This is a genomic window from Clostridium sp. AM27-28 (genome assembly GCF_003480955.1).
Taxonomy (GTDB): Bacteria; Bacillota; Clostridia; order Lachnospirales; family Lachnospiraceae; genus Otoolea; species Otoolea fessa.
The window spans coordinates 1-57,671 of sequence record NZ_QUJT01000005.1 but is presented as its reverse complement, the minus strand read 5'-3'; the positions used below and the strand labels follow the sequence as shown (position 1 = coordinate 57,671).

The following is a 57,671-nucleotide window of genomic DNA, read 5'->3' as shown; positions in this document are numbered from 1 at the left end:
ACTGAAGTCTCTGAGTCTTCTGAACTGGTTTCTCCAGATGTTGGCGGCTGATGCTTATCTTTTTCTTTCAATGGCTTTTTCCCATGAGCCAGACGATCCTGCTCAATTTCCTTTTTTAACTCATCTTCATACCAAAGGGCTTGTTCATGAGCAATCCTTTTTCTCATTTTTTTACTATTAGCACAAGCTTTTACATGCGTTGAATCAACAAATATCTGGCTGGTGTCTACAAGCTTGTACTTCATACATTCTTCGAGAATTCTGGAAAAGATTTGTTCAAAAAGATCCGTATCTTTAAAACGGCGTGTATAGTTTTTTCCAAATGTAGAGAAATGTGGAACCGAATCCATCATATCCAGGCCAAGAAACCAGCGGTAGGCAACATTTACCTCAATCTCTTTCATTGCTTGCCGCATGCTTTTTATTCCATAGAGGTACTGAATAAACGGAATTTTTATGAGCATAACAGGGTCCATACTCGGCCGGCCATTATCAGGGCAGTATTTTTCTTCCACTAAGTCATAAATAAAGTTCCAATCAATGGCTTTATCGATTAACCGTAGCATGTGATTCTGGGGTACCATGTCATCCATGCAGAACATAAGCATCTGTTCTCTTTTTTTATCCGCATTTTTCGTCATCATAAAAAACACCGCCCTTTCTGATATCATTATATCAGAAAAGCGGTTCTAACAATAGCAAACCCCCGCAAAAGCGGGGCTTTGTCTACAGTCTGAAGCGTCCTCTGCTTTTATACAGGGACGCTTTTCTATTACCAGTCATCTATTTTTCTAGCGAGTCCTGTTGGTATAAACCACCACATAACTAATAAAATTATAAGTATTACATCCGCTACCTTCCCTAAAAATTGCAAAGGAATCATAGCAAATCCTATAATAGGTAACGTTAATACTTGGATTATATATTGTACTAATTCCCCCAATGAGAAAGAGCCAAAAAACTTCGGCGGCGGATCGTCATAAGGAAATTTTTCACGAAAATCATAAGGATAGAGTAAATGTTTAATATACAATACGACTGCAGTAATTATAACACATTCCGGGTAAAACATTATATATTTCATATTCCGTTATATCCCCGCATAGTCAGAAAAGCGCAGTGCGTACCTGCCACTATAGCCGTACTGTAACGATAACCACGCCACATAATTAAAAAAATCTGTATATGTTTCGATGTCTTCATAGACATTCATAATTTGTCCGGTTGTACTTTTTACTTCAAAAATTTTGTCCATACCTGTCCTCCCACATATAATACTCATATTCCTTATTTTATTATAACATTATTTGTTATAGTTGCAATGGTGGTGCCTACTATATGCAAGGAATATCTAATCATACTTATCAGGATCTGATTCAGGATCTATCGTTCATCATCAGAAAAACCGAAGATAAGTGCAATTTTCACGTCATCAGAGTTGGAGCATCTACTATACATTATACGTACTGTTTTAAATCTCAAAAAAGTGCTGCCGCACTATTTTAGTGCGACAGCTCCATTACACAAAAAATCGGACGGTTTTTCGCTGTTCAAACCGTCCGATCTACATGACATATTTATAATTTTATCGCTTTATGCACATCCACCCTTATTGCTGAAACAGCACCAGTCTCGATACCTTTCCTTCCGCGTCCGCCCAGATCGCGCATTTCTTTCCCGCTTCCAGATCGTCTGCGGTCACTATGTTCCGGGTTAAATACGGCAGAATACGTGTCTCAGCGCTGACCGTATAGGTCACGCCATCCTTTGCTTTCACACAGACGGTATCATCATTCTCGGCACTCTTTTTCACCGACTCGATCTCCGTGTAAACCGGCACGGCGCTCACATCGGTTACATGGACGAAGAAGAGCTGTCCGTTCGTGATTGGCGGCTCGCTCATCGCCATCGCATCCCCGATGTAGGCATATACAACGGTTCCCGTCTCCGCCTCGGTCATATCGACCGGATTGCCTGTCTCTGCGTCAAAAATCGGCGTTTCCGGTGAAAATGTGATCACCATCTCGCCGGCACTGCTGATTCCCGACTGATTGTCGATCGTGACGGAATCGCTGGTAACCTCCGAAACTGGACCATAAACACAAATAGTTTCCGCTGCAGTGGCCTCCCCAACTGCCTCCGTATCTTCGACAACCGGCTTTGTCTCCTCATCGCCCGCTTTTGCACTGGAAGCGCACCCAAGCGCACCTACCGACAGTGCTGCACAAATTCCTGCAATATATAACGATTTTTTTTTCATAATTTGAATCTCCTTCCGACTGTTCTTATGCCTGCTCCCTATCTGTTCCCAGGGACTTCTCTGAAATTTTTCAAAACTTCCCAGGCACTTTTTAGTTTCTAAAACCAGTAAAATATTTTTCTTTATACTCTGTATTCAGCTCTTCTATCTGGTTTTCTCTGTTCTAACAGTCTACCCTATTTCATTCAAAAGTAAAAGTGCTTTTTTCTTACGGATTTCTGATATTTTATTACTGTTCACGCATACGTGCCCAGTAACGGAATTTGCCGTGGCTTCGCATTTAAATACGGCAATTCCTGCTGCCACCACGTTTTCTTACGGCACTTTCGGTTCCAAAAGTGCCTACCCGTAAACAGTAACGATATTTTCCCTTGCCGGTCAGGAGGTCCATACAAAGCTTCAGCAACTGTGCTGCCATGTAACATTTCACTCCACTTCCTCTTCTATCAGCTCCACACGGCAGATCTGTGGAAAATTTACCGCGCTCTCCCCGCCTATATTTTCAAGTCCAGGCTGATTTCCACTCCTTATTTCCGCCAACCACAAAACTTGCCGGTAATAGTCGATTTTCTTCAATCGTCCTGCTGCCGTTCGGTAAGCGCCGCCATCCTTGTGCACGTCCGGTTGGAACCAGGTCACAGAAAGCCGAACCGTCTCGCCACGCATCAGCTGCTCCTCCGCTTCTACAAGCGTCTGATTGATCATCTCGCGCACGCTGTCATCCAGATCGATCTCCCGCTCGGTCAGGCGCGCTTCCTCCTCTACCGCCTCCTCATAGCCATTCAGTGCCGCAAACGAGGCGAACTGCGCCGCCCGGTCCTCCACCGGCATCCGTGTATGGCGCAAGGGAAATGGGTAAGAATGACCGAGGATATCGCCGTAGCGGCGCTGAGCGTCACTTTCCTGCCCTTCTGGGGTTTGGCTTCGTCCACTTTTTAAGTTTTCAAATTCATTCACTCTATATTGATCTTCCATCTATGCCTGATGCCCCCCGATCTGCCCGTTCCGCTCCTTGGCGGTCGCGCCTTCCTCAAAGTTCATCCCGCGCAGCACCGCATTTTTTCCATATTTTTTCTTGATCGTCAGAAGCGCTTCCTGCATCCGGCGCTCCCGCTCGCGTTTTTTCTGTTCTTCCTTCTCTTTTGCTTCCTTTTTTGCGTAATCGGTAAACAAATCAAGCTGTTCAAATGTTTCCTTCTGTTCACGCTCTTTCGCCATTTTCTCATTTACCACATGGCATGCCGAGAGCGACATCCGGCGGATGAGAAGCGCCGGGTTGACAATCTTATCATACAGAGCCGCCATCGCCTCCAGAAGCTCGCTTGAGGACGAAGTCGCACGCGGCAGATTCCACGTTCCATGTGCATGCTTCGGCACACGCCGCCCGTAGCGATCGGTTGTTACCGGTCCCTTGTATACTTTCCGTATCTCCGGGCGGGTCAGGTTTTCGATGTCATATCCGACCGTTAGAACGAGCTGATCGGTCACTAGCCGTTTTTCCACCAGCTCCAGCGAGATCCCGTCAATCATCTCCTGAACCACGATCCGCGCCTTGTCCGCCGTGTACGGACAGTGAAGCACCTGTCCGCAGCCCAGACTGCTACTCTGCGGCTTGTACGCCCGTATCTGTGCGATCGTGCACGACTCATAGCCCCACGCATGGTCAATCAGAAGCTCGGCGTTGATGCCGAACATCTGGTACAGCAGTTCCTCGCTGTAAAACTCGCCCAGTTTTCCCAGTGAACAACGCGCAATATCGCCCATTGTCCGAAGTCCCGCCTGCCAGAGTTTCTTCTGATAGCCCGGTCCAACCCGCCAGAAATCAGTCAGCGGCTCATGCGTCCACAAAAGCTCCCGATAACTCTGCTCATCCAGCTCGGCAATCCGCACGCCGTCCTTGTCCGCTTCCACGTGCTTCGCCACAATATCCATCGCCACCTTGCACAGATACAGGTTCGTCCCAATCCCCGCCGTCGCCGTGATGCCTGTTTCCTTTAACACCGTGCGGATGATGCGCTTTGCCAGCTCGCGCGGCGAAACCTTGTAAATTCCCAGATATTCCGTAATATCCATGAATACCTCGTCGATCGAATACACATGGATGTCCTCCGGTGCCACATACCGGAGATAAATCTGGTAGATCTGCGTGCTCCATTTCATATAGTGCGCCATTCTCGGCGGCGCAACCAGATAGCTGACCGCCAGCGATGGATCCACCTTTAATTCTTCATTTCTCCACGATTTATCCCGGAACTGGCGTCCCGGCGCCCGTCTGCGGCGTTCCTCATTGACTTCCCTAATCCGCTGAATCACCTCAAATAACCTGGGACGCCCCGGCACACCATAGGATTTCAGCGGCGGCGATACCGCCAGACAGATCGTTTTCTCCGTCCGCGATGGATTCGCCACGACCAGATTCGTCGTCAACGGATCCAGACCTCGCTCGATGCACTCGACCGATGCGTAGAACGATTTTAAATCAATGGCAATGTACGCGCGCCTGGAAACTGTTTTCTGCATGGCAGGCTCCTCCCTTCTCTATGAATTTAAAATTTGAGCGCCACTGGTAAAAAATCATCTCACAAAATCAAGCACAGAAAGATTCCGAGCGTACACATGAAAATCCAGTTAAAAACTCACTAAGTGCTTCTATTATAGCATAACCATCAGCTTCACGAAATACTCAAATCCAAACATGTGTTTTGCAGCAGCAATAAAAAATGTGCCTTGGCACATCCGGGCGTCTCGCGCGGTCGCTTGCGACATGTTTCTGCTTCGCGCGAGTGTGCATCCTCGCGGAGCATTTTTGGTTTCATAGGACGTATTTCCTATGAAACAAAAAACCTCCAGTCCATTCGAATGAGAATCACATTTCTCATCCAAACAAACTGGAGGTTTTCTATCTCACCAGGTTTACCTCTTGGATTTATTTACCATTTATTTCTGGCATTATAACTGCGGACCAGCCTTTACCAGAGCCTTGCCAGCTTCGTTTCCTTCGTATTTAGCGAAGTTCTTGATGAAACGGCTTGCCAGATCTTTTGCTTTCTCTTCCCACTCAGCCTCGTTTGCATAGGTATCGCGGGTATCCAGGATAGCCGGATCTACGCCCGGAAGCTCGGTCGGTACTTCGAAGTTGAAGTACGGGATTTTCTTGGTCGGAGCTTTCTGGATATCGCCGTTTAAGATAGCATCGATGATACCACGGGTATCTTTGATGGAGATACGTTTGCCGGTTCCGTTCCAGCCTGTATTTACGAGGTAAGCTTTTGCTCCGCTCTTCTCCATTCTCTTAACCAGCTCTTCTGCGTATTTGGTCGGATGCAGCTCCAGGAAAGCCTGTCCGAAGCAAGCGGAGAAGGTCGGGGTCGGCTCGGTAATGCCGCGCTCGGTACCAGCCAGTTTTGCTGTAAATCCGGATAAGAAGTAGTACTGTGTCTGCTCCGGTGTCAGGATAGATACCGGCGGAAGTACTCCGAATGCGTCTGCAGACAGGAAGATAACGTTCTTAGCTGCCGGTGCAGAGGATACCGGACGTACAATATTCTGAATATGATCGATCGGGTAGGATACACGGGTGTTCTCGGTTACGCTCTTATCAGCGAAATCGATCTTGCCGTTCTCATCCAGGGTAACGTTCTCAAGCAGTGCATCACGTCTGATAGCGTTGTAGATATCTGGCTCAGACTCTTTATCCAGGTTGATAACCTTCGCGTAGCAGCCGCCCTCGAAGTTGAATACACCGTTGTCATCCCAGCCGTGCTCGTCATCACCGATGAGAAGACGTTTCGGGTCGGTAGAAAGGGTAGTCTTGCCGGTTCCGGAAAGTCCGAAGAAGATAGCGGTGTTCTCGCCATTTAAGTCGGTGTTAGCAGAGCAGTGCATAGCAGCGATGCCCTTTAACGGAAGGTAGTAGTTCATCATGGAGAACATACCTTTCTTCATCTCTCCACCGTACCAGGTGTTGATGATAACCTGCTCGCGGCTTGTGATATTGAAGACAACAGCTGTCTCAGAGTTTAATCCAAGCTCTTTGTAGTTCTCAACTTTAGCCTTGGAAGCGTTGTATACTACGAAGTCCGGTTCGAAATTAGCCAGTTCTTCGTCGGTCGGAACGATGAACATATTCTTTACGAAATGAGCCTGCCAAGCAACCTCCACAATAAAACGGATCGCCATACGGGTGTCTTTATTTGCGCCACAGAAAGCATCTACTACAAACAGTCTCTTGTTGGAGAGCTCATTTAAAGCGATATCCTTTACTGCGTTCCAGGTCTCTTTGGATGCTACATGGTTGTCGTTCTTGTACTCGTCTGAAGTCCACCATACTGTGTCCTTAGAGTTCTCATCCATAACGATGAATTTGTCTTTCGGGGAACGTCCGGTATAAATACCTGTCATAACGTTTACTGCACCAAGCTCGCTGACCTGACCTTTTTCATAGCCCTCCAGCTTCGGTTTGGTTTCTTCTTCAAACAGCATCTCATAAGAAGGGTTGTAAACAATCTCCGTTGTTCCTGTGATTCCGTACTTGCTTAAATCGATCTTAGCCATCTTAATACCCCTTTCCTGTTATCCGGCGGCTCCCGTCTGTGTGAAATTGTCAGCCTCGCTGACCAGAATCATGCGCCAAGTCTCACGGACGTTCGACTTGAATTTTGTCTGACATTTCTCACCGAACCGGGGATTTCAGTGTCCCCCACTGTACATGTGTATAGTTTGCAACCGCTTTACCTTTTCACGGTTCTTATATTTTGTACAATGCGAAAACTCGCCTTTTCTTCTCTTTATCTATTTTTACCAAAAGAGATTACTTCATCATTCTAATGCATTCATGGTAAAAAATCAAGCGAAATCGCGAAATGATTGATATTTTTTTATCAATTTCATTATTTCAAATATATCTGTCACTCACAGCGTCTAAATCGTTTAAGTTTTAAAATCACACGTACCACACCGCTTCATTCGTCGCTGAAATGGCATCCGTACCCGCCTCAAAGGCCGCCATCACATCTTTTTTGTCAGACAGCAGTCCCCCGGCGATCAGCGGAATATCGGTGTACTCGCGCATGATCTTAAGAATCTTCGGCATCACCCCCGGCATGATCTCGACTGCATCCGGTCGGAACATTTCGATCTGTTTTTTCAATGTATCGAGTGCGATCGAATCCACAACAAAGGTTCTCTGGATCGCATAAAGTCCCATCTCCTTCGCGTGTTCCACCAGTGTGTTTTTTGTGCTGATAATACCGTCCGCCCGCGTATTGTGGGCGATAAAATCGACCGCCACCCTCTTGGTGCTCAGTCCCTGGATCATATCCACGTGGACGATCGCCACCTTCCCGGCGTCCTTGATGCGCGCTACAATCTGATCAATATCACAGATCGTGCCAAACAGCACAAATACTACCTTACATTCAGATTTAAGACTTTTTTCCAGCCCTTCCCAGCTCTTAATCGCTGCGATTATCGGAGATTCCTCCAGTAATTCAAGCATTGTCATTCTATGCTTCCTCTTCTCTCATAGTCTTGAGTATTTCTCCCATCTCTTTCAGCCCTGTGAAAATCGCATCCGGCACGACATCCGCCTTCGGTACATCCTCCAGCTTCGTCTCGCCGGTCAGCACCAGGATTCCGTGTGCCCCATTTACCACGCCGGTTTTCACATCCGTGTAGATCCGGTCGCCGACAAACGACATTGCCTCGCGCTTTGCCCCGGTCATCTCCAGAACCATATCCACGGTCTCCTTGAATGGTTTTCCGACATACTTCGGCTCCTTTCCGGTCGATAAGGAGATTGCCGCGCACATTGCGCCGCAGTCCGGGATAAAACCATCCTTCGTCGGGCAGTTGATATCCAGATGCGTTGCCAGGAACACAGCGCCGTTGCGGATATACGTGCAGGCGCGCTCCAGCTTCTCATAGGTCAATGTCATATCAAAGCCAATCACGACCACATCCGGCATCTCCCTTGTCAGAAGAATGCCATTTTCACGGAAATTCTCCTCCAGATCCGGCGTTCCCACCAGATAGACTTTCTTTTCAGGATAATACTCTTTCAGATACTGAATCATCACATCCCCAGATGTAATGATCTGATTCCTTTTAATATAACACCCCATTTTTGCCAGTTTGTCAATATATGTTTTCGGAGATTTCGACGAATTATTCGTAAAAAATACATATCTCTTCCCTGCTTTCTTCACTTCCTCCAGGAAATCCAACGCCCCGTCGAGCACATCCGTATCCAGATAAAACGTCCCGTCCATATCGAGGACAAACAATTCTGTCTCCTTTAAAATTTCACGTTTTTCCATGCCTCTCTCCTTGTAATTTTTATCTCTGTAAATATGTAAACACTAAATTTTTTTCCAAAACAACTTTATCCAATCCTGCACAAATATGCAAGCACGTTTTTCATAAATCTTAATTTCAAAAATGGGAAGCCGTACAAATCTCTTCTATGAGTCTGTACAACCTCCCATCTCTCATCTTTATATTCTGCGACAGGCTGGCGGCGTCACTTTTACGTTTTTTTACGCCCGCCCTACATTCTTGCTCGCCACAACCGCAACCCCAGTTCCAGCGCAGTCTGCGATAATCACATCCCCGATATGCACCGGAGCTGCCACCTTCACGGCGCGGATCTCCTTCATGCAATCAAAGATTTTGCCCTTCGGGATATCCGAAGCCGTCTTGACCGCTGCTCTCTCGATCGTGCCGCCCTCGACGCGTACCGTTGAGGTAACGATTCTCGTCGGATTGGTTACCTCTTTCTTTGCATACGCCTCGCCGCGCGGGCATGTATTTCCTTCTACCTTGATCTCGCCATTTCCCATCGTCACAGTGAGCTGACAGCCCAGCGGACATCCGATACAGGTCAGTTCTCTTACTTCCATCACTCATCCACCTCCGTGCAAATGGTTATTTCTTTCAGATCCGGATATTTCTCCAGACTTTCCTTCGTCAGGATTACCTGCTCCATCTCACCCGGTGCCAGCACGCGTTTTTTGCGGCTGCTCACACGCTCTCCGTCAAAATAAACGGAAATGCTGCGGTTTTTATAAACATCTGCCACACGGAAACGAACGGTCAGCTTGTCTGCCATCGCCTCGGTATCGATCGACTGTGGTACCGTGTAGCGGACGCCATTTTCTGCCTTGAGTGTCACGCTGTGACCTTTCTTCGTCTCGCCGGATTTCACATATTTCGCTGCGTTCTGTCCTGCCAGCGCTGCCTCCTCAGATACATAGTCAACCAGATCATGTACATGAAGCACGTTGCCGCAGGCAAATACACCCTCGATGCCTGTTTCCAGACGGTCATTGACCATTGGGCCGGAGGTAACCGGGTTCATCGCCACGCCCATATTTCTCGTCAGCTCATTCTCCGGAATCAGGCCACAGGATAACAGAAGCGTATCACAGTCATAGTGCTCTTCGGTACCCGGAATCGGTTTACGGTCCGGTCCGACCTGTGCCAGCGTGATGCCTTTCACGCGCTCTTTTCCCTCGATATTCACAACCGTATGGCTTAACTTCAACGGAATATCAAAGTCATTTAAGCACTGTACGATATTTCTCTTCAGACCGCCCGAATACGGCATCAGCTCCGCTACGACCTTAACCTTTGCGCCCTCCAGTGTCATACGTCTCGCCATGATCAGTCCGATATCGCCGGAACCGAGGATGACAACCTCTTTACCGACCATATGACCCTCGATGTTCATGAGACGCTGTGCCGTACCAGCAGTGTAGATACCTGCCGGACGATACCCTGGAATGTTCAGGGCGCCTCTCGGACGTTCGCGGCACCCCATCGCCAGGATAATCGCTTTTGCCTTAATGAGCTCCAGTCCCTCGCTGCGGCTTACGACTGTGATCTCTTTGTCTTTATTAATATCCAGTACCATGCTGTTTAAGCGGTACGGAATTTCCAGCTTTTTCACTTCTTCCTCATAACGTGCCGCATACTCCGGTCCGGTCAGCTCTTCTTTAAAGGTATGAAGACCAAAACCATTGTGGATACACTGATTTAAGATACCGCCCAGCACGCTGTCGCGCTCCAGAATCAGAATATCCTCTGCGCCGCTTTTCTTTGCCGCTGCTGCCGCTGCCAGTCCAGCCGGACCGCCACCGATAATTACAATGTCATGCTGAATCATGGTTATGCCTCCTCACCTTTTATCATTTCGGAACCTTTGCGGTTTTTGCAGATCTCTGTGATCGGGATTCCCGTCTCACGGGAGAGAATTTCCATCGCTCTCGGAGTGCAGAAGCCTGCCTGACACCGTCCCATACCCTGACGGACGCGCCGTTTGATGCCATCCATCGAGCGTGCGCCGAGTGTACGGGTGATCGCATCCACGATCTCCCCCTCGCTGATTGTCTCGCAACGGCAAACGATTGCGCCGTATGCCGGGTTCTTGCGGATCAGTTCTGCGCGTTCTTCCGTATTTAAACGTGCTGCTTTCACGATGCCCTTGCGGACCGGATTGAAATTCGGATTCTTGCCAAATCCAGCTTTTTCCTCGATCATCCCAGCCAGATATTCACCGATCGCCGGTGCGCAGGAAAGTCCCGGAGACTCGATTCCGGCTGCATCAAAGAAGCCCGGTGCGTCCTCCGCCTCACCGATGATGAAATCATCGCCGTCCTCATGGGCACGCAGACCGGAGAAGGAAGTGATGACCTGACGGAACGGAATGTTGTTGACACTCTTGGTTGCCTTCTCACATGCCTCTGCCAGTCCCTCGGCGGTCGTGTAGGTTCCGTCCTTATCTTCCTGATCCACCGCGGTCGGTCCGACTAAGAGATTTCCGTGAATCGTCGGGCTGACGAGGATTCCCTTGCCATACTTGCCCGGAAGCTGGAATACGGTCGCTGATACGTGGTTGCCAGCCTCTTTATCGAGCAGGCAGTACTCGCCGCGGCGCGGCACAATGTGAAGCTTCTTTTCCGAAACCATGTTGTGGATCTCGTCAGAATACACGCCGGCTGCGTTCACGACATATTTTGTCTCAAAGACACCGTTGTTGGTTATCACACGGTATCCTTCTGTCGTTTTTTCAACTTTTTCTGCTTTTGTGTTGAATACAAATTCAACGCCGTTATCACAGGCATTCTCTGCCAGCGCGATCGTCAGACCAAATGGACATACGATGCCGCCGGTCGGTGCATAGAGCGCTGCCACAACCTCCCCGCTGACGTTCGGCTCCATCTTGCGGACCTCATCGCCGGTCAGAATGGAAATATCCGGCACACCGTTTGCCACGCCTCTCTCATAGAGTGCCTGCAGCGCCGGGCGGTCCTCCTGCGCGAAGCAGAGTACCAGGGAGGAATTCCGCTTGAAATCAAAATCGAGTTCTTTGGATAAATCTCCCATCATGGCGTTGCCTTTTACATTGAGCTTTGCTTTTAAAGAACCTGTCTTTGCGTCATAGCCCGCATGGACGATAGCACTGTTTGCCTTCGATGTGCCGGAGCAGACATCCTCTTCTTTTTCCAGAAGCACGGTGCGGCACTCATATTTCGAAAGCGCTCTGGCGATGCTGCTGCCGATGACGCCGCCTCCGATAATCACTACGTCGTATGTATTTCCGTTCATACTGTGATCCTCCATTATTTATACTAAATGTTTTCTTGTTCTCGTTTCAACTATCCTGTTTGTTTAGATAATTCATCCTATTTCTGCTGCATTTCGTGCGTAAGTCCATCTGAACCCTTTAGCTGCTACAGCTCCTCTGCAAACCGGATCTCCTCCATCGCCTGAATGTCGCCCAGAAGCGTTTTCCGGAGCGACTTGTCCTGCACCTCCACCGACATCGTCGCGGAGGGACCCTCGCCCTTTAACTTATTCTTGGCAATATCAAAAGACACGATTTTCACATCCTTGGAACGCATGGTATCCATGAACGCCCCAACACACCGGCTGCTGGTAAATTCCAGATAAAAATCGAACACCTTCGCATGCTCATGAATCATTGAATCCACGCGTGTCAGAAGCTTCAAGGTAACCGCAATCAGAATCAGACCGTAAAACGCGCCGTCCACAAATCCGATACCGGCTGCCAGTCCTTCACAGGCGCAGACCCAGAGACACGCCGCTGTGGTCAGTCCACGCACCTGATTACGCCCGGTTACCATGATCGTGCCAACTCCTAAAAATCCGACGCCGCTGATAACCTGCGCGCCCATCCGCGCCATGTCCGCTTTCGCAGATGGAAATGTCCGGAACATATATTCACTCGTCAACATGACAAGCGCTGAACCCAGGCAGACCAGCACATGCGTCTTGATGCCCGCACCGCGCCGTTTCAGACCACGGTCAATTCCAATGAACATTCCCACCGCCAGTGAAAACAGCAGGCGAATCCAGATGCCGACCGCTGTCCAGGTTGCCGCCGTCTCCACAATCCATTTCCAAACTGCCATTTTTTCTCCCTCTGCCAGCCCGTAAAACTTCTAAAACACAGCTCTTTTTTGCTCCACAAGACTTTCCATGACCGATATCGGTATCTTTTATGGAACAAAAAAGAGCAGAAAGCATCCGTATTTCTACGTTTGCCTTTCTGCTCTTAATCTCACAGGCTTTATTATATCCAATTTATTAACGTTTTGTCAATCTGTTTCTATGCTGCGCCGTACAGAAGATCCGGTACGCATGTAATTAAGAACGGGCAGAAAGTCAGAAGCAGAAGAACAACCAGAAGGGACACGATAAATGGCCATACTTCCTTCAGGAACTCACTGATCGGACATCCCGTGATACCACAGGTCGTGAACATCATCGAACCGAACGGAGGTGTAATACCACCGATCATGATGTTAACGATCGCTACCAGTCCAAAGTGGTAATCATTGATTCCAAGCTGTCTTGCAACCGGAAGCAGCAGAGGTGTGATAATCATCAGCGCCGCACCGCCTTCCAGGAACATACCCATAATCAGAAGAATCACGTTGCATGCCATAAGGAACAGCCACTTGTTGGTTGTCAGGCTTAACATAGCAGTTGCCACGACTCTCGGCAGGTTGATCCAGGTCATGTAATAACCGAATACATTCGCTGCAACCATGATCAGGACAACGCTGGAAGTACCGGCGATACTGTCAAGCAGGATCGGAACCAGATGCTCTTTCAGGGACAGTTTCTTGTAAACGAAACGTCCGATAATAATACAGTAAAGAACGGCTACCGCACCGCCCTCAGACGGGGTAAACATGCCAAAACGCATTCCCAGAATGATACCAAACGGGAAGAACAGACCCCAGAAAGAGGTAATACCCTGTTTCACGATTTCTTTCAGAGACGGGAATTTTTCACGGGTGGTCGGGTAGTTTCTCTTATGCGCAATAATCGAAACAACGATCATCATCGAGATTGCCATCAGGATACCCGGAATATAACCAGCCGCAAACGTACGACCCAGGGAAATCTGTGCAATCAGGGTAAAAACGATCAGGTTTACTCCCGGCGGAATAACCGGTGTAGCAGCCGAGGAAGCCGCTGTGATCGCTGCGGAGAACGCCTTGGAGTAACCTCTCTTCTCCATCTCCGGAACCAGCATCTTGGACTGCATCGCACAATCTGCGTTGGCCGAACCGGAACATCCGCCCATCAGCATACTAAGTACTACGTTTACCTGTGCCAGACCGCCTTTCATATGACCGGTCAGCACTTCCGCGAAATCCATCATCTTGTCACTGATGCCGCCGTAGTTCATGACGGAACCAGCCATAACGAAAAATGGAATCGCTAACATCGAGAACGACTGTGTAGAGGTCATAACCTTCTGTAAGATCAGCCAGTTTTTACTGGTTGTATCAATAAATGTAAAATAAAAGAAGGTTGAACCAAACAGCGCATATACAATCGGCATTCCCAGGAAATAGAGAATAAATACCATAAAAATCGGAACGAGTTCAATTAATTCGAGTCCCATCAGTTATTTCCCCCTTTCCCTTTAAATACCTTGATAATATCCTTAACCAAAAAGTAAATACAGAAAATCAATGAAAGCCCAAATCCGATCGGAACCGCGCCGGAAATATACCAGCTCGGAACACGCAGCGTATTAGTCAGCTTATCCATCGTGTTCATCACATACTGGACGCTTGTTCTGGTCAGCATAATCAGAGTAACAAGCTCCAGAAGATCCATAATAACCTTAACAACTTTTCTTATCTTCTCCGGAAGAATGTTGATCAGGATGTCTACGCCCAGATGTGCGTGCTTACGGTACGCATATGCGCTTCCAATAAAGACGGTCCAGACGAAGAGCCCCGTAGCGACCTCTTCCGACCAATACAACGGTCTTTTCAGGAAATAGCGCATAAGGACGTTTGCGTTTACAACGATTGTACAGAGTGTCAGTGTCACGCAGGTAATAATTGCATCCAGGTTTACCAGCACCGACCCCAGTGTGATTTTTTTCTTTTCCATAGTCTATCCTCATGCATTCATAATGGCAGTCAGTTTTGCATAACCGACGACTGTTCTGTCATACAGTCATCATTCCAGCAGTTGTAACTGTTCAGTACCTTCACAGTCACGCGCAAAAATCCATTAAAAATTGCCTACGGCAATGGGATTTTTGCCTGCTGGCCCATGTTTTCGTACGGTCAGCGCAGTAAATGCGCAGACCTACTGAACAGTTACCAGCAGTTTCATATTTCCGGCACTATACGTTTGTCGGAAGCCTGCCCGGACCTCAGACAATCTTCTTCGTTCTGACAGCCCGGGCAGATATACTTTCTTCTCCGCAGCGGTTCTGATAACCGTTACGTTTTTACTATTTCATAATTGCTTTAAAATACTGTATTTGTTCGGAATAATTTACATTATTCGTTGTTTGCACGGTAGTCATTCAGGAAATCAACCAGCTTCTGGTGAAGTTCCGGATCTGCGCCGTACTCGTCTACGATCCAGTCGTAAACCGGAGCACAAGCCTCTGTGAATGCATCAACATCTACATCATTCCACTCAACGCCTTTGTCTTTCAGGAACTCGATCATGGAAGCTTCGTCGTTCTCAGCATTTTCCTGCTCCCACTTACCAGCTTCTACACAGCACTCATCCAGGATGTTTCTCCATTTTTCCGGGATGGACTGATATACGTCCTCAGCCATGAATAACCAACGGGTTGCGATGAAGTGGTTCGTGTTTGCAACTTTCTTGGTGTACTCATAAGCACCTGTATCCTTCAGGGTGGAGATGGAACCTTCGAAACCATCAACAACACCACTGGACATAGCAGATAAGCACTCCGTAAAGCTCATTGCAGACGGGGTAGCACCCAGACAGGTAATCGTCTTAACAAACAGCGGAGACTCGGTCGAACGCATGATCAGACCATTTAAGTCAGCCGGTTTCTCAACTACCTTGTTCGTACATACGCTTCTGAATCCGAACGAATAATGTGTATCCAGAACGTGGATGTTGTGCTCGCTTGCCAGTTTTGCATTCAGATCTTTTACAATATCAGAATCCATCACTGCATTATACTCTGCATTGTTCTTGTAAAGCATCGGTCCAACTAATACGTTGTAATCGCCGATGTAATCAGCAAAGTAGGACGGCTCCTCCAGACCCATCCAGACAGCGCCGTTGTGTGCCTGTGCTACAGACTCCGCGTAGCAGTCAAGCTGGTTCTGTCCGTAATACTCCAGAGTGATATGACCATCGGTCTTCTCTTTTACCAGGTCTGCCAGATATTCGCTGGCTTTGTAGTTCCACTCTGCCGGCTGAAATACGTTGGAAAACTTGATGGTGATGTAGTAATCATCTGCAGATGCCTCGTCACCTGCTGCCGTTCCTGCGTCTGCTGCCTTTGTGTCAGTCTTTGCGCCGCTGCCGCCGCAGGCCGCCAGGCTCATTGCCATCGTCGCTGCCAGTACTACTGATAATACTTTTCTCATACGTTTTCTCTCCTTTTTCTTAACCTCCCCCAGTCATCTTTCTGACCGGTTCATCAACAGTTTCTACTACTTTCTAAATAAATTACCATTTCAGCATTTAGGCAAAAAAATAGCACCATTTTTAAAAAACAGTCTTTTCCAGCTGTTTCTAACCATGGCGCATCTCTTCGTCTCTGCTTTTGGTTCTTTATTCACCTTTTACCTAATTCTAACACTTATTTTATGATTAGGCAAGCTATTTTGTCGAAATTATATAATTTTTTCTCGATTTTAGTCGATTTTTATGTGATATTTTTGTAACAATCTTGTTTATTTTTTATCAACATTACAGATTTAACAGATCCAGTTGCGGAAACAGGGAAGAAACAGTATACTACTTCTTAAGATATTTTCTATGCTTCTATATACTGTTTTTATATAGGTGATGATTGATTTTTTATATGAAAGGGCTTACCATGATTTACTATAAGATAGAAATGCACCACAACGAAAAAACCTTCGAATCCCTGTCCCGGATGCAGTACGATCTCTTCTGCACTTCCAACCGGATCACGCGGACGATCTTAAGCGTCCTGTTTATCGCCGGAGGTATCATCAACCTAAGCGAGTGGTGGGGTATCCTCTTAGCTGCCTACGGCTGCTATCTGACGACCAGCACCTACAGCTCCGCCAACCACACCGCCCACAAGCTCGCCGACCAGATCAAAAAAAGCGGCATGCCGTTCCCGGCGTCCCGCTATGAATTCCGCGAAAATCATCTGGAAGTCTATTCTCTTCCGAAAAATACCCGCGAAAGCACACTGGCTTACAATGAATTTGAAAAGCTGGGCGAAGACCGCGATTACTTCTACCTGTTCCGCGATTCCTACGGCGGGTATATGGTGCCGAAAAAGGGGATTGACACAAGCGCGGGGTCCCGTTCAAATTCGGATGAGAGCCAGAATTTGAAAGCAATTGGCGCGTTTCGGGAATTTTTGGAAAATAAGAGTGAGAAACGGATTTACAGGAAGACGATTCCGCTGGTTCGGGTGATGCAGGCGTTGAAGAAGAAAAGATAGGTCGATAGATATAAACTATAAAATAGTTCAACAACTCTAAAAAGCCACGATTTGAACTCTTTGATTCAGATCGTGGCTTTCTCAAAAAACTGCTGTTCTATTCTGTTTTTCTGCCAAAAATCTTCTGCAGTTCCTAGAATCAGCCTTACCGCGTGGTGCTCAAACGTTTTTGCAACACTTGTGGCTAAAAATATCAATGCAGTTATTTTCTTCTATCTCTGCGCCACCTTATGCGGATTCAGAATATTCTTCGGATCAAACACTTTCTTGATTCCGTTCATCAGATCCAGGTTCTTCTCCGGCAGGGATTCTCTTAAATACAGCTTTTTCGCATATCCGATGCCGTGCTCGCCGGACACCTGACCTTCGAGTTCATGGGCTTTCTGATAAATCTTCTCCATTGCAGCAGACATCCGTTTTTCCCACTCTTCATCACTCAAATCGTCTTTCAGGATGTACGCGTGCAGATTTCCGTCGCCCGCATGACCGAAGCTCTTGATACGGATATCAATCTCATTGTGGAGATCGTGCAGATACGTCACCATCTCATTGACGCGACTTCTCGGAACAACCATATCGACCTCATCCATGTAAGTCGTGGATCCCTTGATTGCCTCCAGGAAAGCGCCTCTGGCTTTCCAGATGGATTCCTCACGCTCCTGGGTATCGGAAATCAGCACGTCCAGTGCGCCCTGTTCCAGGCAGAGTTTGGCCACCTTGTCATACGCTTCTTCGATCTCCTCGGTGGAATTACCATCAAATTTCAAAAGCAGATACGCATCCGACTGTTTATCCGGGAACGCTTTTCCTAAATACTCCTCGGCGTCTTCAATCACTTCCCGCTGCATGAACTCGATCGCGGTCGGGATCGTCTTAGATTTGATGATAACCGGGACGGTGTCGATCGCCTGTTTCAGGGTCGGGAACGGGATCAGAAGGCTGATGACACGCTTCGGAAGCGGCAGAAGCTTTAAGATCGCCTTGGTAATAAAGCCAAGCGTTCCCTCGGAACCAATAATCAGATCTTTCAAGTCATAGCCTGAACTATTCTTTACAACTTTGCCTCCAAACTGAGTGATCGTGCCATCCGGCAGAACCACCTCCAGCCCCATGATATAGTCCCTCGTCACACCGTATTTGACCGCACGCATACCGCCCGCATTCGTGCTGATGTTGCCGCCGATGGTCGCTGATTTCTCACCCGGATCCGGCGGGTAGAAGAAATCGTGATCTTCTACATAAGCGGACAATTCCATCAAAAGGACGCCTGGTTCCACCGTGACCGTCAGGTTTTCCTCATCCAATTCGAGAATCTGATTCATCAGGGTGGTATCGATCATGATGCCATGTTCCATCGGAACCGAAGAACCAACCAGACCCGTTCCGGCGCCCCTCGGTGTCACCGGAATCGTATTTTCGTATGCATATTTCATGATCGCCGCGATCTCTTCAGCTGATTTTGCCTTTACCACCACATCCGGATAACTACTGGTCCCGCTCAGCTCATCGTGGCTGTACTCTTCGTTGATATTTTCACCTACGAGGACACGCTCGTCATCCTGAATTGTGTTTTTTATATATAAAATATCATCTTTATCTATTTTCTTGTAATTTCCCATGATATCCTGCTCTCCTTCCTGTGAATCTTTATCTTCCCATCTCAATCTTCTCAATCAGTCTCGGGAGAATCTCATAGAGATCACCAGTCAGGCAGTAATGTGCCGTCTTGAAAATCGGCGCTTTCGGATCTTTATTGATCGCGACGATCGTCTCCGCGTGATTCATGCCGGCAGTAAACTGGACCGCACCGGACACGCCGCAGGTGATGATGAGTTTTGGGCGGACCGTACGGCCACTCAGACCGATCTGGCACTTGGCATCCAGCCATCCGGCTTCCACCATCGGACGGGTGCAGGCAAGCTGACCTCCCAGCAGATCTGCCAGTTTTTCCAGCATTTTCAAATCTTCCGGCTTCTTCACGCCTCGTCCGGCTACCACCAGGACGTCAGCATTTTCGATAAAGGTTTCCTTCGGCTTTTCTACGATATCCAGAACCCTCACGTGGGAAAGCAGTTTTTCCTTCTCAATTGTACAGACCACAATCTCACCGCTCTCTTTCTCGGCACGCTCCGGTGCGTTCATGATCTTATAGCGCACGGTCGCCATCTGCGGACGGTGGTTCGGGGTCTTGATGTGCGCCATGATATTGCCGCCAAAAGCCGGTCGGATCTGGGATAAATCAGTATTTTCATCCATTTCCAGGATCGTACAATCCGCGGTCAGGCCTGTCTTCATACGAGCAGCCACACGCGGTGCCAGCTGTCTGCCGACCGTGGTCGCACCGACGAGAATAGACGATGGTTTTACTGTCTGGATGAAGTTTTCAAAAACAGCCGTGTACGGCTCGATCTGGAAACGTGCCAGTTCCGGTGCATCATAGACGAATACTTTATCTACATTATAATGAAGCAGTTCGTGTGCAGCCGCTTCGATTCCATTTCCCATAAACAGGGCGTAAACCGGATGTCCCGTTACCTTGGAAAGTTCTCTTGCTTTTCCAAGAAGCTCCAATGTAACCGGATGCACCTTTCCATCCACGTGATCTACGTAAACGGCAATGCCCTTCCATGCACTCTTATCGATGCTCGGTTTTACCGCGTCTTCTACATATTCAACCGCGCCCTTCGGACCTTTTCTCACGCAGAGACGGCACATTTTACAGGCGGCGCTGATCGTCACCTTTCCGTCCTTTTCTTCCATCGCCCCGAACGGACAGAGCTTGATAAGTTCCTGATTATCCGGGATTTTGTCCTGATGTATGATTAACTCAGCCATGATTCCACCTCCTACACGAATTTCATATCCACGATCTTCTGATACAGCCGGTCCGCCAGCTCTTCGCCGCTTCCGTCCCACATTTCCTTTTTGTCATTGACAGCCGGTGGGAAAATGCGCTGAACCTGCGTCGGGGAACCATTGAGTCCATAGTGCATCGCGTCTTTATCATCCATATCCGCCAGGGAAAGAATCCGGATTTCACGGTCTTTCGTGTTCATTTTCCGGACATACGAAGGAAGTCTTGGCTGGAAAATGTCCTTGTCAACGGCTAAGAGACACGGAAACTGCACTTTCGCCACCTCGACCTCTTCCGGCAGATCCATGCTGACGGTGATGCCGTCCTCATCAATCTGATTGATCTTGACAACATCTGCCACGCTCGGGATATTCAGCCACTCGGAGATCTCCGGACCAACCTGCGCGGTGTCGCCGTCCGTTGTCTGTTTGCCGCAGAGGATCAGGTCAAAATCGCCGCAGCTCTTGATGCCCTGCGCAAGTGTATAGCTGGTCGCCAGTACATCCGCACCGCCAAATTTGCGATCCGATAAAAGCGTTCCGCCGTCCGCGCCCATCGCAAATGCCTCGCGGATCACCTGCTGCGCCTGCGGCGGTCCCATGGAAATGACGTGAACACTTCCGCCCACTTCTTCCCGGATCCGGAACGCCGTCTCCAGCGCGTACAGATCGTATGGGTTCATCTTCGAAGCCGCGCCGTCTCGTTTCAGCACGCCGGTAACCGGATCGACTTCTACTTTATTGCTTTCCGGTACCTGTTTGATACAGACAAGAATCTTCATTCTGCTTCCTCCTTCATATGGATGCTTTGTAAAAATCTTTAAATGATGGATGTAAAGAATTTTTAATCCGCATATTGGTTCTACCAATTTATTGAAAAGAAAAAGAATTTTGGTAGAACCAATTTTCTTTATTCGTTAGTATAGTGGGCTGCGTTCTAGTTGTCAACGATTGTTTATCTTTTCACATAGAATGTGTTTTTTCATGTTTTTCCAAAATTTCATCTATCATCCGGAAATGCCGGTCCAGTGCATCCTTCCCCGCTGCATTATCTTTGTTCCGCAGCGCTTCCGCAATCTGCCGGTGACAGAGATTCAGCGCTTCTTTCGCCTCTTTTGTCCGCAGAATTTCCGCGCGCATATTCCGGATGAAGGTATCGATCACGCCGGAACACGCCTCTAAAATATTGAGCAGCAGCACATTTCCCGACGCCTGTGCCAGTGTAAAATGGATCTGTTTATCAATCCGGGCGTTTTCCTGCTCGTCCATGCTCCGGTCAAGACGTTTTACCAGCTCTTCCAGCGCCTCCATCTGGCTCTCCGACGCCTGTTCAATCGCCAGGGCAAACGCCTGCTGTTCCAGCGCATAACGGATCTGGCTGATCTGCTGATAATTAATCTGGGACATAGCAAACATCATCCCCATCGTCTCCGCAATGCTTTTCTGAAATTCACAAGTGATGTAATTCCCCGATCCCTGCTGGGAGGAAATCACTCCCGTCATATCCATGATCCGCAGCGCTTCCCGGACGGAATTGCGGCTGACTTCCAGCATCTGCGCAATCTCCCGCTCCGGAGGAAGCTTCTCCCCCGGACGCAGCTCGCCCGCCATGATGCGGTTCTTGAAATATTCGATGACGCCTTTGTAGGCTTTTTCCTGTTTTTCCATAGACACTGCATTCCTTTCACTTTGTCTTTATCATATCATATATAAAAATCCGGATTGAACCGAAAAGATTCTTTTTACAGAAAGCTCTCCAACCTCGTCTCCTGCCAGCTTATAATCTCCTGCTCCAATTTACAGTTGTGCTCCAACATATACCGCAATATTCCCGCATAGCTGCTGCCCTGTTTTATCATCGCTTCCGCCTTCGCCCGATCGGGTGCTTCCAATGGCTTCGCATATGTCTGAAACCGCTGCAATTCCTGCACACCCATCGCGCATAGCTGAAACGGCAGTCCCGTCTTTCGGATCAGATGCCCCGCGATCGCCAGACCGTCTGGATCGAGATCGCCAAAATGATGCCAGGAAAGTCCCGGATTTTCTCTGGCGATCCGCTGCAATAGCGCCTGTTTCGTGCGGGTATGGTAGCCGCTCAGAAACAGATAAAATATATGTTCCCGCTCCAGCCGGTGAAACGAGGTCAGATTTTCCACCGTCATCAGCGCTGCATCCCGGATGTGGATGCTTTTTGCCTTCTGGAATGTCTCAAAAGGGATCGACATCGGCAGATCGTGATAAATCCGAAGTTCGCGTCCATCTTCAAGGCAGATCCGCGCATCCCCTTTCAGATAGATATACGCCGGATTGGAATAAATGTAAAATTCCTCCAGAAGCGCCGTCTGCCGCTCCCGTTCTTCTTCCAGCTCCGCAAGCGGTTCATCATACCGTCCTGTGTGCTCCAAAATCCCACACACCTTTTTCCGATATATCTTTTCCCACTGTTTACTGTCATGCAAAACTGCCTCTGACATTTCCCGCTCCAGCGTAGTTCTCTGCTTTTCCTGATTTTCTTTTAAAAATTGCACCAGATTCCAGATAGCTTCTGCCTCGGTTATCTCTTTTTCTACTTTCTTTTCATCCAGCTTTTTTGCACGGCTGTTTTTCAGTGTCTGAAGCTTTTCTTTTCCATATGCTTCCAATAAATCGCACTGGCAGAAGCGATGATAAACTTCTTCCAACTGTTTTTTTAGAATATTCTTTTCCGTCCGGTTCAGACAGGTATAGTAATCTTTCCAGCGTTCCGGGACGGCACAGATCTGACGGAGAATACCAGTATTCGGAGGAACTACATGAATAAGTCCCCCCGATTCCATCTGACGGATCAGTCGTTCAAATTCTTTTTCCTGGAAAAGCTGTTCCGGCGGGAGAAAATCTTTGTTGTAGCCCTTGAAAATATCGGATGGTTTGACCGAAAACACTTGTTTTACCTTATTTTCACCGACATAGGTGACGCTTTTTTCGTATTGATCCAGCAATTTACTTAAAAGCTGTTCTTTCCACTCTTTCCGATCCGCCATTTTTTCTCCTCTTTCCCTATGCCTGCTTCACCAATCCTTCTACCGCATTCGTATACCGTCCTGTCACGATGAGGCTGACGGTTGAATCGATGAACTGACCGATACTGTTGATCTTCTCCGGCGGGGCTGCATAGAATACCTGGAAGTGATTTTCTTCGAAATAACGGACCATCTGCTCGATCCGCTCTCTCGACAATGCCGAGAATGCCTCGTCGATGAATGCCAGACGGGCGCAGCAGGTGTTTGCCGGGTAGCACTGCAAAAGACTCGCCGCCAGAATGATAAAATACGGGGTCTGCTTCTCGCCGTTGCTGGCGGAACCCTGTTTTTTTGATAACTCTGCCGTGATCTCGGTCTGTCCCTGACGGCTGCTGATCTCCATATCGTAAGAGAAATATCTCCTGTAATCCGTGTATTCCCACTCATCTTCTTCCGCCAGAATGATACTCATAAACTCCTGAATATCATTCTCCATCTCCTCGTCGTCGCGCGCCGAATTCATATAGACCTGCGGGGAACTCATATATTTTTCCAGACGCCTGCAGATGCGGAAGAAGAGAGCGCGGTCTGGCTTTTCTTTCATCACAAACTTGTAGGTATCGTTGCCAAACGGCATATGGCGCAGTTCACGGTTGATCGCGTCCATCTCACGTTTTGCCTCGCGGACATTCTCGTCAATCTCCGCCACGAAATCGTTCATAAACGCGCTCTCCAGCCGTCCTGCCTGCTCCTGCAGCTTCTGCTGGGCTTCCTCCACCTTGACGTGCGCCAGGTTCCGGTATTCTTCCCGGTACCACGGGATGTAACCAATGCCGCGCTTTCCGACGTCGATTCCCGCCAGGCGGCAATACGCCAGCTGTGCGTCCTCCAGCTGGCGCTCCCGCTCTGCCAGCATATTTTTGCTCTTGTCGATGGAAAGCTGTGTCGTCACGCGGAGCGTGCCGCGCTTCTCGCTTTCGCGGTTATATTCCTCCAGCATCGCCTCTTTGAGTTCCATGTTGACAAGGCATTTTTCCTCATATGCCTTCTGGCATAAATAGATCTCCGTGCTGATACGGCCCAGTGTTCCTTCGCAGCCCTTTAAATCATTCTTACAGCCGCCGAGCTCACTCTGGTTCTGGTTCACACTCTCATTTGCCTCGCGTGCCAGCCGTCCCGCCGTCTCCAGTTCTTTCAGGACTGCGGTAAAGTCCGGATTTGCCTCGATCTCCTCGCGGTCCTTTACCAGGCTGTCCCTGCGCTTTCCGCAGTCCTTCAGCCCATATGCCGCGCCGAAATCGTAGTGTCCGCCGTCCCAGTCGATCTCCTTGATCGCATCACGGTATTTGATAACCTGTGAAAGTGCCTCTTTATCGACCCGCTGAACCACCTGTAATTCTTCCAGTTCTTTTCTGGACTGTTCCAGCTGACAGCGGATCGCGTCTGCGCCGAGACACAGCTCGGTCCGTCTCATATCCATCATCGCAACCGCATAGCTCTTCGCCAGCATGCCATCCCGCATGAGTCCGCCCTTCGGGTATTCATGCAGCTCTTCCAGATTTTCACAGAGATGAATGCCGTTTAACAGATAATTGGCGTAACGTCTCGCATAGACGTTCGGAATCCGTAGAATCTCCGCCGCGGAACCTTCCACCGCCTCTGTTTCCGGAAGCTTATCCGTGATCACGACATTTCCATCATAGATCCTCTCTTTCTGTAAAATCTGCATCGCCTTGTAGCAGTGCGCGCCGTCCACGATGATATAGAAACGCTTTCTTCCCAGAAATGTCTCAACCGCCTTTCTCCACTCCGGAGCGGTCACCTCCTGGACCAATTCGGCAAAAATGTGGACCTCGGTCTGGATACCCTGTTTTTCTAACCCTCTCTGAATCTTATTCCGGGCATTTTCCACCTCCGCCGGGAACACAAGGATATTCGATTCCAGACGGCGGATCTTCTCCTGCAGCGCCCCTATCTCTTTTTCGCGCTCTTTACACTGATCCTGCAGGTGGATCTTATTTTCCTCATAGATGCCATCCTGACGGTGCACCTTCTCGCGGAATGCGTCAAACGCCTCCCGCTTCTTCGCCGTCTCCCCATCCGCCTGTTCCAGTGTCTCCAGATAGGTGTTTTCCGAGGATAAGGACGGAAGATCTGCTTCCAGAAGCTTGATAAGCGCGCTTATCTTCTTCTTCAATTTCAAAATCTGCGCCAGCTTGTCCTCCCAGTTCTTTTTCTCACGATCCGCTTCCTCGATCTGGCGTTTCAGGGAATCCATGCTTTCCTGCATTCCCTTGACCATATCGTTATTTTCTGCAATTCGCAGGCGTTCCTGTGCGGCTTCCTGCTGTCTTGCGAGCTCTCCCGCCCGCTCGGTCAGGCGCCCGTACTGGTCTTTTAAAGCCTGATAACGGTTTTTCGTCTGCTTTTCTTCCTCTTCCTTCTCCCGGAGCGCCTGATACGAAAGCATCAGCTCCCGGATGCGGAGTACCCGCTTTTTCTTCTCGTATTCATCACTCTGGCGAAGCACCTCTTCGAGCTGGATTTTGCCCTGTCTGAGACTCTCATAGAGTTCCCGCAGGCGCTCAAACTGGCGCTTCTGCTCGCGCAGTTCCTCCAGCGACTGGACTTTTCCCGGTTCCAGGACACAGTCCTGAATAAACTGGTCGATATTATTTTCCGGGTTAAATGCCATCATTTTCAGAAGCTTTGTCCGGTATTTGGCTGCGTCCACGCGGAGTCCCAGCGCCCGGAGTACCGCCTCCGTGCCGCGGTCCCGTCCCATAAAAGAGGAAAGCTTCATCGCCTCGCCATTCACTGTCAGCTCATTTTTCGGCGTGATGCGGAGTGCATTTCCCTCAATCCGTGTAAAATCGATATCGTCAATCGCCGCCCCTGGACAGATAAACCAGCTGCTGACCGGCTTGCCAGACTCACTTGGAGACTCAATGCATACTCCGACCGTGAGCGGCACTCCCAGCGTCGGATCGGAAAATTCCATCGCAATATAGCTGACAACGCTGCCATTTCTCAAATAACGCGCCTCGCCATTACTGCGCGTGTCGCCGCGCACATAGCCAAGCACCGTCCGGTCTCGGTCCTTCGCCGCCTTGTTAAACTGCGTGTTGCCCGTCAGGAGATAGGTCATCGCATCAAGCACCGTCGATTTTCCGCTTCCGTTGACACCGGTCACCAGGGTCGAACCTTCCAGCTCGATACAGACATTCTGGAAACGCGACCACTGGACCATCAAAAGTTTTTTCGCCGATTTCCTATTCATGATCGTCTGATTCTTCATCGCCGTCTTCCTCCTCTTTTGTCAGCTCCGTTTCCCATTCGTCCTCACGGCTCCACTTTTCCTGCATCCGCCGGTTGACATTTTCCACAAATTTGCCAAACTCCTGTGGTTCCAGCACAAACTGCATCGACGGATAAAGACAGATCCGGCAGTCCTCCTCGCCGAGCTTTCCAATCACCTGCAGAAGCTGATATTTGGTAAACAGCGTCAGAATCGATGCAAAACTGCTCTTGTCAATCTGATCCCGAATGCCGTATTTTTCCATCTCATAGCGCAGATCGGTCACCGAAATCTCAATATTTTTCGAAAGACTTCCAGAACGCACCCGGTCCGCATAGAGAGTCCAGAGGCAGCATAAAACCACACTCTCCATCTTTTTGAGTGTCACATGGTTGATCTGCAGTTTTCCATTCTCGCCGAGATCCCGGCAGTTCTGCAGCATAATCACACCATTTTCCCGGTCAATTACAATATCGTATCCGATATATCCCAGGTACGCTGAAAATGGTTCCGAACGCTTGGAGACAAAATAGTACGCTTTTTTGCTGTCCTCGTCACGGTCGCGCACGATAAAGGTCTGCTTCAGAAGACGCCTGACACTTTTCTGGAACATGTCCTTCTCAGAGGATGTATATTCATTCCATATTTCTTCAAATCCCATGTTTTATTTCTCCTTCCGGCGTTCGATTTTAAAGCGCCGCAGAAGCATCTGCTGCGTTTCCAGATAACCATCCTCCGCCTGTATCTCATACCCATTTTCCGAACCATAGGCAACCGCCGAGAGCGCGCTTAAAAGATCCCGCTTGCTCTTCATCGGAACCTCCTCGCTGGATATCTCCGTCCGATCTCCTAAAAGCGCCTCCAGATAATTCTTCATCTTATCCTTCGAATACGGGTTCTCTGCCTCCCTCTCCTGTGCCTCCCTCGCACGATCGATGTCCTCCTGTGTCATTTCTTCCAGCTTTGCATAGGTTGCCTCGCGGATCATCTGCTCCCGTCGCGGATAGCGGATCGAGTCGGTATCGATAAACTCATTATTTTCCAGCAAAAACAACCCGTTCATCGACTCCGGCAGTTCTTCCTTCCAACCGAGTGTGTTCATCTCCGCCGCAATCACGCGGATCGTCTGCTCGACATGCCCGCGCACATCGCTGTCCCGGTTTTGAAGAAATCTCGCGCGTCCAATCGCAATCTGTAAATAGATATTAATTTTATGCTTGATATCCCGCATGATCTGGTCGTAATCGACTGAGAAAAACTGCAGAATCGTCTGGATCATATCCAGCACCTTATTCTCCGCCTCAATGTGTTCCAGTTCTTCTTCCTTCGCGCATCCCGCCACCAGGCCCTCAAACAGCTCCTGCCGGTTCTGCATCGCTTCCAGCTTTGACCGGATAAAGGAACGGTACATATGAATATTCTGCTGTTTCGTCAGACGCGCGTACTCGCGGATAAAATCGCCCTCACAGTATTCGAGGACGTTCTCGGTCAGACTTTCCAGGCTTTCCTCGCGCACCATCCGCTCGATGATTTTTTTGATAAAGGTCGCCAGGCGCTTGAGCGCACCGGAGAGCTGTTTCGCGTTGCGGTAGACCGAGCGCAGCGCATTGACATAGATATCCGGTTCCCACTGGTCTGGATTCTGCAAAATATTATAAATATTGAAAATATAACTTGAAAATTCTTCCCACTCCGGCTTCATCATCTTCTGGAGAAATTCTGCCAGAAAGACGCCCTGCTCCGTCATCATGATATGCTTCTCATACGTCGCATCGTCCGTGTCCTCCTCCAGCCATCCGACCTCTTTCGAGCAGAATTTGCGGATCACGGAATTGGCAAGCTGGTTGTAATTCCGGTCGGTTGTCATCTCATCGTCCAAATAATCAATGTGATTTTCCAGAAGATAGATGGCAAGCGCATCCCGGATGCGGCTGCGGGCAATGCGGTAGGTAATCTCCCGATCATACTCATGATAAATGAGCAGAAGACAGTCCGAATAAATGCGGTTGCTGCTGCCGCTTGCCAGGCAGTTGAAAAAGCCGATTGGGAGAGCATCAAAAAGGTTTTTATTTATACTCACGGTGTATTCCTTCCATATATTTATCTGTATTTATGTTTCTGATTTTCCTGAATATTTCAATATCTGAAAACACCTAACTACCAGCTCTTCCAAAAAACGAAAAGCCGGCAGTCTCAGTCGTTTCTTCTTAATAATTATATACTCTATACCGGGAAAATGGCAAGGCTGGGACTGTTTGGACTTTGATTCCGGTTATTTCAAAGAGACGTTTCTTCCTTTATTTAACGTACTCACAAACTGCATCACACATTTCGTCAGCTTCGCAATGCTTTCACTTTCCTCCGCCCCCGGCTTCATACCCATTCCTATTTCCCGGATGCAGGTCGGGGAAACCGGAACGCAGTAGACATCTTCCGTATTTCCGCGGATCATCAGTTCAGACATCATTGAAATGCCCAGTCCTTTTCCCACCATGCGGATCACCGTCTCGTCATCCACATAGACGGACTGCTCCTTTGCCCTGACTCCCTCTTTTGCAAATGCGGCGTGTACATCGATGTCAAACCGCCCGTAAGGCATCAGGAAATCTTTTCCTTCAAATTCACGCAGCGGAAATTCTTTGCGCCCATTTAAGGGATACTGCTTTGGCAGAATCGCATACAAAAGTTCATGATACAGCGGAATCCACTCGCATTTCGGTTCTTTCTGTCTGCTCGCAAAAATGACATCCGTCTTTCCGCTCTGTAATAATTCAAATGGTTCCAGCGCATGATCGACCATGCGGAGATCAACGTCCACCTTCGGGCAGAGGCGGCGGAACCGGTATAAAATCTCCGGCATCCAGTACATCGCGATGCTCGCATATGCCGCCACACGGATCGACTCCTCCTGCTGTTCCCGCACCGCCTGAATCTTATTTTCCAGGGTGGCATTTGCCTGCAAAAACTGGCGGATATCCGGCAACAGGTTTTCTCCCGCCTCCGTCAGCGCGATGCCGCTGTAACTGCGGCGGATCAACGGAAATCCAATCTCCCGCTCCAGGCTGTCCACCAGATGGGTCAGCCCCGACTGCGTGTAGCCGACTACCTCGGATGCTTTCGAAAAACTTCCAAGATCTACCGCCGTCATCAATATTTCCAGTTTTTTGGCATCCATGCCGCACCTCCTTTTAGAATATTACATTTTGTCATATTTCTATTATAAACTAGATTTTCACAAACCACAAGGAAGGCTTTATAATGATGATTAGAAAAGAGTTTTCAATTGTTACTGTTCACGGGTAGGCACTTTTGGAACCGAAAGTGCCGTAAGAAAACGTGGTGGCAGCAGGAATTTGCCGTATTTAAATGCGAAGCCACGGCAAATTCCGTTACTGGACACGTATGCGTGAACAGTAACTTTCAATTCTCATGTAAAAGGAGTGAATATCTATGACGCAGACCTGTCTTTCCCATAAGCAGCGGCTTTTAGTTGCCGGAACATTATTCGGCATGTTCTTTGGCGCCGGAAATCTGATTTTTCCGGTACATCTCGGTCAGCTTGCCGGACGCCAGTTTCTCCCGGCAGCGATTGGATTTATTCTGACTGCCGTCGGCATTCCGATCCTGGGTGTTGCCGCGATCGGAAGCACGCATTCGGAGGGACTTCAGGATCTGTCCCGCCGCGTCGGACACAGATATAGCTATTTCTTTACCTGTCTGCTCTACCTGACAATTGGACCGTTTTTCGCTATTCCGCGGTGCGCTACGACCTCCTTTACCGCCGGAGTCAGACCTCTTTTAGGAACACAGCTTTCCGAACAGACTATGCTGTTTTTGTTTTCGCTGATCTTCTTTGCGCTGGTGTTTGTATTTTCCATTCGTCCTGGCAGCATCACGCTCTGGATCGGAAAAATCATCAATCCGCTGTTTCTTCTGTTTCTAGGCGTTCTGATTGTGACTGCCCTGCTTCATCCGAGCATCGCGGTTTCAGGGGCAGTTCCCGATGCCTCTTATCAGAATGGAGCTTTCTTTTCCGCGCTCTCCCAGGGCTATGAAACCATGGATGCGATTGCCGGACTCGCATTCGGGATCGTGGTCATTTCGGTTATCCGCCAGATGGGCGTGCGGGAAGATTCAATCATTGCAAAAGAGGTTCTGCATTCCGGTATGCTGGCTGGGCTTCTGATGGCATTTATCTATCTGCTTACCATCCTGATTGGAGTACAGTCACTGGGACAGTTCGAACTTTCAGAAAACGGCGGCATCGCCCTCTCCCAGATTGCAGACTACTACCTTGGACGGATGGGCACCTGGATCCTCGCCATCGCGATCACGTTCGCCTGCCTCAAAACCTCCATCGGGCTTGTAACGAGCTGTGCGGAAACCTTTGTGAAACTGTTTCCCCATGCCCTTTCCTACCGTGCATGGGCAGTCGTTTTTACCCTTTTTTCACTCATTGTGTCAAATATAGGACTGTCCGCTATCATCACTTACTCGGTTCCTGTTTTGATGCTGATTTACCCGCCAGCCATCACGCTGATTCTCCTCGCGCTGCTTGGAAATGCATTCCAGCATAACAAAAAAGTCTATGTCTGCGTTACCATTTGTTCCTGGGCAGCTTCCATCTTTGACTTTTTAGCAGCTCTGCCAGACGAAATGCAGTCTGCCCTACATCTGGAACCCGTCATCGCATTTGCCAGACATACGCTTCCGCTGTTTGATTTGAACCTCGGATGGATTCTGCCGTCGCTTGTCGGGCTTTGTATTGGACTTCTCTGGAGACAGAAAGAAAAACCAGCAGACCGCTCACACCTTCCTGTATTTCCCATATCTTAATAGTATGAACGAACCGCAGGAGGCAACTATGAAACGAACTAAATTTGCAGCTGCCCTGGCTGTGCTCACTCTGCTTACCACCCTGACCGGGTGTGGACAGGCGAAGGAGGCGGACGGGGCGCTTGAACCGGTCACACTCAATGAGGTAGCCCACTCGATTTTTTATGCGCCACAGTACGCCGCGATCGAGCTGGGCTATTTTAAGGATGAAGGCATCGCTCTGACACTCGTAAACGGTGCCGGTGCCGACAAAGTTATGACCGCGCTCATCTCCGGGGATGCCGATATCGGATTCATGGGCTCAGAGGCAAGTATCTATGTCTACCAGGAAGGTTCCGCCGATTATGCTGTCAATTTTGCCCAGCTGACCCAGCGTGCCGGAAACTTTCTCGTTGGACGAAGTGCCGAACCAGACTTTTCCTGGCAGGATCTGAAAGGCAAAAAGGTGCTTGGCGGGCGCGCGGGTGGAATGCCGGAAATGGTCTTTGAGTATATTTTAAAGAAAAATGGCATCGATCCAAAAAATGACCTGACAATCGATCAGAGTATCAATTTCGGGCTGACAGCGGCGGCGTTTACGAGTAATGATGCGGATTACACGGTCGAGTTCGAGCCCTTCGCCACCACCCTTGAAACCGAAGGAAATGGCACCGTTGTCGCCTCGCTCGGCGTCGATTCCGGTTATGTCCCCTACACCGCCTACTGTGCAAAGCAGAGCTATCTAAATAGGCATCCGGAAATTATCCAGTCGTTCACGAATGCCATCCAGAAGGGCTTAGCTTACGTCAACTCCCACAGTGCGGACGAAATCGCCGAGACAATCCAACCTCAGTTTCCAGAAACAGACCGCGCGGCAATCGCCCGCATCGTTGAACGCTACAAAGCGCAGGACACCTGGAAAAATGATACCATTTTCCACAGGGACAGCTTTGAGCTTCTGGAAAATATTCTGGAAGAAGCAGGTGAACTCAAGGAACGGATTCCTTATGAAAAACTGGTAACGACCACGTATTCTGAAAAAGCGGCTGGATTGCAGAATGAATAACCAGCAAAAAAGAATGTGCCTTGGCACATCCGGGCGTCTCGCGCGGTCGCTTGCGACAACCTACATCTTCGCGCGAGTGCGCATCATTGGCACGTTAGTGCCTTTTTGTGTAATAGGAAATTCCAAGGAATTTCCTATTACACAAAAAAGAGCTGTCGTGTATCACTATTCAAACATGACAGCTCTTTATTTCTATGCCGCAAACACTCCCATTACCTTCTTAAAATAGTCCCAAAGCCCCGCTTTCTCCACCGTTTCTGCCGCTTCTATCTCCACACTTCCCAATTCCCGTCCATCCAGCCGGTAAACCAGATGTCCGATCACATCGCCCTCCTGAATCGGCGCTTTGCGGGATTCTTCCATCATCCACTCTTTTTCGATTCCATCCAGATTCTCTCCTCCCATCGAAAGATAAGAAAAGGTTCCCCGCAGACGCCCTGCAACCTGTTCCTGGATGCCGCCTGCCACCGTCGTTTCCGGCACAGCTCCCGGATTCTCATCTTTGTAAAGATGACAATTTGCAAACCCATAATTTAACAATGTGACCGCATCCGCAAACCGCGCCTTATAATCCGGTGCTGCCAGAATGACGGCAATCAGATCAACGCCATCCTTCCGCCCGGTTGCGGACAGGCAATATTTTGCCAGCGATGTAGAACCTGTTTTCAGTCCCGTCACCTCAAAATTTGTCACCATTTTCAGCAGCTTATTCGTATTGGAAAGTCCAAATTCTTTCTCTCCCTGCTTGGTCCGGTGCGTTATATTTTCCATCCAGATCGTTGAATACTGAAAAATTTCCGGATACTTCGTGATCAATTCCCGCGACATGAGGGCAATGTCGCGCGCCGACATCGCGTGCGTCGTAGACGCCGTCAGACCACAGCAATCCTCAAACTTTGCTGTCTCCATTCCAAGCCCTTTCGCCCGCTCGTTCATCATCGCAACAAATGCCTCCTCACTGCCGCCGATATACTCTGCCATTGCCACACTGGCATCATTTCCCGATGCAATGACGATGCACTTGATCAGCGTTTCGACCGTCTGTACCTCCCCTTCTTCCAAAAACACCTGGGATCCCCCCATGGATTTCGCATGCGCGCTGGTCGTGACCTCATCCTGCAAATGAATTTTTTCCGAATGTAACGCATCAAAAATCAGAAGCAGCGTCATAATCTTCGTCACGCTGGCTGGATTTCGCGCCTCGTCCGCATTTTTTTCATACAAAATAGTTCCGGTGGAGGCCTCCATAAGAATCGCCTCCGGTGCCTGGACGGGAAGCTCAGCGGCATTTTCTGCTGCCTGCGCTGTCTCTGCGGTTACTGAAACGGGAATCCACAGTTCCTCCGCGTAAGATGTGAGCATACTATTTCCCCCCAATTCACCAATTCCAAGCTGTATGCCTGACACACATTCTCCCATCGTAAGCACAACCGCTACACCAATCGCTGCCAGCCCTCTCCAAGCATTTTTATTTAAATACTCTCTTCTCCTGTCTCTGCCCCCTTCGTCCCAACACATACATTCTTTTTCCCGAAACAGCTTCTTTTTCACAAACCAACACCATTTTTCCACACGCTTCCATTTCAAATACCACGCCTCTCCCTGCATGATACATTTTTCATTCATATCTTCCTCCGTCTGCACATACTCTCTTCTCAAGATATGGCATATCCGCCCGTCCCTATGCCAAAGAGAATTGTAAGAAACTGTCATAGACCACCTTTCCTTTTTATGGTATACTATAAGAACACAGACAGGCTTATAAAAACGTTTTCCGCTCTCTTTCTTGCTGTGTCGAGTCGGTGGCAAACTTTCTCGGCCTGTTATTACTATCTGACGCAAAAAACGACAGATAAATATGAATAAACAAAAGGTGAAAACTATGATGAGAAGAAATTCCTCCCTTGGAAGCGTTGGATTTTCTGCACGTGGCGGACGTTCCAGGCGACGGCACGGCGGTTCCTCTAAACTTCCGTATTTAATTTTAATCGGCATTCTGATTGTACTGCTTGGAATTGCCGCGTTCCTCTGGGTGCGCCGCTCTCCGGCAGCACATGTATCTTCGGTTCCAGCGACAACCGAAACGGATTCTGAAAATGGAGTAATTTCCCTTGATAATGCATCTGCACCTGCTGATGACAGCCTCGAGGGTGTCATCGCTCAGGCAAAGCTTCTGGCAGACGGTTATGACTATGACGGGGCAATCAATCTCCTGTCCAGCAGTACATACGCATCTGACGAGTCCGTGACGGCAGCGATCGACGAATACAACGCCACCAAAGAAACACTGGTGCGCGCTGATCCGCGTAAGGTAACGCATGTATTCTTCCATACACTGATTATGGATACCTCGAAAGCATTTGACGGCGACAGCCGCGAAAAGGGTTATAATCAGGTCATGACGACCAAGGATGAATTTATGAAGATTCTCCAGTCGATGTATGAGCGCGGTTTCGTTCTGGTACGTCTGCACGATGTAGCATATGAGGTGACCGCAGAGGACGGTTCCAGGCATTTCCAGGAGGGCGATATCATGCTTCCGGAAGGTAAGAAACCGTTCGTCATGTCACAGGATGATGTCTGCTACTACGAATACATGGATGGCGATGGCTTTGCCTCCCGTATGATTATCGGCGAGGATGGCAAGCCAACGAACGAGATGAAGATGGACGACGGTTCTGTTTCCGTCGGTTCCTATGATCTGGTGCCGTTACTGGATGATTTCATCAAAGAGCACCCGGATTTCTCCTACCGCGGCGCAAAAGCGTGCATTGCTTTTACCGGTTACAATGGCATCCTGGGTTACCGCACCGATTCCGCCTACAATACTGACGAGTACAAAGCGGAACACCCGGATTTCAACTTTGAGGAAGAACGCGCCAACGCAGCAAAAGTCGTCCAGTGCCTGCGCGACGACGGTTTTGAAATTGCCTCCCACAGCTGGGGCCACCGCAACATGGGTACGATCCCAATGGATAAATTCCGTGAAGATACCGATAAATGGGCAAATGAAGTCGAAACGCTGACCGGTCCGTGTGATATCATCCTCTTCCCGTTTGGAAGCGATATTGGGGACTGGCATCCGTATGATACAAGCAGCGAGCGCTTCCAGTACCTGTACAACAAGGGATTCCGTTACTTCTGTAACGTAGATTCCTCCCAGTATTTCGTCCAGATCGGCGACGATTATATGCGACAGGGGCGCCGGAACCTCGACGGCTACCGGATGTATTACGACCTTCCGGAAAGTGGAGTCGGCGGCGATCATTTGAGTGACCTGTTTGATGTCAACGAGGTATTTGACCGGTCAAGACCTACTCCGGTGCCGAAGATGACGGAGTAAGATAAGACTGTAATCCAATTTTAAATAAAAGAAAGAGAAATCGAACGAATGCTCGATTTCTCTTTCTTTTTTAAAAACCCCGGAGTCTTCCACACTCCGGGGCACACCTTTTCTTTCAAGCACAGCTTTCCGTTGCAAATCTTAGAACTGCACAATCTCCTCAATCGGCTCTGCCTTTTCCACATAATCTGCATAAAGCATCGGACCTTCGCCCTCATACTCCGGCATATACTCATATTCTACGCGGGCACGTACTTTGACCCAGTCTTTCGTCTCAAGCAGACGGGCATTTTTTGCCTTGCACATGAAACCTAAGAACGTCATATCTGCCTCGCAGCAGGTCATCGCCATACGTCCAGGAACAAAGTTGTTCTTCGGGAAATCCGGGGTTTTCAGTACCATGCCGGTAAATTCAACAGTCTTTCCACGGTAACGGTCCGGTTTATCCATCGCATCAATATACCAGATACCATATGCCTCCGGCGGAATCTCGATCACTTCGGCATTGACATCAAACGGAAGATCCGCTTCGGTCACTTCCTCAATTTCGCCCTCTGCGTCCTCAAATACGATCTGAACCTGCGGGTTCATGCCCTTTAAAGTACGGCGGTATACATCCAGATCCTCGATCTCGTCGCAACGGTTCATGATAATCATTTCCGTGTTGCGGACCATGGCACCAATCAATGGTTTCATGTTCTGCAGGTATAAATCAAATGTGGAACCATCGATGATCGTAATCTGCTGATACAGATCCCAATCGTTCGGAAGTTTCAGGGCATCCAGATTCCACATACCGTTCCACTCCATCAGAACTCGCTCCGGATTGTAAAGGAGCTCCAGATCCTGTAGGTATTCCGGCGTCAGCTTTTCCGCTTCCTCTATATAGACAACCGCTGTATGAGTTTGCTTTAAAAGCTCCTCATCATACTCTTCCTCGCCCTCTTCGCAGACAATCAGAAGTGTTTTTCCTTCGGTCTGGAAATAATCCTGCTGCATTGTAAATTTAATAAACTGGGTTTTTCCAGCTTCCAGAAAACCATTGATGAGAAACAACGGCATCTTATCTTCATTCATAGTTCATTCTCCTTGTATTTACGCGTTGAACGCTGCCTTCAGACCCTCTTCGTCCAGCTCGGCACCGATCACGCACACCTTTCCGGTAAAATCCGGTGCTCCCTCACGGATCTCAGCCTGCTCCGGAACCATATCAAAATGCAGCCATACGCCCTTTTCTTCACTCGGAACCATGCCTTTCGCACGCAGAACCTCGCCGTATTTATCACCATAAGCCAGATCATCCAGAATCTTCTGCAGATCTTCTTTCTTCATCACGCCGACATTCTCCAAGCCCCAGCTTGTAAATACATCATCTGCATGATGGTGTCCTTCGTGATCGTGGTGGTGGTCATGGCAGCCACAGCCACACTCGTCATCATGGTCGTGATGATGATGCTCATGGTCATGATCGTGACAGCCACAGTCATCATCATGGTCATGATGATGGTGCTCATGATCGTGATCATGACAGCCACAATCGCAGTCATCGTCATGATCATGATGGTGATGATGCTCGTGATCATGATCATGGCAGCCACAGTCGCAGTCATCGTCATGGTGGTGATGCTCATGATCGTGGTCATGGCAGCCGCAATCGCAGTCATCGTCATGATCATGATGGTGATGATGCTCATGCATATGCTCTCTTGCCTCTTTCATCAGCTCCTCTGCCATATCATCTTCCTGCTCGATCATCTCAAGAAGCTGTGCGCCGGTCAGCTCGCTGCATGGAGTGGTCACGATGGTTGCCTTTGCATTGTGCTGGCGAAGCATCTCAACCGCGCCCTGTACCTTCTTCGGATCCGCTACATCGGTACGGCTTAACACGATCGTGCCTGCATTTTCGATCTGGTTGTTGAAAAACTCACCGAAGTTCTTCATATACATACGGCATTTGTTGACATCTACCACGGTAACCGCACTGTTTAACATAACCTCAATCTCAGAAGCTACATTTTTTACTGCATTCATAACATCAGACAGCTTGCCGACGCCTGACGGCTCGATGATAACACGATCCGGCTGATATTTGGTCAGAACTTCCTCGAGGGAACGTCCAAAATCGCCGACCAGAGAGCAGCAGATACAGCCGGAGTTCATCTCACGGATCTCGATGCCAGCGTCTTTTAAAAAACCGCCGTCAATGCCGATCTGTCCAAATTCATTTTCAATCAGAACGACTTTCTCGCCTGAAATTGCTTCTTTTAAAAGCTGTTTAATAAACGTAGTCTTTCCTGCACCCAGGAAACCGGAAATAATATCAATCTTTGTCATTTTACTTACCTTCTTTTCTGTACAAATGTGTACTGACTGTAAATCATTGTCCGCCCGGTACCTGGCATCCCGGCAATGCATAGCTTTACATCGCCCGAATCTGCCGAAGTTCCGATCAGCCACTTATTATTTTACACAAATACCTAGTAAAGTCAAGCATCGGCAAAATCCCGTTACTGGGCGCGTGTGAACAGTAACTTTTTTAGCCTCACATATATGCAGCCTTTTTGAGACCAAAAACGCCCTATAAAGACACAGTAATCGTCCGCTTCCAGCTCGCCCCAGCATACACTGCCGTGATAAGCTCTGCCAGCCAGAACGCGTGCCAGACACCGATAGGACCGATGATCCGGCTGAGCACAAATGCGATCGGAATGATAATCACAGCATAGCGCATCAGGGAAATTTTCAGAGATTTAAGTCCCATTCCAAGTCCCTCAAACGCGCCAGAAGCAATGACGGAAACCGTTGACATGACAAAGCCCGGGCTGATGAGCCGGAGCGCCGTTCTGCCGATCTCCACCGTCGAAGGCGTCTGCGTAAACAGCCCCATCAGGAAATCCGGCACCAGCTCGCCAAGCAGGGTTCCCGCTGTCATGATAATGCCAACAATCATGAAGGCCGCGCGGAAGATCTTTTTCACCCTCTCCTGCTCGCCTGCACCGTAATTGTAACCGATCAGCGGGCGCATTCCCTGCACCACGCCGCTGGCTCCCTGATAAAGCAGTGCCTGCAGCTTGTAGTAAACACCCAGCACCAGAATATATACCTGCGAAAATGGTGCCAGGATCGCATTGAGCGCCGTCAGAAGCAGGGATGTCAGCGCCATATTGAGTGTTGCCGCGATTCCGACTGAATACATACCGCCGCAGATCTCCTTCGACGGACGCATTTCCCGCAGCGAAATCTCCACATTTAACGGTTTCACATGGTTTAAAATCAAATAAAACAGCAGCGACGCCGTCTGCCCGATTCCTGTCGCCCACGCCGCACCGCGGATTCCCAGTTCCGGCATGGGGCCTAATCCAAAGATAAAGATCGGGTCCAGCACGATATTGACGACGCATCCAATCAAGACGGCTGCCATCGATATTTTCATCTTTCCAACCGACTGGTAGACCTTTTCATATGCCATTCCCATCGTGTCGATCGTTGAAAACAGAAACACATTGCAAAAATACGTCAGTCCGTAGGAAATCGTTACCTCATCGCTCGTAAACATCCGCAGGAAATACGGAATCACCGCCATTCCTAAAATCGTTAAAATCATTCCATGTAAGGCACTTAAAAATACTCCCTGCGATGCTGTCTGGTTCGCCATCCGTGTTTTTCCTTCGCCAAGGCGTCTCGCCACCATCGCATTGATACCAACGCCAAACCCAACCCCGGCTGCGTGCGCAAGGTTCTGGATCGGATAGACAAGCGAAACCGCCGTCATCGCGTCCTCACTGATCATTGCCACGAAAATGCTGTCCACAATATTGTAGAGTGCCCCGGCGATCATCGATATGATGACCGGGATTCCCATCGAAAGCAGCAGCGGGACAACTGGTTTTTCTTTCATGTAGGTCTGATCCATTTTTCCATCTCCATTCCCTTTTTTGTTTTTCACTTTTCATGAGCGTTTCTGAGACATTCTTCGCAAAAAAAACACCTGGGTTTCTTCTGCAAAGCATTTCTTATCAAATAAAAAAGAGACTACGGACTTTACTGTTTATCTCAGAAACAGTACAAACCCTATAGTCTCTTTAACGCTTAGACAAGCTATTCGATTTTCGTTTTCTATCGCCGACCAGCAACTCTGCAAGCTTTTGCTGGCGATCTGCCCATTCCGGCAACCGGATATTATTATAACCGCAAGCCATTTTATTTGTCAACCACTCCCCGGCAAATTCCTGCTGCCACCACGTTTTCTTACGGCACTTTCGGTTCCAAAAGTGCCTACCCGTGAACAGAAACATGAGCATACAGAATGTGTATGTTCTACAAAAAACATCCTATTTGCGGGCAGTAGCAGATATCCCTCTCTGTATCAGCGAAAAGAGCAGAAACGCCGCCAGATCCACCACAACAACGCTCGCGCCCGCCGGTGTTGAGTACGTGTAGGACATCACCATTCCTCCAAAGAAACAGATCAGCGACAGAATCCCCGATGCGATGACCACCCCCCGGAAGCTCTTGAACACCCGCATAGAGGTCAGCGCCGGGAAAATAATTAGACTGGAGATCAGCATCGCGCCCATCATCCGCATTCCAATCACGATCGTGATCGCGGTCAGAACCGCTATCAGCACGTTATAGAGCGACACATTGACGCCGGTCGCCTTGGCAAAGCTTTCATCAAAGGTAACCGCAAATACTTTGTTATAGCAAAAAAGATATAATCCAAGCACCACCATGGAAAGCACCGCCGCAAACTGGACATCTTCCCGGCTCATCGCGAGAATGCTTCCAAACATATAGCTGCTGACATCGGTCGTCATACCGGTTGTCAGGGAAGTTACGATAATACCGATTGCAAGCGCACTGGCCGAGATCATCGCAATCGCAGCGTCACTCTTTACTTTTCCATGTTCTGTGAGCCGCAGCAGGAAAAATGCCGCCAGCACGACCACCGGAATCGAAACCTTTAAAGGTGACCAGCCTGCCGCCAGTGCAATCGAAAGGGATCCGAACGAAACATGGGATAAACCGTCTCCAATCATTGAGTAGCGTTTGAGCACCAGGCTGACACCCAGCAGAGAGGCGCAGAGAGAGACTAAAAGACCGCCGATCAGCGCCCGCACCATAAACGGGTATGATAACATTTCAGATATAATTCCCATCTTCTACACCTCCTTCTCCGCATTTCTGTCTTTCAAATGCTGTTTCGTTTCAGAATCAGTTTCCGAACCCATTTCCGGCTTCTGCATCTTCCTGATTCCATCCTTCTGCATCGGCACTCCGCATCTGTGCCCCAGAGTTGCCAGCTCTTCCCGTCCCAGGAAAGAATGAGCAATCTCACTCTTCACATATTCTTTCATCGTACCCCAGAACAGCGGCTTCTGCCGCATCTGCAAAATTTTTCCTCCCTGATGCACAATATTTGCCATATCATGGGAAACCATCAGGATTGCAACCTTTTCTTCCTGATTCAGTTTCCGGATCAGCTGGTAAAAGTCCAGAATCGCCGACGGATCGAGTCCCGTGATCGGCTCATCGAGAATCAGCAGCTTATCCGTCGCACAGAGCGCCCGCGCGATCAGAACACGCTGTTTCTGACCGCCGGAAAGCTCTCTGAAACAGCTTTTTTCCAGATCACGGATTCCCAGACGATCCAGATTTGCCCGCGCCTCTTTCTTTTCTTTCATCGAATAAAACGGGCGACTGCCGCGTTTTCCCAGGCACCCGGAGATAACCACCTCAAACACAGTCGCTGGAAAGTCCTTCTGCGCGTCGGTCTGCTGCGGCAGGTAACCAATACCGGCTTTTTTTAATTCTTCCGAATATTCAATCCTGCCCGAAGTCGGTTTTAAAAGTCCCAGAATGCCCTTCATCAGGGTACTTTTTCCCGAACCATTTTCCCCGACAATGCAGATGTAATCGCCCTCATTTACCTCCAGGTTCACATCCAGCACCGCATCCTGGTTTTCATAACCAAAACCTACATGCTCACATTTTAAGAGTAATCCCATCTATAATTCCTTTCACTACTGCTCTACTCTTCTATTGTCATAAACATTCACCATGGCTAAAGACTTTTTCCCATAATCATCTATTATTTTTATGACAATCCCTTTTTCAAGTTCTTTACGTTCTGCTCCATCAATTCCAGATAGGTAACGCCCGAATCAAACTGGTGTCTCGTCACATTGTGGCAGGAGTGGAACAACAGTGGTTCCGCGCCCGTCTCTTCCCCGATGATCTCCGCCACGCGCGGGCTGGAAAGCTCCAGGTAATAGACGGCTGGTATCTGTTCCTCCCGCACCTTATCGATCAGGTAGGCGATGGTCTTGGCACTCGGCTCCGTATCCGTACTGCATCCTGAAAATGCCGCCCTGTATTCCAGCCCATACTCATCGAAAAAGTACCGGAGTGGAAATTTATCACCGAAAACGACGAGACGCCGCTTGGCATGGGAGACAACTTCTCTGAATTCTGCATCCAATTCCGTCAATTTATCCTGATAGGACGTGCAGTTTTCTGCATAGGAAGCCGCGTGCGCCGGATCTTCCTGTTCCAGCACCTCCGCCAGCACGCCGACCAGCTTTTTCGCATTGACCGGGGACGTCCAGATGTGCTCGTCATATTCAATCTCGACGCCGTGACCATCGTCCTCATCCAGATACTCTTGAGCGTGATCTTCATCATGAACCGCCACATCTTCCATATCATGCTCATCCTCGCTGTGAATATGCTCTTCTGTGTCGTGTTCTTCTTCACTGTAAACATGGTCCTCTGGCTCATGTTCTTCTTCACTGTAAACATGGTCCTCTGGCTCATGTTCTTCTTCACTGTGAGCATGATCTTCCGACTCATGATCGTGATCACCCGCATGAACCGTTCCATCTGCATGAACATGCGTATGTCCATGATCGTGCGACTCTCCATCTTCCATGCCCTCGACGATCTCCTCCTGCACCACATCCACGCAGTCCATCATCGTCACGACGCGCTTCGGTCCGGTTCCCTCCTCGAAGGAATCAAGCACCTGCGAAAGCCACTGTTCCATCGTGCCGCCGTTGCAGACTAACAGATCTGCATTCTGGATTGTGATCATGTCCGCCGGTGTCGGTTCAAACGAATGGCTGTCCATGCCCGCCGGAACAACCATCGTCAGCCGGATCGAATCCCCGGCAATCTGCCGGAGAAAATCGTAATACGGAAATAGCGTCGTCACAACGTTTAAGCGCGTATCACCAGACGCATCTGCCCCTTTTAACGGATTCGACGATGAATCAGACGATGCAGTTCCCCGCCGTGGCGTACACGCTGTAAGAACACACGAAAAGACAATCAAAAAAGCAAGCATCCATGATATCCATTTACATTTAAATCCATTCTTGTGTTTTACCATATTTCTTTTTTACCCTTAACTTCTTCTATTTCAGTAAATGTTTTTCAATAAACATTTCGAATTACTATTTCAAATATCATTTTCTTTCACAACTGTTTCTCTTTTCAAAGCTATGAACAAACACAGACACTACTCCATTCTTCCATGTGACTCATTCTTTTTCTTCACAATCTCCGCTACTTCCGACGGATGTGCCACAATATACTGCGGATGGCAGCCTTCCAGCTCTTCCCGGTCACGGAAGCCCCAGAGCACGCCGACCGTGTCCATTCCGGCATTCAGCCCAGTTTCCATATCTGTATTCGTATCGCCCAGATACAGACACTCTTCCTGTTTTATACCCAGTTCCTGGCAGATGGCGAACGCCCCGTCTGGAGCCGGTTTTTTCGGCGTTCCCGCCTGCTCGCCGCGCACCACATCAAAATATCCTTTCCCAAAGAATGTCTCAATATTCACAATTGCCTGCTCATGCGGCTTGTTCGAAAAAACAGCCACATGTACACCCATCTCTTTTAACGACGCCAGCAACTCCCGGATACCGTCATATGGCTCTACGTCTTTCAGGCAGTATTTAGAGAAATTCTCCATATAAATCGGAAGCGACGCTTCATAATGAACCAGCTTCTCATCCCCTGCCAGCATCAGCGCACGCTTCATCTGCATCCGATAGCCATTTCCCACGATCCGTTTCGTTTCCTCCGGTGTGACATGGCGCAGTCCGAATGCATCCAATGTTAAATTTGTCACATAAGTCAGCGCATAAACCGTATTTAAAAGAGTTCCATCCAAATCAAATATACATAAGCGGTACATTGCGTTTCTTCCTTTCTGTTTCCATCTTTTCTTATAACTTTTTTGTTACTGTTCACGCATACGTGCTCAGTAACGGAATTTGCCGTGGCTTCGCATTTAAATACGGCAAATTCCTGCTGCCACCACGTTTTCTTACGGCACTTTCGGTTCCAAAAGTGCCTACCTGTGAACAGTACCACTTTTTTCCCCTCACAGCCGATTCATACTTTCACAGCTACAGGCAATCATCCATATAAACTCATCTTCGACCAAACATATCGCCCCGCAAATCACGATGTTTCCTGCCTCTCCTTCTGCATCTGCTCTTCACGCTCCCGCTTCGAGAACACGCATCCGCAGTAATTCTGCCGGTATAGATGATACTGCGCCGACAGCTCGATCGAGCGCTTATATCCCTCTTTTTTCTTGAAATCCGACGGCAGAAATGCCACATGATACTCTTCTCCCATCGCCTGCCCGATCGTATTGAGGCGCCCGGCATTTTTGAGCGGACTGATCGTGAGGGTCGTCGTGAACCAGTCATAGCCGCCCTCGGCTGCCAGCTTCGCCGCTTCCCGGAGGCGCATCTCAAAACAAATACCGCAGCGCTCGCCGCCCTCCGGATCCTTCTCATGCCCCCGGACTGCCTCATAGTAGCATTCCGGGTCGTACTTTCCTTCTACAAACCGGATCGGATGCACCGCTGGAAGCTCCCGGATCAGCCGCTGTACCTCCTCCGTGCGCGCCTCATATTCCTCTTTCGGTGAAATATTCGGATTGTAGTAGAACACCGTAATCGAAAAATACTGCGACAGATATTCCAGCACGTAGCTGCTGCACGGCGCACAACAGCTGTGGAGAAATAAAGTCGGAACTCTGCCGTCCCGGACTGCTGCATCCAGCACTTTTTCCATTTCTTTCTGATAATTCCGTTTCGCCGTCTGTGTCTTTCTGGCTGGCGGATTTTTCATTGGTTCCGACATTTTTCTCTCCTCTTTCTATAAGTTCCCATCTGTCCGTGCATTTTCCTTCCAGCACGCGATACTTCTATCCGAAACGCTTCTTTCCTGACAAACATCATTTTCATCCTTAGACGTCATATGAAGATATGCACAATAATTCATATTCTTCAAAACTTGAAAAAGCAGCCTGTACCCACGGACGGGTACAAACTGCTTTATCTTTTTATTAAACCTTTCAGGAAATTCCAAACAAATTTCCCTTTTTATCAAAATGATACAACTCTTACAGGAAATCGCGAATCCGTTTGCTCCGGACCGGATTTCTTAATTTACGAAGTGCTTTTGCCTCGATCTGGCGGATACGCTCTCTCGTTACGTTGAATGCTTTTCCGACCTCTTCCAGGGTTCTCGGATGTCCGTCCTCCAGACCAAACCGGAGAATAATAACCTGACGCTCTCTCTCCTTCAGGTCTCCAAGCAATGCATCGATATGCTCACGCAGCATAACAGATTCTACATTCCCTTCCGGCGTTACCACGTTGCCGTCCGCTACGAAATCACCCAGATTGGAATCGTCTTCCTCACCGATCGGGGTTTCCAGGGAAGCTGGCTCACGTGCGATCTGCATGATCTCCATGACCTTATCCTCGGACATGCCAAGCGCCTCGGAAAGCTCTGCCACCGACGGCTCATAGCCCAGTTCCAGCGTCAGCTTACGCTGCATCTTGGACATCTTGTTGATCGTCTCTACCATATGCACCGGGACACGGATAGTTCTCGCCTGATCCGCCAGAGCCCTTGTAACAGACTGACGAATCCACCAGGTCGCATATGTACTTAACTTATAACCCTTTGTATAATCAAACTTCTCAACGCCCTTAATAAGACCCAGATTGCCTTCCTGAACCAGATCCAGGAAGCTCATGCCGCGTCCTGTATAGCGCTTTGCAATGCTGACAACCAGGCGCAGGTTTGCCTCAATCAGGCGCTCTTTTGCATTCACATCACCCTCTGCTTTGCGCTTTGCAAGGCGGATCTCCTCCTCCGCGCTCAGAAGCGGAACAGTACCGATCTCTTTCAGGTACATGCGGACCGGATCTTCCGTGCCGATTCCCTCTAACAGATCGATCGCATCCAGATCGATATCCTCTTCCTCGTTCTTGAGGAATTCATCATCCACATCATCATCGAGCATCGAATCATTTTCCTTGAGGATCGAATCATCGATCACCTCCGGAATGACATCAATATTATTCTGCTCCAGATAATTGTAAATCTGCTCCATCTGCTCTGTCTGCAGATTATCGCCCATAAAAAAGTTATTGATCTCTGTCACGTCCAGCGCGTTCTGCTTGGACTTTGCTAACTCTACCAGTTTCCTTAACTTACCTAAAAAATTTTCTTTCTCCACGAATTAACGTCCTTTCGATTTATTTCGCTTAGAAGTTTCTTTATATCTAACGTGATATTGTCCCTCGATTGTTTGTGTGCTCTTATTTCCCTGCACCTTTCCCTGCAATATCCCGAAAGTACATTATATACGATTAAATTCTATTTTTCAACAATTTTCGAAATTTTTCGATCTATTTCTATTTAGGCAGTTACTGTTCACGCATACGTGCCCAGCAACGCAATTTGCCGTGGCTTCGCATTTAAATACGGCAAATTCCTGCTGCCACCACGTTTTCTTACGGCACTTTCGGTTCCAAAAGTGCCTATCCGCGAACCGTAACTTCAGGCACCCTGATCGCAATCTCTCTTGGTTTATTTTCAATCACGACCTCTGTCTGACTTCCACCAAACTCACCGTCCAGCGACCAGTCCACCAGCTCCTCCGACTGTACCGTCAGTTTCGAGGTGCGGAACTTGAATACGCATTCATTTTCGCCCTCTCTCTGAATCAGATAAGCAGCAATACTTGCAATGTCAAGCGGCGTGCGCGGTTTCCGGACCAGAAGCACCTCAAACTCCCCGTCATCCAGCGCCACGTCCATACCAACCAGTCCTTTAAAACCTCCGATCGAGGTCGTATTGGTCACCATTCCCAGAATAAATTCCTCTTCCAATTCTCTCTGCTCCCCCAGATGTTCCCACGTAAGGCGCATCCGGTAGGATTTAAGCCCTGTCAGGCGTTTGATAGCTTCCAGCATATATGCCTGATGCCCCAAAATATTTTTCGTCTCCTGCGGGGTCGAATAGGATACCTCCGTAAATGCTCCGAACGCCGCCACATAGACGAAATATCGGTTTTTACCGAATACACCGACATCCACCAGAAATGGTTTTCCCCGCACAGCTGTCTGCGCCGCTTTCCGCATATTTTTCGGAAGTCCCAGACTGGATGCGAAATCATTCGTGGAACCCGACGGGATATATCCTAACTCCGGGCGCTTTTCCGGGGTGATCGTCATCAGCCCCGATACCACCTCGTTGAGCGTACCGTCCCCGCCGCTGCACACGACCAGTTCCTTCGTTTTCGCACGTGCCGCCTGATACTCCGCATCCTTCGGGCCCTGCGTAATATAAACAGACGGTCCATAGCCCGCCTTTACAAAACTATCTAAAATTTCAAGAAGACGACTTCGAATCTGTTCTTTGCCAGATCTCGGATTGATGATAAAAAGCATTTTTTTCATAATCGCCATTTCTCCTGCTCCCCCACACTAACAGTATTTCATATTAATATATTTGTATACACGCGAAATGCATTGGGGATCGGATAGCGATCCTGCAGCTGTGCCCGGCACACCATCAAAACTGCTTTATCCTGATAACCGGATGCCCGTTTCAGGCGGATTCTGCGTCCGCACATATGCCATTCAACATGGGAAAAAATGTGGACTGCATCCGGCAGATCCTCGGTTTCCCTGATATCCGCCTCCGCGATCCCCAGTTCTTTCGCTGCCTCCGCCGCACTCTTTTTTCCGTCCAGATTGACATATTCGTAGAGGGACGCCAACAATCCCTTGCTGCTGCGCTTGCGGATCGCCACCGTATCCTCCCACTCAATCAGGCAGACCGTTTTTTCCTCGATCCGGCGCGGCTTTTTCGGCGGCTTGACCGGATATTGCTCCTCCTCTCCCCGCCGGTGCGCCAGACAAAGGGATTCCAGCGGGCACTTCTCACAGAGCGGACGTCCGCCCGGGATGCAGACAAGCGCGCCCAACTCAATCCATGCCTGATTATATTCACCTGGATGAAATAGCTCTTCTGACCGTGATGCCGTTGAAACCTCACCGGCATCATCACCGGCTAACAAATAGGAATCTCTTTCCTCCGTCCGGCGCACAAGTTCCGCCTCCAGGCGCCGCTCATATTTCTTTCGAAGCGCCGGCTTCGTGCTGTCCTGTGGGTCAGCAAACAGGCGTGTCAGAACACGCACCACATTTCCATCCAGCGCCGGAGCCGGCAGATCATACGCGATCGACGCAACTGCCCCGGCTGTATAACTTCCGATGCCCGGAAGTTTCAATATCTCATCCCGCGACGCCGGCATCTGACCGCCGTAGTCTTCCATCAGGCAGACCGCTGCCTTTTTTAGGTTCCGGGCTCTGGAATAATACCCAAGTCCCTCCCACAGCTTCAAAAGCCGCTCTTCGTCCACCTGTGCGAGCGAGGTGATGTCCGGGAGTGCTTCCATAAAACGGGCAAAGTACGGTTTGACCGCCTCTACCCGTGTCTGCTGCAGCATGATCTCCGAAATCCAGACCGAATACGGTTCCGGATTCTCCCGCCACGGAAGGAGCCGCCGGTTTTTCCGGTACCAGGAGAGCAATGGATCGCCGGATGCCGCCAGCCTCTCTTCTTCCGCATACGGTATTTCCCCCTCTAAAGGCTTTAACGACGCATAAAAATCTTTATACATATCCGTAAATGCCCCGGACAGATACCTCTCCTGAGATCACCTTGCATACCTTTCCGTCTTCTGTGCGGACCAGCAGTTCGCCCATCTCGTCAATTCCGAGCGCTATGCCCGTATACTCATTGCCCGGAGACAGGACGCGCACCTGTGTACCGCAGTTTGCCAGACGGCTGTTATAAACGTCCATCAGGGATTTCATGTTCTGGTTTTTCATGAATTTATCATAATATCCCTCATACGCACGCATGATCGCGGCGATAAGCTGGCTGCGGCGCACTTCTTTTCCTGTCTCCAGATACAGAGACGTTGCCACATCCCGAATCTCCTCCGGGAACTCGTGATTTGCCACGTTGATACCAATACCAGTCACGATATAATTAATACACTCTAATTCCGTGCTCATCTCGGTCAGGATACCGCAGACCTTCTTTCCATTGACGACGATATCGTTCGGCCACTTGATCTTTGCCTCCAGATCACAAACCTCCCGAATCCCGTCGGCAACTGCCAGAGCCGCCACCAGCGTCAGCATCGACGCGCAGGTCGGAGGAAGCTCCGGGCGCAGAAGCAGGCTCATCCAGATGCCGACGCCATGCGGCGCCGCCCAGCTTCTTCCGCGGCGTCCCTTTCCCATCGACTGATAATCCGCGACTGCCAGCGTACCGTGCGGGGCATCTTTCTCCGCCGCTTTCTTGATCTCGGTATTGGTTGAATCTGTCTCGTCAAAATATAAAATATTTTTTCCAGCCCACTCGCTGTCGATGCTGCTCTCCAGCTCTGCCTGGCTGAGAACATCGCCCAGGAAACGCAGCCGGTAACCGCGGTTCCGGACCGCCTCTATCTCATATCCTTCTGCCTCCAACTGTTTGATAACTTTCCAGACTGCCGTCCGTGATACATTTAAACGCTCACAGATCTCCTGTCCGGACAGGTAATCATCCGTTTCTTTTAACATTCGCAAAACTTCTGTTTTCACTTTTATTACCCCCACCATATTGTAAGTGTACTGACAATACATAAAAGGAACAATCCTGCTCCCACTGCCATCAGGATCATTCCGCCGGTCCGCAGATGCTTTCTTCCCCTTCCCCGGCGATAGCGGTCATAGCCATTGGCAAAATTCAGTACCGCCGCCAGAAGAAAGATTACCGGAAACAAAATCCGGTTTTCATCCGGGTTCAGAAACGCAAGAACCGCAAATATCACGATCAATATACCCACTACGATATGAAGCATATCCAGGGCAAACGCGATATTCGCGCTTTTCTTTCTTTTTTCCTGCAAGTTCAACGCATCCACTCCTTACTTATATTCGCAAACAACAGCCTCATTCTTCATATAGTACATAGCTTCTTGCATATACCCTTTCATCAACATATATGGGTATACATATCACTATGGGATATTATACCGAATGTCCGCAGGCTTGTCAAAAAAGAAATCGAAAAAGGCTGCGGTTCCTGCTTCACATAACCACCAGCCTTTTCTTATACCTTCTTTTTATAACTTAGAGCCGCTCACTCCCGGCTACTCTGCCTTTTGAACATCCGTGCCAACTTCCGTCAGACCCTTTACCAGACCGGCAATGCCCTGGATCTCGGACGGGATGATGATCTTCGTTGCCTTGCCGTCCGCTGCTTTGGCAAATGCCTCCAGACTCTTGAGCTGCAGCACTGCATTGTCCGCGCCTGCTTCCTTGATGAAGCGAAGTCCGTCTGCTTCCGCTTTCTGGACTTTGAGGATCGCTTCCGCCTCACCTTCTGCCTCGCGGATCATCTTTTCCTTCTGTGCTTCTGCACGCAGGATCGCCGCTTCCTTCTCTGCTTCTGCTTCCAGAATCGCGGACTCTTTCTTACCTTCGGCTACCAGGATCGTCGATTTCTTCTCGCCTTCGGCACGGAGAATGGACTCACGGCGCTCACGCTCTGCCTTCATCTGTTTCTCCATCGCATCCTGAATGGCTGCCGGAGGAATGATATTTTTCAACTCAACACGGTTTACCTTGATTCCCCACGGGTCTGTCGCCACATCGAGTGCAGCGCGCATCTTCGTGTTGATCGTCTCACGGGAGGTTAAGGTCTGGTCAAGTTCGAGATCACCGATGATATTTCGAAGGGTGGTCGCCGTCAGGTTCTCGATCGCCATGATCGGATTCTCAACACCATAAGCAAACAGCTTCGGATCCGTGATCTGGAAAAATACAACCGTATCAATCTTCATCGTAACGTTATCTTTCGTGATAACCGGCTGCGGTGCAAAATCTACAACCTGCTCTTTTAAAATGACTCTTTTTGCCACGCGGTCAATGAACGGCACCTTGAAATGCACGCCAACCGACCATGTCTCCAGATAAGCACCCAGACGCTCTACGACTAATGCCTGTGCCTGCGGCACGATCCGGATACAGGATGACAAAATCAGAAGTACCACAATCGCAATGACAAGAAAACTGATAACTGCTCCCATATTTCCTACTCCTCCTTACATTTGCTGACAATCAGCTTGACGCCGCTGACCGCCTGAATCTGTACCATCGTATCCCTCGGAATCCGGCTTCCATCCGCCGAGCGTGCCGTCCATTCCTGGCCGGACACCATCGCCGTTCCTCTCGCCTCGTCGTTATCAATCTCTGCGGTTACCCGCGCTTTTTTACCCACCAGCGCGTCCACATTGGTCCGCACCGTCTTCTGATTGATATACCGGAGTGCCAATGGTCTTGTTGAATACAAAAGAAGGAATGAAACAACGACAAACACTGCCAGCTGAATGTAAAGATTCACTCCCGCGATCGACAGGACACACGCAATCAGAGCGCCTCCAGCAAACCAGATCGAAGTCAGCGCCATCGACGCTGCTTCCAGCCCGATACACACTACAAACACCGCCAGCCAGACACACCATACTGCCATGTCATCCCCTCCTTCCATATAGGTCTTTTGACCCTGATATCTTAAAACTAGTATACGATATTTTCTGACATTTATCAACCAATCAGCTCTGTTTTTGAACTTACGGTTTTATTACAAACTTCTTAATGGAACATATCGATCTGCAGTTCAATTTATTTCTTCACAGCTCTCTATTTGCACAAACTATCCGGCTTAAAACATTGTTTCAAAAAATGCAATTTACTGCCGTCTCTGCCGTGCCGTCTCAAACAGCAGCACCGAAGCCGCCACCGCTGCATTGAGGGATTCAACCTTTCCAGCCATCGGAATCCTCACCCACGCGTCAGCAAGCGCCGCCGTCTCCTCGGTCAGACCATTTGCTTCATTTCCGATCAGAAAGCCGGACGGACCTGTATAATTTTCTTCTTCGTAGTTATGTTTCCCCTTTAAATGCGCCGCATAGAGGTGGATTCCCTGCTTTTTTACTTCCCCGATCGTCTGATGCAGGTCGTCCGTGTAGATAAACGGCACCCGGTAGATCGAGCCCATCGTGGAACGGATGACCTTCGGGCTGTAAATATCAGCTGAACCTCGGTCAAGAATGATGCCTGTCACACCCGCCCCCTCTCCGGCACGCAGGATTGTTCCCAGATTACCCGGATCCTGCAATGTCTCCAGAATCACAAGCTCCGGTGCCTTTCCGTCCGGGCTATTTTTCAGCACATCTGAAAGCTGATAGGAAAACTGTTCCGCTACCGCCAGGATCCCCTGCGGTGTCTGGGTGTCCGACATATGGCGCATGACCTCATCCGTCACCGTCTCATACCGGCAGCCAGCCAGCAGTTTTTCTGCTCTTTCCCCCTGCTGGCGCAGAAAATTTTCCGACACATAGACTTCGCGGCGTTTCTCCACCGGCAGTTCCCCGAACATCTTCGGACCTTCCACCAAAAAGACGCCCTGTTCCCGTCTTGCTTTTGCTTTCTTTGCAAGCGCCGTCACCGCTCTGACACGGGCGTTGCCCGTGCTCGCGATCACAGGCTGCCTCCTGCCGCTTTCGTCTCCGGCACTCCGTAAACGCAATCCTCATCCAGTGTTTCCAGCTCCTCCAGCCACAGGCGGCTGCACGCATCGCTCGGCATACGCAGGTCGCCGCGCGGCGATACTGCAGCAGAACCTACCTTCGGACCATCCGGCAGGCAGGAACGCTTAAACTGCTGGTTGAAGAAACGGCGGTAGAACACCTTCAGCCATTTAAGGATCGTTTCCTTATCATAAGCACCGTCAAATGCCTGACGCGCCAGGCGGTAAATCTTGCCCGGACGGTAGCCGAATCTTAATATATAGTAGAGATAGAAATCATGCAGCTCATAAGGACCAACCAAATCCTCCGTTTTCTGCGCGATCTTTCCATCCTCCTCCGGCGGCAGAAGCTCCGGGCTGACCGGCGTATCCAGTACATCCAGCAGAATATCAGAAAGCTCTTTCTCGCCACAGGTATCTGCATAATAGCGCACCAGATGGCGCACCAGCATCTTCGGAACCGAGCAGTTGACACCGTACATCGACATATGATCGCCGTTGTAGGTCGCCCAGCCAAGCGCCAGCTCCGACATATCGCCGGTACCGATGACAAGACCGCCGATCTTATTGGCAAGGTTCATCAGAACCAGCGTTCTCTGGCGTGCCTGTGAATTTTCATACGTTACATCATGAACCGACGGATCCTGCTCAATGTCACGGAAATGGATAGTAACTGCCTCTCGGATATCGACTTCTTTCAAGGTTGCACCCAGCTTTTTCGTGAGCTGGCAGGCATTCTGGTACGTCCGGTCAGTCGTACCAAAGCACGGCATCGTCACAGACAGGATATTTTCACGCGGAATCCCCAGCAGATCAAAGGCGCGCACGGTTACTAAAAGTGCCAGCGTTGAATCCAGACCGCCTGAAATACCAACGACAGCATGGCGGCATCCGGTATGTTTGAGACGTTTTTTCAATCCCATCGCCTGGATCGAAAGGATCTCCTCGCAGCGGCGGTTCCGGCTGCCCGCATCGTGTGGGACAAACGGGGTCGGATCGATCGCGCGCTCCAGCGCAAGCGGTTTCCGATCCAGCGTAAAGCTTACAAACCGGTAATCCTCACGGCCTTCTGTCTGATAGGTCGTCATCCGGCGGCGCTCACATTCCAGACGTTCCAAATCGATATCTGCGTAGATCGTCTGATTCTCAAATCGCGCTGACTCCGACAGGATATTGCCATTCTCAGCGATAATATTCTGGCCGCCAAAAACGAGATCCTGGGAAGACTCTCCCTCGCCCGCATTGGCGTAAATATACGCACAGAGCAGCCGCGCCGACTGACCGCTGATCAGACTTCTGCGGTACTCGCTCTTGCCTGTCACCTCATCGCTGGCAGAACAGTTGACGATCACCGTTGCCCCCGCCGACGCGTGTGCAATACTCGGTGGATTTAAAACCCAGACGTCCTCGCAGATCTCCGCCCCCACGACGAGATTTTCCACATTGTCACAGGAAAATAAAAGCTCCATTCCCATTGGCACCTGATAACCGTCCCAGGAAACGTCGATTGTCTTTTCCCAGCCCGGGTTGAAATAACGTCCCTCATAAAATTCAGAATAGTTTGGAATCCATCTCTTCGGAACCAGACCGAGCAGCTTTCCATCCTGGATCGCCGCTGCCACATTGTACAATTTATTGTTGTATTCCCACGGAAGTCCTACAAATACAAGCATTGAATCGCCAGCTGTAAAGGCGATCAGTTTCCTAAGCTCTTCCTTTGCCTTCGCCAGCAGCGATTTCTGGATAAACAGCTCACCGCACGTATATCCCGTCAGCACCAGCTCTGGAAATACCATAATCGAAGCGCCCTTTTTGCACCCCTCCTCTATCTGTTCACAAACCTGTTCCCGGTTGTACTCTACATCTGCCACCTTCACTTCCGGCGTTGACGCGGCAACCCGGATAAAGCCATCTCTTATCATATGGTTTGTCTCCCTTATAAATAATTTTTAAAAACATAGCAACTGTTCAATAGGTCTGCGCATTTACTGCGCTGACCGTACGAAAACATGGACCAGCAGGCAAAAATCCCATTGCCGTAGGCAATTTTAAATGGATTTTTGCGCGTGACTGTGAAGGTACTGAACAGTTACGAATTTATTGTAGCTGTCACTATACAAAAAGTCAAACATATATAAAAAGAGAGCCGCTTTTCCCCCACAGAAAGCAGCTCTCCGGTCACGTTCACAACCGTTACATTAAATAGTTTGATTGCTGTATGTAAATATACCACTCTTTTCCAATTTTGTCAACGTCACCTTTGTCATTTTGCACAATAAATCTTTTTCTTTTTTCGACAAGAAAAAGCAATTTTCACAGTTCTTTTTTACGAATCTTTCCGCTTTCAGTCTTTGGAAACTCCTTTAGCAAGGCAAATTCGCGCGGGATCTCATAATCTGCCAGTCTTTCCGCCAAAAATTCCCGAATTGCCATATTGGTACAACCACATTTCCCGCTGTCACTTCCGACATTTTCTAGTATATCGGAATTTCAAAAGATTGCCAAACTTGTACCACTGAAGGTTTACAAATTGTTTTTCTTTTTACTCAACTGCCAGAACGGATATTTCACGATACCGGCTGTGTTATTGTTTTGTCATTTTAAACGGTTGCTTTTCACTTCCGATGAATTTATAATAACGCCATAGGTTACAGTCTGAAACCAATCCCCGACGCAATGCGGATCTGGGGCGGACATTATAAACCGACACAGGAGGATACTGCCAAATGATCACCATTCAAAATCCGCTGACCTTTACTTCCTCTTATCCGCCCAAACGGTTAGGAGCTATCTCCGATCTGCTCTTTTTCGATATCGAGACAACCGGCTTTTCCGGCGACTACGCCTCGGTCTATCTGATCGGCTGCGTCTGGCACGACGGAAACACCTGGATTCTGACCCAGTATTTTGCCGAGACGAGGGATGCGGAGGAAGAGGTTCTCGACGCTTTTTTTGCACTTCTCCGGACAAAGCGCATCCTCGTCCATTTCAACGGCGACGGGTTTGACATTCCATTTCTGACGAAACGCTGTGTTTTTTATAAAAAGGACTGGAATTTTGAAGCGGTTGAAAGTTTTGATATTTATAAGAAAATACGCCCATTAAAGAAATTGCTGGGACTTGAAAATCTGAAACAGAAAAGCATCGAGCGGTTCCTCGGCATTGCCCGCGAAGATAAGTACAACGGCGGTCAGCTCATCGAGGTTTACGGTGAATATTTACAGACGCACTCTGAGCTGCTGAAACACCTTCTGATTCTCCATAACGAGGATGACTTAAAGGGAATGCCGCAGATTCTGCCGATTCTCGCCTACCCGGACTTTCTGACCGGCGATTTTTCTTTCAAAGGTTCAGAAAGCCGTGATATCCCATATGCGGACGGAAACTCAGAAAAGCACCTGCTGCTTCACTATGAAAGCCCCGTCTCTCTGACAAGTGGATTCCAGTTTTCTATCGGTGAGCTGGAGCTGTCGGCGGAAGGAAACCGCCTGACGCTCGACCTCCCATTATATTCCGGGGAACTGAAACGATTTTACAGCGATTATGAGAATTATTACTATATGATCTACGAGGACTGCGCCATCCACAAAAGTGTCGGTCAGTATGTGGATCGCTCCGCCCGCAAGAAGGCAACCGCCAAAACGTGCTACACCCGCGCAGCCGGGCTGTTTGTGCCGCAACCGCTTCTTGCAGATGGCACTCCGATGTGGCATGAATGCCTGAAAGCAGACTATAAGAGTAAGCAGCTGTTTGTGCCGTATTCAGAACAGCTTTTCACAGATCCAGAGACGGCAGTGCTGTACTTACATAATTATCTGAGAGAATTGTCCTTATAAATTACAGCACCCGTCCACGCTCTCTTATCTCCCGGATCACGTGTCCCATCCGTTTTCTCCGGACTGCCTGTTCTTTCGCCCTCTCCCGCGCAAGCAGCGCCCGGATGAACGCAAAGGTTCTCTCCTCGCCCTGCTCTTTCAGCATCGTGAGGAGATATTCCAGCTGGTACTTTGTCCTCGGGTGCATCACGACAAAATCTCTGCCTCTTTCAAAGTATTCCCACGCACACGCATCCGTATAATCTTTTCCCTTATAAACCTTCGACGCGGCAATCCGGTCCATTACCATCTCGATCAGATAGCGAAGGGGCATTTTATTGCCGACAAGCCCCCAGGACTTGTCCGGTGCAAAATCGATCCAGTATTCGAAATGATGTTTGTTGCGTCCCTTGTGGTGCAGCCATGCCGCCGAATAGCCCTTTTCTTCTTTTTCCGCCGCATTTGGGCTGCGGTTTCCCTGATAATATTTAACGCCGGTCACAAATTCCTCCCAGGAATACTTGGAGAGGTCGTGCAGAAGTCCCTGGCGGTACAGCCCTACCGCAAAGCAGTTTTTCATGACCTCGCATTTATGTTTCGTGATCGTCAAAAAATGATGATACGCATTGTAAATATAATTCATTTTCCTACCTCTTTCCCCTTTTCTTTCCTCCTATTTTACCCCCCGTATTCTGGTTTGACAACCCCACTTTCTTTCGCGGCTTTCTGGAAAATACCCGTTACTGGGCACACATGTGTGTACAGTAACAAATGCCCTTATTTTCCACAAAAATTTAACTATTTTTAAATGTCTGAATTTCCAGAAATTTTATGCGAAAACGTTTGACATCAATATGAAACTATGCTATTCTTGGAACAGGTCGTAAATCCATGCGACCATCACTATTTTTTATATTTTTTTGGAGGTATCATATGAACAGAGGTACTGTAAAGTGGTTCAACAACCAGAAAGGTTACGGATTTATCTGCGACGAGCAGGGCAACGATGTATTCGTTCACTACTCCGGACTGAACATGGAAGGCTTCAAGTCTCTTGAGGAAGGCGCTCAGGTAGAGTTCGAAGTTGTTAACGGTGCTAAGGGACCGCAGGCTACTAACGTAACCAAGCTTTAATCATCAACTTTCCAGTGTACCTGTTTTCCAAATATGTTTGATATATATTTTGCGAATACGTTATATTGATCTAAGTAAAGTGATTATAAAAAGGGGCTGTCGCATTAGCAAATATTTTTGCTGGGCGGCAGCCCTACTTT

General features: G+C 49.0%; 48 protein-coding genes and 2 pseudogenes (1 of these 50 running past the window's edge). 6 read left to right on the top strand and 44 right to left on the bottom strand.

The genetic code is table 11. The annotated features are described in order from the left end of the window. The 16 genes and pseudogenes from DW720_RS07100 to dctP form a co-directional block, all read right to left on the bottom strand. A pseudogene (locus tag DW720_RS07100) lies at positions 1–644 on the bottom strand (IS1182 family transposase) (it extends 839 nt beyond the left edge of the window). A 128-nt stretch (positions 645–772) separates the two neighbouring features. Beyond that, complete coding sequence (locus DW720_RS07095) at positions 773–1,084, bottom strand: hypothetical protein (RefSeq protein WP_118468855.1); 312 nt, start codon at positions 1,082–1,084, stop codon at positions 773–775. Positions 1,085–1,090: 6 nt separating this feature from the next. Further along, complete coding sequence (locus DW720_RS15710; protein ID WP_154106756.1) at positions 1,091–1,255, bottom strand: hypothetical protein; 165 nt, start codon at positions 1,253–1,255, stop codon at positions 1,091–1,093. 354 nt (positions 1,256–1,609) lie between these two features. Further along, complete coding sequence (locus tag DW720_RS07090; protein WP_118749426.1) at positions 1,610–2,260, bottom strand: hypothetical protein; 651 nt, start codon at positions 2,258–2,260, stop codon at positions 1,610–1,612. 426 nt (positions 2,261–2,686) lie between these two features. After that, on the bottom strand, positions 2,687–3,235 hold the full coding sequence (locus DW720_RS07080; RefSeq protein WP_118749424.1) for a hypothetical protein: 549 nt from the start codon (positions 3,233–3,235) through the stop codon (positions 2,687–2,689). Continuing rightward, complete coding sequence (locus DW720_RS07075) at positions 3,236–4,780, bottom strand: DNA methylase (protein WP_118749423.1); 1,545 nt, start codon at positions 4,778–4,780, stop codon at positions 3,236–3,238. Positions 4,781–5,209: 429 nt separating this feature from the next. Continuing rightward, positions 5,210–6,814, bottom strand: coding sequence for a phosphoenolpyruvate carboxykinase (ATP) (gene pckA, locus DW720_RS07070; protein WP_118749422.1), 1,605 nt, complete (start codon positions 6,812–6,814; stop codon positions 5,210–5,212). A gap of 388 nt (positions 6,815–7,202) precedes the next feature. Further along, the gene (locus tag DW720_RS07065) at positions 7,203–7,763 is read right to left on the bottom strand and encodes a glycerol-3-phosphate responsive antiterminator (RefSeq protein ID WP_118472036.1); all 561 of its coding nucleotides are present in this window, start codon (positions 7,761–7,763) and stop codon (positions 7,203–7,205) included. 1 nt (position 7,764) lies between these two features. Further along, entirely contained in the window at positions 7,765–8,577 is an 813-nt protein-coding gene (locus tag DW720_RS07060; RefSeq protein WP_022359841.1) for an HAD-IIA family hydrolase, read from the bottom strand. A 219-nt stretch (positions 8,578–8,796) separates the two neighbouring features. Further along, complete coding sequence (locus tag DW720_RS07055) at positions 8,797–9,159, bottom strand: DUF1667 domain-containing protein (protein WP_118472037.1); 363 nt, start codon at positions 9,157–9,159, stop codon at positions 8,797–8,799. Then, positions 9,159–10,424 (bottom strand): FAD-dependent oxidoreductase, encoded by a 1,266-nt coding sequence (locus tag DW720_RS07050; RefSeq protein WP_022359839.1) that lies wholly within the window; start codon positions 10,422–10,424, stop codon positions 9,159–9,161. Before DW720_RS07050 ends, DW720_RS07055 begins: the two co-directional genes overlap by 1 nt. A gap of 2 nt (positions 10,425–10,426) precedes the next feature. Then, a complete protein-coding gene (locus DW720_RS07045) occupies positions 10,427–11,866 on the bottom strand; it encodes an NAD(P)/FAD-dependent oxidoreductase (RefSeq protein WP_118749421.1) in 1,440 nt (479 codons plus the stop codon). A 125-nt stretch (positions 11,867–11,991) separates the two neighbouring features. Next, positions 11,992–12,693 carry an MgtC/SapB family protein gene (locus tag DW720_RS07040; RefSeq protein ID WP_118472039.1) on the bottom strand — a complete coding sequence of 234 codons (702 nt, stop codon included), beginning with the start codon at positions 12,691–12,693 and terminating at the stop codon, positions 11,992–11,994. 197 nt (positions 12,694–12,890) lie between these two features. Next, positions 12,891–14,201 (bottom strand): TRAP transporter large permease, encoded by a 1,311-nt coding sequence (locus tag DW720_RS07035; RefSeq protein ID WP_182431265.1) that lies wholly within the window; start codon positions 14,199–14,201, stop codon positions 12,891–12,893. After that, a complete protein-coding gene (locus DW720_RS07030) occupies positions 14,201–14,701 on the bottom strand; it encodes a TRAP transporter small permease (protein WP_107000140.1) in 501 nt (166 codons plus the stop codon). Before DW720_RS07030 ends, DW720_RS07035 begins: the two co-directional genes overlap by 1 nt. Before the next feature lie 398 nt (positions 14,702–15,099). Further along, positions 15,100–16,176 (bottom strand): TRAP transporter substrate-binding protein DctP, encoded by a 1,077-nt coding sequence (dctP, locus tag DW720_RS07025; protein ID WP_118472041.1) that lies wholly within the window; start codon positions 16,174–16,176, stop codon positions 15,100–15,102. Between the two features lie 455 nt (positions 16,177–16,631). Here dctP and DW720_RS07020 point away from each other — a divergent pair, with 455 nt between their 5' ends. After that, positions 16,632–17,234 carry a YcxB family protein gene (locus DW720_RS07020; protein WP_182436524.1) on the top strand — a complete coding sequence of 201 codons (603 nt, stop codon included), beginning with the start codon at positions 16,632–16,634 and terminating at the stop codon, positions 17,232–17,234. A gap of 212 nt (positions 17,235–17,446) precedes the next feature. Here the strand turns inward: DW720_RS07020 and DW720_RS07015 are convergent, their stop codons facing one another. The 9 genes from DW720_RS07015 to DW720_RS06975 all read right to left on the bottom strand — a co-directional run bounded on the left by DW720_RS07015 (position 17,447) and on the right by DW720_RS06975 (position 29,559). Continuing rightward, positions 17,447–18,853, bottom strand: coding sequence for an FAD-linked oxidase C-terminal domain-containing protein (locus DW720_RS07015; protein ID WP_118749419.1), 1,407 nt, complete (start codon positions 18,851–18,853; stop codon positions 17,447–17,449). Positions 18,854–18,881: 28 nt separating this feature from the next. After that, a complete protein-coding gene (locus DW720_RS07010) occupies positions 18,882–20,069 on the bottom strand; it encodes an electron transfer flavoprotein subunit alpha/FixB family protein (RefSeq protein WP_118293257.1) in 1,188 nt (395 codons plus the stop codon). A gap of 11 nt (positions 20,070–20,080) precedes the next feature. Next, entirely contained in the window at positions 20,081–20,869 is a 789-nt protein-coding gene (locus tag DW720_RS07005; protein ID WP_022359830.1) for an electron transfer flavoprotein subunit beta/FixA family protein, read from the bottom strand. 181 nt (positions 20,870–21,050) lie between these two features. Then, a complete protein-coding gene (locus tag DW720_RS07000; RefSeq protein ID WP_118749418.1) occupies positions 21,051–21,755 on the bottom strand; it encodes an FCD domain-containing protein in 705 nt (234 codons plus the stop codon). 74 nt (positions 21,756–21,829) lie between these two features. Beyond that, positions 21,830–23,107, bottom strand: coding sequence for a Wadjet anti-phage system protein JetD domain-containing protein (locus tag DW720_RS06995; RefSeq protein ID WP_118749417.1), 1,278 nt, complete (start codon positions 23,105–23,107; stop codon positions 21,830–21,832). Positions 23,108–23,123: 16 nt separating this feature from the next. After that, entirely contained in the window at positions 23,124–26,384 is a 3,261-nt protein-coding gene (locus DW720_RS06990; protein ID WP_118749416.1) for an SbcC/MukB-like Walker B domain-containing protein, read from the bottom strand. Next, complete coding sequence (locus DW720_RS06985; RefSeq protein WP_117796428.1) at positions 26,359–27,045, bottom strand: DUF4194 domain-containing protein; 687 nt, start codon at positions 27,043–27,045, stop codon at positions 26,359–26,361. The genes DW720_RS06990 and DW720_RS06985 overlap by 26 nt, the downstream gene beginning before the upstream one ends. Before the next feature lie 3 nt (positions 27,046–27,048). Then, positions 27,049–28,464 carry a Wadjet anti-phage system protein JetA family protein gene (locus DW720_RS06980; RefSeq protein WP_107000148.1) on the bottom strand — a complete coding sequence of 472 codons (1,416 nt, stop codon included), beginning with the start codon at positions 28,462–28,464 and terminating at the stop codon, positions 27,049–27,051. A 192-nt stretch (positions 28,465–28,656) separates the two neighbouring features. Continuing rightward, entirely contained in the window at positions 28,657–29,559 is a 903-nt protein-coding gene (locus DW720_RS06975) for a LysR family transcriptional regulator (protein WP_107000149.1), read from the bottom strand. 275 nt (positions 29,560–29,834) lie between these two features. Between DW720_RS06975 and brnQ the strand changes: the two genes are divergently transcribed. Continuing rightward, the gene (gene brnQ, locus DW720_RS06970) at positions 29,835–31,220 is read left to right on the top strand and encodes a branched-chain amino acid transport system II carrier protein (RefSeq protein ID WP_118749415.1); all 1,386 of its coding nucleotides are present in this window, start codon (positions 29,835–29,837) and stop codon (positions 31,218–31,220) included. A 28-nt stretch (positions 31,221–31,248) separates the two neighbouring features. Continuing rightward, positions 31,249–32,265 (top strand): ABC transporter substrate-binding protein, encoded by a 1,017-nt coding sequence (locus tag DW720_RS06965; protein ID WP_118524596.1) that lies wholly within the window; start codon positions 31,249–31,251, stop codon positions 32,263–32,265. A gap of 192 nt (positions 32,266–32,457) precedes the next feature. Here the strand turns inward: DW720_RS06965 and DW720_RS06960 are convergent, their stop codons facing one another. After that, positions 32,458–33,924: a D-alanyl-D-alanine carboxypeptidase family protein gene (locus tag DW720_RS06960; RefSeq protein WP_347560707.1), complete on the bottom strand. Its 1,467-nt coding sequence runs from the start codon at positions 33,922–33,924 to the stop codon at positions 32,458–32,460. A 223-nt stretch (positions 33,925–34,147) separates the two neighbouring features. On the opposite strand from DW720_RS06960, the gene DW720_RS06955 reads away from it, so the two are divergent. Beyond that, on the top strand, positions 34,148–35,608 hold the full coding sequence (locus DW720_RS06955; RefSeq protein WP_117796424.1) for a polysaccharide deacetylase family protein: 1,461 nt from the start codon (positions 34,148–34,150) through the stop codon (positions 35,606–35,608). A 141-nt stretch (positions 35,609–35,749) separates the two neighbouring features. Here the strand turns inward: DW720_RS06955 and DW720_RS06950 are convergent, their stop codons facing one another. From DW720_RS06950 to DW720_RS06865, 17 genes and pseudogenes are all read right to left on the bottom strand, one after another. Further along, entirely contained in the window at positions 35,750–36,685 is a 936-nt protein-coding gene (locus DW720_RS06950) for a GTP-binding protein (protein ID WP_022359817.1), read from the bottom strand. A gap of 18 nt (positions 36,686–36,703) precedes the next feature. Then, positions 36,704–37,942, bottom strand: a complete 1,239-nt coding sequence (locus DW720_RS06945) for a CobW family GTP-binding protein (RefSeq protein ID WP_118293267.1) — start codon at positions 37,940–37,942, stop codon at positions 36,704–36,706. A 244-nt stretch (positions 37,943–38,186) separates the two neighbouring features. Then, positions 38,187–39,521 (bottom strand): MATE family efflux transporter, encoded by a 1,335-nt coding sequence (locus tag DW720_RS06940; protein WP_117796422.1) that lies wholly within the window; start codon positions 39,519–39,521, stop codon positions 38,187–38,189. A 418-nt stretch (positions 39,522–39,939) separates the two neighbouring features. Then, positions 39,940–40,767: a metal ABC transporter permease gene (locus DW720_RS06930; protein ID WP_118637013.1), complete on the bottom strand. Its 828-nt coding sequence runs from the start codon at positions 40,765–40,767 to the stop codon at positions 39,940–39,942. 147 nt (positions 40,768–40,914) lie between these two features. Further along, positions 40,915–41,616 (bottom strand): annotated as a pseudogene (locus tag DW720_RS06925) (ABC transporter ATP-binding protein); the annotation flags it as partial. Positions 41,617–41,705: 89 nt separating this feature from the next. Then, on the bottom strand, positions 41,706–42,998 hold the full coding sequence (locus tag DW720_RS06920; RefSeq protein WP_118749414.1) for a metal ABC transporter substrate-binding protein: 1,293 nt from the start codon (positions 42,996–42,998) through the stop codon (positions 41,706–41,708). A gap of 129 nt (positions 42,999–43,127) precedes the next feature. Continuing rightward, on the bottom strand, positions 43,128–43,811 hold the full coding sequence (locus DW720_RS06915; RefSeq protein ID WP_118683983.1) for an HAD family hydrolase: 684 nt from the start codon (positions 43,809–43,811) through the stop codon (positions 43,128–43,130). 269 nt (positions 43,812–44,080) lie between these two features. Beyond that, positions 44,081–44,773: an epoxyqueuosine reductase QueH gene (locus DW720_RS06910; RefSeq protein ID WP_022359809.1), complete on the bottom strand. Its 693-nt coding sequence runs from the start codon at positions 44,771–44,773 to the stop codon at positions 44,081–44,083. A 262-nt stretch (positions 44,774–45,035) separates the two neighbouring features. Further along, entirely contained in the window at positions 45,036–46,163 is a 1,128-nt protein-coding gene (rpoD, locus tag DW720_RS06905) for an RNA polymerase sigma factor RpoD (RefSeq protein WP_022359808.1), read from the bottom strand. A gap of 304 nt (positions 46,164–46,467) precedes the next feature. Continuing rightward, complete coding sequence (locus DW720_RS06900) at positions 46,468–47,388, bottom strand: YegS/Rv2252/BmrU family lipid kinase (RefSeq protein WP_118293271.1); 921 nt, start codon at positions 47,386–47,388, stop codon at positions 46,468–46,470. 38 nt (positions 47,389–47,426) lie between these two features. Then, positions 47,427–48,617 carry an A/G-specific adenine glycosylase gene (locus DW720_RS06895; protein ID WP_118749413.1) on the bottom strand — a complete coding sequence of 397 codons (1,191 nt, stop codon included), beginning with the start codon at positions 48,615–48,617 and terminating at the stop codon, positions 47,427–47,429. Continuing rightward, on the bottom strand, positions 48,610–49,590 hold the full coding sequence (locus tag DW720_RS06890; protein WP_118749412.1) for a biotin--[acetyl-CoA-carboxylase] ligase: 981 nt from the start codon (positions 49,588–49,590) through the stop codon (positions 48,610–48,612). The genes DW720_RS06895 and DW720_RS06890 overlap by 8 nt, the downstream gene beginning before the upstream one ends. Before the next feature lie 5 nt (positions 49,591–49,595). Then, positions 49,596–49,904 (bottom strand): DUF6637 family protein, encoded by a 309-nt coding sequence (locus DW720_RS06885; protein WP_022359804.1) that lies wholly within the window; start codon positions 49,902–49,904, stop codon positions 49,596–49,598. Positions 49,905–50,141: 237 nt separating this feature from the next. Continuing rightward, entirely contained in the window at positions 50,142–51,080 is a 939-nt protein-coding gene (locus tag DW720_RS06880) for an SPFH domain-containing protein (RefSeq protein ID WP_022359803.1), read from the bottom strand. Between the two features lie 5 nt (positions 51,081–51,085). Then, positions 51,086–51,523, bottom strand: coding sequence for an NfeD family protein (locus DW720_RS06875; RefSeq protein WP_118481789.1), 438 nt, complete (start codon positions 51,521–51,523; stop codon positions 51,086–51,088). A gap of 219 nt (positions 51,524–51,742) precedes the next feature. Continuing rightward, the gene (locus DW720_RS06870; RefSeq protein ID WP_118749411.1) at positions 51,743–52,537 is read right to left on the bottom strand and encodes an RNA methyltransferase; all 795 of its coding nucleotides are present in this window, start codon (positions 52,535–52,537) and stop codon (positions 51,743–51,745) included. Beyond that, on the bottom strand, positions 52,534–54,501 hold the full coding sequence (locus tag DW720_RS06865; protein ID WP_182436530.1) for an NAD(+) synthase: 1,968 nt from the start codon (positions 54,499–54,501) through the stop codon (positions 52,534–52,536). Before DW720_RS06865 ends, DW720_RS06870 begins: the two co-directional genes overlap by 4 nt. Positions 54,502–55,308: 807 nt before the next feature. On the opposite strand from DW720_RS06865, the gene DW720_RS06855 reads away from it, so the two are divergent. Further along, a complete protein-coding gene (locus DW720_RS06855; RefSeq protein ID WP_118523527.1) occupies positions 55,309–56,418 on the top strand; it encodes a ribonuclease H-like domain-containing protein in 1,110 nt (369 codons plus the stop codon). Position 56,419: 1 nt separating this feature from the next. On the opposite strand, the gene DW720_RS06850 is transcribed toward DW720_RS06855, so the two are convergent. Beyond that, positions 56,420–57,040, bottom strand: a complete 621-nt coding sequence (locus DW720_RS06850) for a DUF5662 family protein (protein WP_243099712.1) — start codon at positions 57,038–57,040, stop codon at positions 56,420–56,422. Between the two features lie 290 nt (positions 57,041–57,330). Between DW720_RS06850 and DW720_RS06845 the strand changes: the two genes are divergently transcribed. Continuing rightward, positions 57,331–57,531, top strand: coding sequence for a cold shock domain-containing protein (locus DW720_RS06845; RefSeq protein WP_022359797.1), 201 nt, complete (start codon positions 57,331–57,333; stop codon positions 57,529–57,531). Positions 57,532–57,671: the final 140 nt, after the last annotated feature.

Excerpts from the sequence above, each read along its gene's own strand:
- DW720_RS07095 (WP_118468855.1), bottom strand. The coding sequence starts at position 1,084 with ATGAAATATATAATGTTTTACCCGGAATGTGTTATAATTACTGCAGTC.
- DW720_RS15710 (WP_154106756.1), bottom strand. The coding sequence starts at position 1,255 with ATGGACAAAATTTTTGAAGTAAAAAGTACAACCGGACAAATTATGAAT.
- DW720_RS07090 (WP_118749426.1), bottom strand. The coding sequence starts at position 2,260 with ATGAAAAAAAAATCGTTATATATTGCAGGAATTTGTGCAGCACTGTCG.
- DW720_RS07080 (WP_118749424.1), bottom strand. The coding sequence starts at position 3,235 with ATGGAAGATCAATATAGAGTGAATGAATTTGAAAACTTAAAAAGTGGA.
- DW720_RS07075 (WP_118749423.1), bottom strand. The coding sequence starts at position 4,780 with ATGCAGAAAACAGTTTCCAGGCGCGCGTACATTGCCATTGATTTAAAA.
- pckA (WP_118749422.1), bottom strand. The coding sequence starts at position 6,814 with ATGGCTAAGATCGATTTAAGCAAGTACGGAATCACAGGAACAACGGAG.
- DW720_RS07065 (WP_118472036.1), bottom strand. The coding sequence starts at position 7,763 with ATGACAATGCTTGAATTACTGGAGGAATCTCCGATAATCGCAGCGATT.
- DW720_RS07060 (WP_022359841.1), bottom strand. The coding sequence starts at position 8,577 with ATGGAAAAACGTGAAATTTTAAAGGAGACAGAATTGTTTGTCCTCGAT.
- DW720_RS07055 (WP_118472037.1), bottom strand. The coding sequence starts at position 9,159 with ATGGAAGTAAGAGAACTGACCTGTATCGGATGTCCGCTGGGCTGTCAG.
- DW720_RS07050 (WP_022359839.1), bottom strand. The coding sequence starts at position 10,424 with ATGATTCAGCATGACATTGTAATTATCGGTGGCGGTCCGGCTGGACTG.
- DW720_RS07045 (WP_118749421.1), bottom strand. The coding sequence starts at position 11,866 with ATGAACGGAAATACATACGACGTAGTGATTATCGGAGGCGGCGTCATC.
- DW720_RS07040 (WP_118472039.1), bottom strand. The coding sequence starts at position 12,693 with ATGGCAGTTTGGAAATGGATTGTGGAGACGGCGGCAACCTGGACAGCG.
- DW720_RS07035 (WP_182431265.1), bottom strand. The coding sequence starts at position 14,201 with ATGGGACTCGAATTAATTGAACTCGTTCCGATTTTTATGGTATTTATT.
- DW720_RS07030 (WP_107000140.1), bottom strand. The coding sequence starts at position 14,701 with ATGGAAAAGAAAAAAATCACACTGGGGTCGGTGCTGGTAAACCTGGAT.
- dctP (WP_118472041.1), bottom strand. The coding sequence starts at position 16,176 with ATGAGAAAAGTATTATCAGTAGTACTGGCAGCGACGATGGCAATGAGC.
- DW720_RS07020 (WP_182436524.1), top strand. The coding sequence starts at position 16,632 with ATGATTTACTATAAGATAGAAATGCACCACAACGAAAAAACCTTCGAA.
- DW720_RS07015 (WP_118749419.1), bottom strand. The coding sequence starts at position 18,853 with ATGGGAAATTACAAGAAAATAGATAAAGATGATATTTTATATATAAAA.
- DW720_RS07010 (WP_118293257.1), bottom strand. The coding sequence starts at position 20,069 with ATGGCTGAGTTAATCATACATCAGGACAAAATCCCGGATAATCAGGAA.
- DW720_RS07005 (WP_022359830.1), bottom strand. The coding sequence starts at position 20,869 with ATGAAGATTCTTGTCTGTATCAAACAGGTACCGGAAAGCAATAAAGTA.
- DW720_RS07000 (WP_118749418.1), bottom strand. The coding sequence starts at position 21,755 with ATGGAAAAACAGGAAAAAGCCTACAAAGGCGTCATCGAATATTTCAAG.
- DW720_RS06995 (WP_118749417.1), bottom strand. The coding sequence starts at position 23,107 with ATGGCGGATCGGAAAGAGTGGAAAGAACAGCTTTTAAGTAAATTGCTG.
- DW720_RS06990 (WP_118749416.1), bottom strand. The coding sequence starts at position 26,384 with ATGAAGAATCAGACGATCATGAATAGGAAATCGGCGAAAAAACTTTTG.
- DW720_RS06985 (WP_117796428.1), bottom strand. The coding sequence starts at position 27,045 with ATGGGATTTGAAGAAATATGGAATGAATATACATCCTCTGAGAAGGAC.
- DW720_RS06975 (WP_107000149.1), bottom strand. The coding sequence starts at position 29,559 with ATGGATGCCAAAAAACTGGAAATATTGATGACGGCGGTAGATCTTGGA.
- brnQ (WP_118749415.1), top strand. The coding sequence starts at position 29,835 with ATGACGCAGACCTGTCTTTCCCATAAGCAGCGGCTTTTAGTTGCCGGA.
- DW720_RS06965 (WP_118524596.1), top strand. The coding sequence starts at position 31,249 with ATGAAACGAACTAAATTTGCAGCTGCCCTGGCTGTGCTCACTCTGCTT.
- DW720_RS06955 (WP_117796424.1), top strand. The coding sequence starts at position 34,148 with ATGATGAGAAGAAATTCCTCCCTTGGAAGCGTTGGATTTTCTGCACGT.
- DW720_RS06950 (WP_022359817.1), bottom strand. The coding sequence starts at position 36,685 with ATGAATGAAGATAAGATGCCGTTGTTTCTCATCAATGGTTTTCTGGAA.
- DW720_RS06945 (WP_118293267.1), bottom strand. The coding sequence starts at position 37,942 with ATGACAAAGATTGATATTATTTCCGGTTTCCTGGGTGCAGGAAAGACT.
- DW720_RS06940 (WP_117796422.1), bottom strand. The coding sequence starts at position 39,521 with ATGGATCAGACCTACATGAAAGAAAAACCAGTTGTCCCGCTGCTGCTT.
- DW720_RS06930 (WP_118637013.1), bottom strand. The coding sequence starts at position 40,767 with ATGGGAATTATATCTGAAATGTTATCATACCCGTTTATGGTGCGGGCG.
- DW720_RS06920 (WP_118749414.1), bottom strand. The coding sequence starts at position 42,998 with ATGGTAAAACACAAGAATGGATTTAAATGTAAATGGATATCATGGATG.
- DW720_RS06915 (WP_118683983.1), bottom strand. The coding sequence starts at position 43,811 with ATGTACCGCTTATGTATATTTGATTTGGATGGAACTCTTTTAAATACG.
- DW720_RS06910 (WP_022359809.1), bottom strand. The coding sequence starts at position 44,773 with ATGTCGGAACCAATGAAAAATCCGCCAGCCAGAAAGACACAGACGGCG.
- DW720_RS06900 (WP_118293271.1), bottom strand. The coding sequence starts at position 47,388 with ATGAAAAAAATGCTTTTTATCATCAATCCGAGATCTGGCAAAGAACAG.
- DW720_RS06895 (WP_118749413.1), bottom strand. The coding sequence starts at position 48,617 with ATGTATAAAGATTTTTATGCGTCGTTAAAGCCTTTAGAGGGGGAAATA.
- DW720_RS06880 (WP_022359803.1), bottom strand. The coding sequence starts at position 51,080 with ATGGGAGCAGTTATCAGTTTTCTTGTCATTGCGATTGTGGTACTTCTG.
- DW720_RS06875 (WP_118481789.1), bottom strand. The coding sequence starts at position 51,523 with ATGGCAGTATGGTGTGTCTGGCTGGCGGTGTTTGTAGTGTGTATCGGG.
- DW720_RS06855 (WP_118523527.1), top strand. The coding sequence starts at position 55,309 with ATGATCACCATTCAAAATCCGCTGACCTTTACTTCCTCTTATCCGCCC.
- DW720_RS06850 (WP_243099712.1), bottom strand. The coding sequence starts at position 57,040 with ATGAATTATATTTACAATGCGTATCATCATTTTTTGACGATCACGAAA.
- DW720_RS06845 (WP_022359797.1), top strand. The coding sequence starts at position 57,331 with ATGAACAGAGGTACTGTAAAGTGGTTCAACAACCAGAAAGGTTACGGA.